Genomic DNA, 55,364 nt, shown 5'->3' on the forward strand with positions numbered 1-55,364 from the left:
CCCCCGGCCCCTGGGCGATCCTCATCGGGCCGGAGGGCGGCTTCTCGGAGACCGAGCGCACAAGGCTCCGGGCCTTGCCCTACATCCGCCCGGTCGCGCTCGGCCCGCGCATCCTGCGCGCCGAGACCGCCGCGCTGGCGGCGATCACGCTCTGGCAGACACATCTGGGGGACTGGCGGTGACCCAGGATCCGGTCGTCCGGCTGCACCTCTACTTTGCCCGCGACAACGACCGCGCGGTGATCCTGCGGCAGGGGCCGTCGAAGCAGTTCCGGCTGATCCTCTGGCACCGCGACACCGACACTTTCGAGGACGGCCAGTGGCTGAAGCACAAGGTCTATCCCGAACGCTGCGACCTCTCGCCGGACGGGCGGCATTTCCTCTACTTCGCGCTGAACGGTGACTGGTCCGGCGTGTCCGAGGGCGCCTATTCCGCGCTGTCGCGGCCGCCCTATTTCACCGCGCTGGCGCTCTTTCCCGAAGGCAGCACCTGGGGCGGCGGCGGGCGGTTTCTCGACAATGTGCACTATGTCGCCGTCGGAGGCGCCGACGTGATCGGCCGCGACGACGGGCTCGTGCGGCTCTACCAGCGCACACCCGACAAGGACTGCCCGACCGGGCTTCGCACGGTGGACGGGCGCCCCGCGAAGATCGGCAAGGCCAAGGCCGAACGCGCCTTCCTGCGCGAACTGCCGCCCGATCCTGCGCTGTCGCTCTACGACACGCTCGGCGGCCGACTCCACCGGCGGCGCGGGAATGACCTGGAACTGATCCGCGATTTCACCGAGATGACATTCGAGCCGATCCGCGCGCCCTATGACTGGCGCGAGCCGCACGCGGAGGGGACGGCAGAGCCGTGGCATCCCCTTGGAAGAGAGGAGGGATGAGACGTGCAGGCCCGACAGACCTTCCAGCGATCCGCGCCTTCCTCGGTGCGCGGGTGGAGAGGGCGATGTTTCCCCTGTCGAATCTCGACCGGTTCGGCCTTGACGGCGAGGCTGACTATGCGCCCTCGATGTGGGTCGCCGAACAGGACGGCGCGGTGGGCGGCGTCCTGACCGTCGGACGCGGGGGAATGGTGATGCCGAACCTGGCGGGAAACGATCCCGCCGCTGCGATCGACATTCTTCGTGGACGCGCGGTTTCCGGCCTGATCGGCCCAATGGAGGAGGTGCGTCCCCTGTTGGCAGCCCTCGGCATTGCAGGATATCCGGCCACGCTCGACCGCGATGAAACGCATTTCGCGCTCGACCTCGACGACCTGACGGTGCCGGAGGGCGAAGGCAGCCTGGCTACGCTTGCGGCCGCCGATCCCGAGGAGATGATCCGCTGGCGCGCCGACTACAATGTAGAGGCGAATGGTTTGCCGCACGTGAAGGCTGAGAAGGAAGCCCGGGCTTCATACCAGAGTTATATCGCTGCGAGGTCTCACCGGGTCCTCATGGCGGGTGGCCGTCCGCTCGCCACCTCCGGTTTCAACGCCTTCCTGCCCGATATCGTCCAGATCGGCGGCGTCTATACTCCTCCTTCCCTTCGCGGGCGCGGTCATGCCCGGCGGGTCGTGGCGCTGCACCTGGCCGAGGCGCGGGCGCGGGGGGTGACACGGGCGACGCTCTTCTCCGGCTCCGATATGGCGTCACGGGCCTATCGGGCCATTGGTTTCCGGCGGATCGGGCAGTGGACGCTTGTGATCTTCGACGTCAAACCGGTGGTGTCATGATCCGGCCCGAGGTCAAGGCGCATCTTCATCGCTGGCGCGAGGTGATCGCGGCCGCCGCCACCGGTCTGTTCGCGCTCTGGCTCTTCTGGCTCGGCGGCTGGTTCCTGCAGGGGCTCGGGGTGATCGGCGCAATACTCGCCCTTGGCTGGGGGGTGATCGCGCTCCGTCGGCTGCGCTTCCTGCGCTCCGTTGCCGCCCCGGGCGTGGTCGAGGTCGACGAGGGGCAGGTCGGCTACTGGGGCCCAAGCTTCGGCGGCTTCGTGGCGCTGGCCGATCTGGTCGAGGTCCGGCTCACCGAGTTCCACGGCACGAGGCAATGGCGGCTCCGCACCGCCTCGGGCGAGGTTCTGACGGTGCCGGTGGACGCGGCCGGGGCGGAGAAGCTCTACGACGCCTTCGCGGCCCTTCCCGGCATCGACATGGCCGCGCTCACCGCCGCGCTCGACCGGGGAGTCGAGACCCTGCCCCTGTGGAAACGCGCCGACCGATCGCTGCCGGGTCGGTAAGCGATCACGAAGTGTCATGTTTTCGCACAGACAATCCGCGCGTGGTGGGCTTGACTCGGCGCGCATGGCACTTCAGGTCTATGCGTCCCTGTCAGCCAGAAGATCGAGGCCCCCATGTCCATACCCCAATCAGGCGGAGGCCCGGTCGAACGGTTCGAACAGCTTGCCGAATACCTCGAAGCCGGTTGCAAGCCCAAGGACGACTGGCGCATCGGCACCGAGCACGAGAAGTTCGGCTATTGCAAGGACACGCTGAAGCCCCTGCCCTATGACGGGCCGCGCTCGATCAAGGCGATGCTGGAAGGCATCCGCGACCGCTTCGGCTGGGACCCGATCGAGGAGCAGGGCAACATCATCGGCCTGACCAAGGACGGCGCGAACATCAGCCTCGAACCCGGCGGCCAGTTCGAACTGTCGGGCGCGCCCCTGGAGACGATCCACCAGACCTGCGACGAAGTGAACGCGCATCTGCGCGACGTCCAGAGCGTCGCCGACGAGATCGGCGCGCGGTTCATCGGCCTCGGCGCCGCGCCCGAATGGACCCATGACCAGATGCCGATGATGCCGAAGGGGCGCTATCGGCTGATGACCGACTACATGGGCCGTGTCGGTACGCATGGCACACAGATGATGTACCGCACCTGCACGGTGCAGGTGAACCTCGACTTCGGCTCCGAGGCCGACATGGTCAAGAAGCTGCGCGTGGCGCTGGCGCTGCAACCCGTCGCCACCGCGCTCTTCGCCAACTCGCCCTTCTTCGAGGGCAAGGTGAACGGCCACAAGTCCTGGCGGAGCCGGATCTGGCGCGACCTTGACCCGGCCCGCACCGGCACGCTGCCCTTCGTCTTCGAAGACGGCATGGGCTTCCAGCGCTATGTCGACTACGCGCTCGATGTGCCGATGTATTTCGTCTACCGCGACGGCAAGTACATCAACGCGCTCGGCCAGTCGTTCCGCGACTTCCTGAACGGCGAGCTGCCCGCGCTGCCGGGCGAGAAGCCGACGCTTTCGGACTGGGCCGACCACCTGACGACGATCTTCCCCGAGGCGCGTCTGAAGAAGTTCATCGAGATGCGCGGCGCCGATGGCGGCCCGTGGCGCCGGCTTTGCGCCCTGCCCGCGCTCTGGGTCGGCATGCTCTATGACGGCGCGGCGCTCGACGCGGCCTGGGATCTCGCCAAGGGCTGGGACACGCAGACACGCGAGGCTCTGCGCGTCGCGGCCTCGGTCGACGGGCTACAGGCGGAAACCAACGGTGTGCGTATGCACGACCTCGCCCGCGAGGTGGTGGCGATCGCCGAGGCCGGGCTCAAGGCCCGCGCCCGGCCCGGCGCCGGCGGCATGGTGCCGGACGAGACCCATTTCCTCAACGCGCTGCAGGAGAGCATCGAGACCGGCAAGGTGCCGGCCGACGAGCTCCTGGAGAAGTATCACGGCGAATGGGGCGGCGATCTCAACCGCATCTACGCCGAATACAGCTACTGACGCCGCACCTGCGGCATCGAGGACGGGCCGTAGCCGCCGCCCAGGGGATCGGCGCCGTGATCGTTCGGCCCCTCGTCGCCCTGGGTCGCGAACCACCAGATCAGGATGATCCAGCCGATGATCGGGATCAGCCAGATCAGGAGCCACCAGCCCGACCGGCCGGTGTCATGCAGTCGGCGCACGCTGACGGCGAGCGACGGCAGGATCACCGCGAGCCCGTATAGCGAAGAGAGTGGCTGAATCGGGCCGGCATCCATCATGCCGTGGCCGAAGCCGAACAGGATGCCGTCGACCACGCTCAGCACGATGTTGGCGAGGAAGTTAAAGAGCGTGAACCACCAGAATTCCGCGCGCCGCGCACGTCCCGAAAAAGTCGCGTATTTCGAAAAGCATGTGCGAACGGCGGTCTGAAAATCCATGATCGGGCACCCTTCCTGACGCGCGCAGCCTCCCCCGAGAGGGGCGGCTTGTAAAGGGGGGGCATGGCCTGTTCCTGCGCGATGGTGCGGACTCCGTTCAGGTGTGGGGTGAGCCTTACCGCTGCGACTGGCGTGGCCGGCGAAGCCGCACCGGATGGCGAAGCCGACAACCGCACGGCCTCGGATACCGGCGGTCGGGTTCGTCACGCGACGACCTGGCGCACGTTTCCCGGGTCGCCGACAAGCTTCTGCAGATCCGGACGAGGTGCTCGAGGAGGGCGGTGAAGTGAAGGTCAAGCTCCTCGACATCGACAAGCACGGCAAGGTCCGGCTCGGCATGAGATGGTCGACCAGGAGATCGGCGACGAGCTCGCGCCCGGGGCGAAGGAAAAGTCCGGCACCGCCGAGGCGTGAGGTCTGGCTCAAGCGAACCGAAGGCCCGGGCATCCGCCCGGGCCGTTTCGTTCTGCGCTATGCCGGTTCCGTGCCCGTCCGCTTCGGGTTCAAGGCCGTGCGGCCGCTGCTCACTCGATGGCGGCCGAGAATGTCGCGGTCAGACGTTCATTCAATGCGGCATGGGGGGGAGCGGATGTGCCGTAATGCAGTACCGCCAGTGCCGCGATATCGTTGAAGATAACGACTGATCCGCCATCGGGCGAAGCATAGACCAATATCTTCTGGCAGAAGGCATCAATGCCGATTGACGGAAAATTCGCCATCGCTACCCCACCGGGCGCGGGACCGCCAAAGAGCAGGAGTACCGCCGGCACGAGTTCGGAACCGAGTTGTTGGGCCTGTGCGGCGTAATCCACTTCCCCGAACCATACCGTATCTGCCTGCGCGGTGATCGCCTCCTTCAGTTTCGCGACCGTCTCCGGGACGCCGTGGGAGGATGCAAGCTCAATGATCCCGTAGTCGGGGGTCAGAGCGGAGGTTTGCACCGGGCGCGGACCGCTTTCGGACATGGCTTGCAGGACGGGCGCGAGGCGGTCATCGAATTTCCCGAGAATATCGGTGTCAGTGATGCCATGCCGCGCCTTCAGAAACTCCGACGAGGTGAAGACGGCGCTGGCTTTGCCGTTTTCGTCGAAGGACAGAACCCTGAAAGGCAAGTCCAGGCCGGAGCGGATGTTCGAAGACAGAAGCTGAGTGTTGATCTCGGGGTCGGATAACAATGCCACTCGGGAAGACGGCATTTCGACGCCTGCGGCGGCGGCAAGTCTCGCATGGTCGATCTCGACTACCGGCTCCAGCTGTTCTTCCGCCGCAGCGGTTTTCGCGGCTTCGATCACTGAATCCACGGCTTGCTGAACGGACTGGCCCAGGCTCGCTGTTGCGAGGAAAATCGATGTGCCTGCAGCGAAGGTAATTTGCAAAAACCGCGCCATGAACAATCCCTTTTTGTCAACCAACACGTCGGCTTCCGATGCGCCGTGCTACAATTGATCCTTTAGCCCCGGCACGAGTCAACATTCGCTTCATCCGCCAGGTGAAGCGGTGCGGTCGTGTAGTTGTGCAGTTCCGTCCAGACAGCCCGGATGCGCGCGTGACAGTGCCCGGCGGTTTCGCTATTGCGCCTCCATGAGCGATCTGCCCGCCTCCGCCCGCGTCACCGTCGTCAGCGTCTGCTTCAACAGCATGGCGGTGCTGCCGGACATGCTCGCCTCGGTCCCGGCGGGGACGCCGGTCGTGCTGGTCGACAATGCCTCGACCGATGCGGCCGCCGTCGCGGAACTCGCCGGTGCGCGGGGCGCGCGCCTCGTGCGCAATGCCGAGAACCGCGGCTTCGGTGTCGCCTGCAACCAGGGTGCGGCGCAGGCGGAAACCGAGTTCGTGCTCTTTCTCAATCCCGACGCCCAGCTGATGCCGGACACGCTCGACGAGCTGGTCGCGGCGGCAGAGCGCCATCCGCACGCCTCGGCGATGAACCCGCGCATCGCGGAGGCGGATGGTTCCGCCTATTTCAAGCGCCACAGCCACCTGATGCCGCGCGCCGAGAAGATGCCGCGCGGCTGGCCCGAGGCGGACCGCGAGGTCACGGTCCTGTCCGGCGCCGCGCTCTTCGTGCGGCGGGCGGATTTCGAGGCGGTGGGCGGCTTCGATCCGGAGATATTCCTCTACCACGAGGATGACGACCTCAGCCGCCGGCTGCGTTCCGAGCGTGGGCCGTTGATGTTCGTCCGCGCCGCCTTGGTGCAGCATCTCGGCGGGCGTTCCTCGGTGCGCAGCCCCGAAGTGGCGGCCTTGAAGGCCTGGCACATGGGCCGCTCGCGGGTCTATGCGGCGCGCAAGCATGGCCAGAAGTTCGCCTTCGGCCGGGCGCTGCTTCAGGCGGCGGCGCAGCTCCTGTCGCCGGCGGTCCTTCTGTCGAAGCGCAAGCGCGCCAAGCAATGGGCGTTCTTCCGCGCGGTGCTCGCGAGCCGGAAGCCCGGCTGAGTTCAGCCCTGTGTCGGGTGGAAGCGGCCGGCGGGCGAGAGGGTGAAGATATCGCAGCCATCGGCGGTCACGCCCACCGAATGCTCGAACTGCGCCGAGAGCGACTTGTCGCGCGTCACCGCGGTCCAGTCGTCGGCGAGCACCTTTGTCTCGGGCCGGCCGAGATTGACCATCGGCTCGATGGTGAAGAACATGCCCTCTTCGAGCCGCGGCCCCGTGCCGGCGCGGCCGTAATGCAGGACATTCGGCGGCGCATGGAACACCCGGCCGAGCCCGTGGCCGCAGAAATCGCGCACGACGCTCATCCGCTGCGCCTCGACGTAAGCCTGGATCGCGTAGCCGATGTCGCCGAAGGTGTTGCCGGGGCGCACGGCCTCGATCCCCTTCATCAAAGCGTCATGGGTCACTTCGATCAGCCGCTCGGCCTTGCGGCTGAGATTGCCCGCGACATACATCCGGCTGGTGTCGCCGTACCAGCCGTCGACGATCACGGTGACGTCGATGTTGAGGATGTCGCCGTCCTTCAGCACCTTCGGCCCCGGAATCCCGTGGCAGACGACATGGTTGACCGAGATGCAGGAGGCGTGCTGGTAGCCGCGGTAGCCGATCGTCGCGGATTTCGCGCCCGCCGCCTCGACCCGCTCCTCTATGAAGGCATCGAGCGCGCCGGTGGTCACACCGGGCTCAACGAGCGCCGCCACATCGTCGAGAATCTCCGCCGCGAGCCGGCCGGCGCGGTGCATGCCCTCATAGTCAGAAGGCTCATAGATTCTGATCCCGTCCTTGGTCAGACGGCCGCGCGGGTCATCCACGAGCTGCTCCTTCCGCTCCATATCACGCCTAGATAATCAAGGATCGCGGCTTTGGCCAGAGCCGGGGCTTTCCCCGCGCCGCGCGCTTGCCTATAGATTCGATGCGAGAGGTACGATCATGCCCAATCCCACCGCCGCCATCCTGATCATCGGGGACGAGATCCTGTCGGGTCGCACCCGCGACGCCAACATGCACCATCTCGCCGGAGAGCTGACCCGTATCGGGATCACCCTGAAAGAGGTGCGGATGGTCGCCGACGAGAAGCCGGCGATCGTTGCCGCCGTGAACGCGCTGCGCGCCAGCCACGACCATCTCTTCACCTCCGGCGGCATTGGTCCGACCCATGACGACATCACCGCCGATGCGGTGGCGGAGGCCTTCGGTTTGACGCTCGGCATTCGCGAGGACGCCCGCGCGCTCCTCGCCGCGCATTACGACCGCGCCGGGCTTGAATTCAACGCCGCGCGCCAGCGCATGGCGCGGATCCCCGAGGGCGCCAGCCTGATCGAGAACCCGATCTCGATCGCGCCGGGCTTCTCGCTCGGCAATGTCCATGTGCTCGCCGGGGTGCCGAACATCTTCCAGGCGATGGTCGCCTCGCTTCTGCCGCGACTGGCCGGGGGCAAGCCGCTCCTCAGCCAGACGCTCCGGATCGACCAGGGTGAGGGCGTGATCGCCGGGCCGCTCGGGATGCTCGCGGCCGAGTTCGCCGATCTTTCCATCGGCTCCTACCCGTTCATCCAGAACGGCGCCTATGGCGCGAACATCGTGATCCGCGGCAGCGATCCAGCGCGGATCGATCTGGCCATGTCCAAGCTCGCGGCGCTCTTTCCCAAAGGCGGCGCATGAGCGACATTTTTGCGGCGTCGGACGCGACCTGGCCGGCCGCGGCGGTCCATCGCGCGGGCGCCTTTCTCGTGCGCGAGGGGCAGGGCGGCGGCCAGCGCGTCAGTTCCGCAACCGCCGAGGCGGTCTGGGACGCGGCCGATCTCGACGCCGCCGAGGCCATGCAGCGGAACCTCGGCCAGCGGCTCCTGTTCATGGTCCGCCCGGGCGATGAGGCGCTTGACGCCGCGCTGGAGGCGCGCGGCTACCGCGTCGTCGATCCCGTGAACATCTATGCCGCGCCGGTGGCCGAGCTTCTGGCCGAGGTGCCGCCGCTTTCGGCCTTCACGATCTGGCCGCCGCTGGCGATCATGCGCGACCTCTGGGCGGAGGGCGGGATCGGCCCCGGCCGGCTCGCCGTGATGGCGCGTGCCGAGGGGCCGAAGACCACGGTTCTCGGCCGCGTGAACGACCGCGCGGCAGGGACCGCCTTCGTCGCGATCCACCGTGAGACGGCGATGATGCACGCCTTGCAGGTCGTGCCCGAGCAGCGTCGGCAAGGATCCGCCGTCAAGATGATGCGGAAAGCCGCAGCATGGGCGCAAGATCATGGTGCAGAACGGTTTTTGGTGCTTGTTACGGCGGCCAACGCGGAGGCCAACGCGCTCTATTCTTCCCTGGGAATGCGGATTGTGGGACATTATCACTATCGGTCGAAAGAACCCTGAACAGGCAAGGGGAGCAGTTGACAGACAGAGGCGAACGCCCCACGGCGCTTGATCTACCCATGATCGAGCCACTTCCGGATGCGACCCGGAAGTATTTTGATGTCTGCACCGAAAAGCTCGGCCTCGTTCCCAATGTCCTCAAGGCATATGCTTTCGACGTCGACAAGCTCAACGCTTTTACCGCCATCTACAACGACCTGATGTTGGCCGAGAGCGGGCTGACGAAGCTCGAACGCGAGATGATCGCGGTCGCGGTCTCGTCGCTCAACCGGTGCTGGTACTGCCAGGTGGCGCATGGTGCCGCCGTCCGCGAGCTGTCGGGCGATCCGGTGCTGGGCGAGGCGCTGGTGATGAACTGGCGCGTCGCGCCGCTGTCGGATCGACAGCGGGCGATGCTGGAGTTTGCCGAAAAGTTGACACATTCATCATCCAGGATCGGCGAGGCAGATCGCCGGATGCTGCGGGATGCGGGCTTTTCCGACCGCGACATCTGGGACATCGCCTCGGTCACGGGGTTTTTCAACATGACCAACCGCATCGCTTCGGCCACTTCGATGGAACCCAACCCTGAGTATCACGGGGCGCATCGATGAAACGGCTCGCGCTCACGCTGCTCCTGCTCGCCCCCGCGGCCCAGGCCGCGCCGACCCTGGCGCTGCCGCCGCAGGCCGCGCGCACGGCCGAGGAGGCGCGCTCCGTCGGCAGCTACGCGCTGCCGGTCGGACCGTGGTCCGCGGGGCGGATCGAAACCCTCGCGACCGAGGGCGAGGTTTCCCGCACCGCCTGGCGCGTTCCCGACCCGGACCTGACCACGATGGGGCTGCTCGCCACCTTGCGCGATCAGCTGCGCGAAGAGGGGTTCGAGGTGCTCTTCGAATGCGACACCGACCGTTGCGGCGGCTTCGACTTCCGCTTCGGCACCCCGGTCCTGGCCGAGCCCGAGATGCATGTCGACCTCGGCGACTTCCGGTTCCTGTCGGCGCGCCGCGGCGCCGAGCCCACGGCCGACTATGTCAGCCTGCTCGTAAGCCGTTCGACCAACGGCGGATATGTCCAGATGACGCGCGTCGGCCCGGCGCTGCCCAAGCCTGCCGAACTGGTGAAGGCGGCCGCGCCCGCCCAACCCGAGGTCGTGCGGCTGCCCGGTGAACTCGACGGCATGGGGCGCATGGTGCTCGACGGTCTGGCCTTCCCGCCCGGAACCGCCAACCTCGCCGACGATCGGTTCGCCTCGATCGAGACCCTCGCTGGCTGGTTGAAGGCGCATCCCGACACCCGCGTCGCGCTGCTTGGTCACACCGATGCGGTCGGCCCGCTCGCGACCAATATCACGCTGTCGCGCGCCCGCGCCGAAGCGGTCATGGAGCGGCTCGTCGCGGTCTATGGCGTTGACAGGGCGCAGCTTTCCGCGGATGGCCTCGGCTATCTCAGCCCCCGCGCCTCGAACCTGACGCCGGAGGGCCGCGCCGAGAACAGACGGGTCGAGGCGATGATCACCTCGACCCGCTGAGAACGTGAAGGCCGTACTCTTTAAGGCACTGCTCGATTTACCAGTTGTCCGGTCCCTTGTCCGAAAAGGACTGGCCCAGGAAATCGATAAAGGCGCGCACCTTCGGCTGCGTGAAGCGCCCAGGCGGATAGACTGCATAGATGCCGAGCGTCTCGACCGGCAGGTCGGGGATCGCATCCTCGACGAGCCCCTTCTTCATCGCGTCGGCGTAGAGGAAGGAGGGAAGGTAGGCGATGCCGAGGCCCGAGATCGCGGCGTTGAGCAGCGACTGGCCGTCGTTGACCGTCAGCCATCCCGCGGTACGGACCTGGCGCTTCTCGCCCGAGGGCGCAGTGATCTTCCAGACGTTGCCGGCGGCCTGGTTGGAATAGTGCAGCAGCTTGTGTTCGTTGAGATCGTCGATCTTATGCGGCCGCCCGTATTTGGCGAAGTAACTCGGCGAGCCGACCATGCGCTTGGCGGTGTCGGTCAGTTTGCGCGCGCGCAGCGTCGAGTCCTCAAGCTCGCCGACCCGGATCGCCATGTCGAAGCCTTCCGAGATCAGCTCCACATAGCGGTTGTTCAGAACCATGTTGACGGTGATCTCGGGATATTCGAGCAGGAAGTCCCCGAGGATCGGAGAGAGCAGATTCACCCCGAAATCGGTGGCCACGGAAATCCTCAGCAGGCCGGACGGATCCGATTGCATCGAGGTCACGAGCGCGTCGGCCTCACCCGCGTCGTTGAGCACGCGGCGGGCACGATCGTAATAGGCAAGACCGATCTCGGTGGGCGAGACCCGGCGCGTCGTCCGGTTCAGAAGCCGCGCCCCGAGCCGCGCCTCGAGCGACGAGACGTGTTTCGAGACCGCCGACTTGGAGATTCCCATCTTCTTCGCAGCGTCCGTAAATCCCCCCTGATCAACAACGGTGGCAAATGCCTCCATTTCCGTCAGTCGGTCCATTGTGCACCCGTATTCTACATTGACCACCGCAGCCGACTATCTGGGTCAATTCGGGCAAGAATGCGGAGGCGTGCGGTCAAGACTTAGATTTTGTCGAGACGCGAATGGGCGGCATTTTGCCGATCATCGGCAAGCTTTTGCTGGCGCGCGTCAAATCACCGTTGCGAGACGGGTGCCCTGATCGATCGCACGCTTGGCGTCGAGTTCCGCCGCGACGTCGGCGCCGCCGATGACATGGACCGTGACGCCGGCGCGCGAGAGCGAATCGGCGAGGCGATTCTCGCTTTCCTGCCCGGCGCAAAGGACGACCGTGTCGGCCTCGATCAGGGTCGGATCATGGCGGTCGGGGCCGAAGGTGACGTGAAGCCCCTCGGCATCGATGCGTTCATAGTTCACGCCGCCGAGCATCTTCACGCTCTTGGCCAGGAGCGTGGCGCGGTGGATCCAGCCCGTGGTCTTGCCGAGCGTGCGCCCCGGCTTGCCCGGCTTGCGCTGCATCAGCGTCACTTTCCGCGCGGGTGGGTGCGGGCGCGCCTTGGTGAGACCTCCGCGGACAAGTTCGGGATCGGTCACGCCCCATTCCGACATCCATTCGCGCAGGTCCACGGCCGGGCTTTGCCCCGCCTCGACGAGGAACTCGGCGACATCGAACCCGATTCCGCCGGCGCCGATGACCGCCACTCGCTCCCCGACCGGCGCGCCGGACAGAACGTCGATATAGGAAAGCGTGTTGGTGCCGCCCTGGCCCGCAATCCCCGGATCGCGCGGCCGCACGCCTGTCGCGACGACCACCTCGTCGAAGCCGTCCAGCATGGCCGGCGTCGCCTCGGCCCCTAGCCTCGTCGCGATCCGGCTCTTGCCGAGCATCGTCTCGAACCAGGCGACGAGCCCGTGAAACTCCTCCTTGCCCGGCACCATCTTGGCGAGGTTGAGCTGCCCGCCGATCCGCTCCGCCCTGTCGAAAAGCGTCACCTCATGCCCGCGCTCGTCGAGCGCCAGCGCCGCCGACAGCCCCGCCGGGCCGGCGCCGACGACTGCGATGCGCTTGGTCCGTGCCGCGGGCGCCAGAACCAGCTCGGTTTCGTGGCAGGCCCTGGGATTGACGAGGCAGGACGAGATCCGGCCGGCGAAGGTGTGGTCGAGGCAGGCCTGGTTGCAGGCGATGCAGGGCGCGATCTCTGCCGCGCGCCCGGTCTCGGCCTTCCGCACGAAGTCCGGATCGGCGAGGAAGGGCCGCGCCATCGACACCATGTCGGCGCATCCTTCGGCCAGAACCGCCTCGGCGACCTCGGGCATGTTGATGCGGTTCGAGGTGACGATGGGAATGGCGACCTCGCCCATCAGCTTCTTCGTCACCCAGGCGAAGGCGCGACGCGGCACGCTGGTGGCGATGGTCGGCACCCGCGCCTCGTGCCAGCCGATGCCGGTATTGAGGATCGACGCCCCGGCGGCCTCGATCGCCTTCGCCAGCGCCACGACCTCATCCCAGCTCTGTCCGTCGGGCACCAGATCCATCAACGAGATCCGGTAGATGAGGATGAAATCCGGTCCCACCGCTGCGCGCACGCGCCGCACCGTCTCGACTGGCAGCCGCATCCGGTTCGCGTGGCTGCCGCCCCAGCAGTCGCTGCGCCGATTGGTGTGCGTGACGAGGAACTGGTTGAGGAAATAGCCCTCCGAGCCCATCACCTCGACGCCATCGTACCCGGCCTCGCGGGCGCGGGCCGCGGCGGTCGCGATATCGGCGATCTGCTTCTCGATCCCGGCCTCGTCGAGCTCGATCGGCGGAAAGGGCGAGATCGGCGACTTGATCGCCGAGGGCGCGACGCAGTTGGGCCCGTAGGCATAGCGGCCGGCATGAAGGATCTGCATCGCGATCCGCCCGCCCTCGGCGTGGACGCGTTCGGTGACCAGCCGGTGATTGGCGATGTCCTCGGGCGTGAAAAGGCCCGCGGCGCCGGGAAACACCCCGCCCTCGCGGTTCGGCGCCATGCCGCCGGTGACCATCAGCGCCACCCCGCCGCGGGCGCGGGCGGCATAGAACTCCGCCACCCGGTTCCAATCCTTCGTCTCCTCCAGATTGGTGTGCATCGACCCCATCAGGACGCGGTTCGGCAGCGTCACATGGCCGAGATCCAGCGGCGCGAGCATATGGGGGTAGAGTGACATGAGGGCTCCTTGCGATGGGGCCACCATGTCCAATGCGCCGGATGCTGTCACGCGGGACGCCGCGTCACGCAGGCGAGGTTTTAATTGACGCGCGCCACCACGTAATCGGCCAGATCGGCAAGCATCGACCGCAGCGCATGATCCGGCAGCACCGCGAGCGCCGCCTTTGCTGTCTGCGCCCAGCCGAGCGCCTCGGCCCGGGTTTCTTCCATCGCGCCGTGGCTGGCGAGAAGCGCCATCGCGCGGTCGAGATCGCCCTCGCGCTGGTCGCCCTTCTCGATCACCCGCTTCCAGAACTCTCGCTCCTCGGGCGTGGCCTTCGCCACCGCCTTGATCACCGGCAGCGTCAGCTTGCGTTCGCGGAAATCGTCACCGACATTCTTGCCGATCGTCGCGGTCGAGCCGCCGTAGTCCAGAAGGTCGTCGACGATCTGGAACGCGATGCCGAGCGCGTCGCCATAGGTGAAGAGCGCCCGGACCTGCTCCTCCGGCGCCCCGGCGATCACCCCGCCGACCTCGGTCGCGGCGGAGAAGAGCGCCGCGGTCTTGCCGCGGATCACCTTCATGTAAATCGCCTCGTCGGTCCTGAGATCCTGCGCCGCCGACAGCTGCAGCACCTCGCCCTCGGCGATCGTCGCCGAGGCGTTCGACAGGATGTCGAGCACCCGGAGCGAGCCGGTCTCCACCATGAGCTGGAACGAGCGCGAGAAGAGATAATCCCCGACCAGAACCGAAGACTTGTTGTCCCACAGAAGGTTGGCGGTCGGCCGGCCGCGCCTTTGCGCGCTTTCGTCGACGACGTCGTCATGAAGCAGCGTCGCGGTATGGATGAACTCCACCGTCGCGGCGAGGCGGATGTGGTGGTCGCCCTCGTAGCCACAGAGCCGCGCGGCGGCGAGCGTCAGCATCGGCCGCAGCCGCTTGCCGCCGGCCTCGACGAGATGCGCGGTGACCTCGGGAATGCGCGGCGCGTGCTCGGAGGCCATGCGGCGCCGGATCAGCGCGTTCACGCGCTCCATATCCGCCGCGAGATGGGCGCTCAGCCGGTCGTGAGGTTTCTGCGCGGTCTCGTCCAAACCCATCGTCATCCCGTGGCCACTCGACAAAGCCGTGGCTCTGTTCTTAAGTCTTGGAATATGAAAGAGCTTCTTCGCACCACCGACCCGACCCGGATCGCCTTCGCGACAGCCCTGCTTGAGGCAGAGGGTATAACGGCGTTTCAGATGGACGTCCACATGAGCGTGCTGGAAGGATCCATCGGCATTTTGCCGCGCCGGCTGATGGTGCGGGACGCCGATCACTTCATGGCGACGGCGATCCTGAAGGACAACGGGATCGAGACCTGAGATGTTCGCCGAGGCAGAGCTGACCGACGACGGGTTCCTGAACGGCCGGCTGCGCATCGCCCAGCCGAAGGGTGGCTACCGCGCGGCGATGGACCCGGTCCTCCTAGCCGCCGCCGTGCCGGCGAAGCCCGGCGAGAGCGTGCTGGAGCTTGGCTGCGGCGCGGGCGTGGCGAGTCTTTGCCTCGGCGCCCGTGTGGCCGGGCTTCGCCTGACCGGGCTTGAGCTGCAGGCCGCCTATGCGGCACTGGCACGGCGGAACGCGGACCGCAACGGGCTTTCCTTCGAAGTGATCGAGGGCGATCTTCAGGCGGTGCCGGCCGCGCTCCGGGCGCAGAGCTTCGATCATGTGATCGCCAATCCGCCCTATTACCCGGCCGGCGGCGGCACCGCCGCCGCCGATCCCGGACGCGAGACCGCGCTACGCGAGGCGACTCCGCTCGCGGTCTGGATGGCTGCGGGTCTCAGGCGACTCAGGCCCGGCGGCTGGCTGACGGTCATCCAGTCGGCGGACCGCCTTCCCGACCTCATCGGCGCGCTCGGTCCCGGTGCCGGCAGCCTCACCCTCCTGCCGATCGCGGCGCGGGCGGGGCGGCCGGCGGGGCGGATCATCCTGCGCGCCCGCAAGGGCGGCCGCGCCCCGTTCCGGCTGCTCGCACCGCTGATTCTGCACGAGGGCGCCGGACACCTCGCCGATGGCGACGATCACACCGCCGCCGCGCGCGCGATCCTTCGCGACGGAGCGGCCATTCAGCTATAGGCCGTTAGCCGCGAGGCAAGGTTTCGCCGTCACAGTCGAAAGGCATGCGATGCGGCATTGTTCCGCGTGACATGGCAAAAGGAATGTGATGGGATTGTGACAAGGTTCACAGGAGAGGAGACAATAATGTCGCTGGGTTCGCACCTGCAGGAACTTCGCAAGAAACACCAAAACCTGTCCGAAGCCGTCGAGGAGGCGCAGCGCCATCCCGGCTATGACGATCTCGCGATCGCCGATATGAAAAAGCAGAAACTGCGGATCAAGGAGGAAATCGCCCGCCTCACCGAGGCCTGATTTCTACGAGTTGCAGCAAGGCGCCGCCCCCGAGCGGCGCCTTTTCTATGTCCAGGCCCATCACGCCGAGGGCACCAGCCGCTTTCCCGCCTCGCAGGCGGACATCGCCGCGGCTTCCTGCAACAGCCAGTCGCGGAAGAGCCTGACATGCGGCCGCTCCTCGGTGCCGGGCAGGCAGAGGAAGCGGTACTGCGCCGCGGTGGTCAGGGCGATCTCGAACGGCGCCACGAGTTGGCCGGACCGGAGCGCGTGATGCGCGAGCGAGAACCGGCCGAGAATCACGCCGGCCCCGCTCAGCGCCGCGTCGATCGCGTGATCGGCCTGCGAAAAGCGCGGACCGCCCGACGGCGGCTCCCCGAGCCCCGCCGCGGCAAACCAGGCCGCCCAGTCGACCGGCGGGCGGATGAAGCTCACATCGTCCTGATGCAGCAGCACGACCTCGCCGAGGTCCTCCGGCCGCGTCATGCGCCGGGCGAGTTCCGGCACCATCATCGGGCTCAGCCATTCGCGGATCAGCGGCACCGAACAGAGCCCGTCATCGGGGCTGGTGCCGAAGCGGATCGCGACATCGACCTCGTCACGGCGCAGATCCATGAGCCGCAGGCTGGCGGCGAAGCGCAGCTCGATCCCGGGATGGGCGCGGGCGAAGTCGAAGAGCCGCGGCGCCAGCCATTTCGCGGTGAAGGCGGGGCCGGCGGTGACGGTCAGGCTCTGGCCCTCGCCGAGCCGCCGCGCGGCCCGCCAGGCGGCGGAGAGCGCCGCGAAGCCCTCGGCGAGCCCCGGCTGCAGGGCGCGGCCGGCCTCGGTCAGCTCCACCGCCCGGTTGAGCCGCCGGAACACCGGCTGGCCGAGATGCTCCTCGAGCGTGCGGATCTGGAACGACAGCGCCGCCGGCGTGACGTTGAGCTCCGCCGCCGCCTTGGCGAAGCTCAGATGCCGGGCCGCCGCCTCGAAGGCGCGGAGCGCGGTCAGCGGGGGCGTGCGGTCGCTCATTCCGGTCAAGTAATACTTGTCTGAAACCCGAAAAACTCTCGTTTGTAGGCAACATTGCAGCGCCTTACATCATGTTCAGTCAAGAAATTTTTGGGAATGGAGGCCGCGATGATCGAAACCGTCCCGACAGCCGAGCACGCCAGGGTCTACGCGGCGGCGCACCGGGCCCGCGCGAGGGCGCTCTCCGACATGGTGCGCGCCCTCTTTTCGGAACCTTCTGCCGCTCGTCCCATCCGGGTCGTTACGACAGAAGAAGGGGCCGGTCGCACGCAACCGGCCCCTTGCAAACCCTGTGGCTGAGATCAGCCGAAGAACTGCGCCCCGTTGGCCGAGATCGTGGAGCCGTTGATGAACTGCGCGTCATCCGAGGCAAGGAAGGCCACGCAGCGCGCGATTTCCTCGGGTTCGCCCAGTCGGCCGGCAGGGATCTGCGCGATGATCGATTCCCGCACCTTCTCCGGCACCGCCATCACCATCTCGGTGGCGATGTAGCCGGGGCAGACGGCGTTGGCGGTGATCCCGGCGCGGGCGCCCTCCTGCGCGAGGCTGCGCACGATGCCGATGTCGCCCGCCTTGGTGGCGGCATAGTTGACCTGCGCGAACTGGCCCTTCTGGCCGTTCACCGACGAAATCACGATGACGCGGCCGAACTTGCGGTCACGCATACCCGGCCAGACCGGGTGCACGGTGTTGAAGACGCCGGTCAGGTTGGTGTCGATGACCTGCTGCCACTGCTCCGGGCTCATCTTGTGGAACGGCGCGTCGCGGGTGATGCCGGCGTTGGCGACCACCACATCGACCGGGCCGAGGTCGGCCTCGACCTTGGCGATGCCCGCCTTAGAAGCTTCGTAGTCGGCGACGTTCCACTTGTAGACCGGAATGCCGGTTTCCTTGTTGAAAGCGGCCGCCGCCTCGTCGTTGCCGGCGTAGTTCGCCGCAACCTTGTAGCCGGCAGCCTTCAGCGCGACGGAGATCGCGGCGCCAATGCCGCGCGAACCGCCAGTGACCAGTGCAACCCTCGACATGATTCCTCCTATTGAGCGAGCCTTCTTGAAATCCTGTTACCGAAACGATTTCGCGGGCGCAACATTATTGCGCCCGCGTTTTTCGCATTTGCAGAAAAAAGTGGGCGTCAGGCGCGTTCGAGGCACATGGCGACACCCATGCCGCCGCCGATGCAGAGCGTGGCGAGGCCCTTCTTGGCACCCGACCGCTTCATCTCGAACAGGAGCGTGTTGAGGATCCGCGCGCCGGAGGCGCCGATCGGGTGGCCGATGGCGATGGCGCCGCCGTTCACGTTGACCTTCGCCGGATCCCAGCCCATGTCCTTGTTGACCGCGCAGGCCTGCGCCGCGAACGCCTCGTTGGCCTCGACGAGGTCGAGGTCGGCCGCCTTCCAGCCGGCCTTCTCGAGCGCCTTGCGGCTCGCGTGGATCGGGCCGACGCCCATGATCGCCGGATCGAGGCCCGCGGTCGCATAGGAAGCGATCCGCGCCAGCGGCGTGAGACCGCGTTTCGCGGCCTCCTCGGCGGACATCAAGAGAACCGCCGCGGCACCGTCATTGATGCCCGAGGCGTTGGCGGCCGTCACCGTGCCGTCCTTGGAGAAGGCGGGGCGCAGCTTCGTCATCGCGTCGATGGTCGCGCCGTGGCGGATGTATTCGTCCTGATCCACCACGATGTCGCCCTTGCGCGTCTTCACGGTGAAGGCCGCGATCTCGTCGGCGAACTTGCCGGCCTTCTGCGCGGCCTCGGCCTTGTTCTGGCTGGCCACCGCGAACTCGTCCTGCATCTCGCGGCTGATCTGCCACTTGGTCGCGACGTTCTCGGCCGTGGTGCCCATGTGGTAGCCGTTGAACGCGTCCCAGAGCCCGTCCTTGATCATCGAATCGATGAACGACATGTCGCCCATCTTCTGGCCCGCGCGCAGATGCGCGACATGGGGGGAAAGCGACATGTTCTCCTGCCCGCCCGCCGCGACGATCGCGGCGTCGCCAAGCTGGATATGCTGGGCCGCGAGCGCCACCGAGCGCAGGCCCGAGCCGCAGACCTGGTTGATCGACCAGGCCGCGCTTTCCTGCGGCAGGCCGGCCTTGATATGGGCCTGCCGGGCCGGGTTCTGGCCCTGGCCCGCGGTCAGGACCTGACCGAGGATCGTCTCGCTGACCTCCGCCTTGTCGATGCCCGCCCGGGCCACGACGGCCTCGAGCACGGCGGCCCCGAGATCATGGGCGGGCGTATTGGCGAAAGAGCCGTTGAAGCTGCCCACGGCGGTGCGGGCGGCGGAGACGATCACGACATTGGTCATAGTCCGGGTCCTCATTCTGGCGCGATTTCCGCGCGAAGACAGGTGAGGCCCTCGCGCCGCTCCGCAGCATGATCAATGGAACGGGCGCGTCAAGCTTAACCGAAAGATTACGTCTCTCAGCCCGCGAAATTCGCAGCATTCGGCCTCTCTCGGATCAGGCGCGCTGCGCAGGTGTCGGGAGCTTCCAGGGAGGCGTCATCGACGGCGCGCCGAAGTAGTAGCCCTGCAGGCAATCCATGCCGATTCCCGTGAGCCAGGCGGCGTCCCGCGCCGTCTCGACGGATTCGGCCACGGCGAACATGTCGAAGTGCCGCGCGAGCGACAGCATGGCCTGAGTGAGAACCTGGTTGTCGGGACTGTCGGCGACTCCCCGGATGAACTGGCCGTCGATCTTCAGGATGTCGAAGTAGAAATCCCGCAGATACCGGAACGAGGTGAACCCCGCCCCGAAATCGTCGAGCGCGAAGGAGATCCCCTCCGACTGCAGGTCGGCCATGAAGACGGCGACCGTGTCCGGCACCAGCATCGCCGACGACTCGGTGATCTCGAGAATCAACCGCTCCGCGACGGTCCGGTCCTCCGACAACCCCTTCCTGAGGATCCGGGTCCAGCGCGGATAGGCGATCGAGCGCGCCGACATGTTGATGGCCAGCCGCAGTGTCGGATCCCGCTTCAGCGCGTTCAAACCCATCTCCAGCGCCAGGCAGTCGAGAATCCGGCCAAGCTCCATGGTCTCGACCCGGTCCATGAACTCCCGCGCCGGAATGATCCGGCCGGTCTCGTCGAGGATCCGGATCAGGCCCTCGTAGAAGGCCGGCGCTCCCGGCAGAGCGGACTGGACGACAGGCTGAAACGCGAGCCGGACATCGCGCCGCTCAACCGCGTCGCGGACCATCGTCAGAACATTCCGGTCGCGCTGGTTGACGGCCGCGCTGAGCGGGCTGTCCTGGGCCGGGTCGGGTGGCGTCTGTCTGAACTTGCCGCGGTCTTGCATCCACAATCTCCTCGCCGTCAGCGCCCAGATTGGGCAAAAGGGGATAACAAGCCGTAAACCGGGACCAAAATTGCCTCGGCACGGCGAAGCCGGAGGGGCCAATGGCAGAACGCTGCGCCTGGTGCGGAACCGAACCGATCTATGTCGACTATCACGATACCGAATGGGGCGCCCCGGAACGCGACCCGCGGGCGCTGTGGGAAAAGCTCGTTCTCGACGGCTTCCAGGCCGGGTTGAGCTGGCTCACGATCCTGAAGAAGCGCGACAATTTCCGCGCCGCGTTCGAAGGCTTCCATCCCGAGACCGTGGCGCTCTGGGGCGAGGCCGATGTCGCCCGGCTCCTCACCGATTCGGGGATCGTGCGCTCGCGCGCCAAGATCGAGGCGACGATCGGCAACGCGCGCGCCTATCTCGCGATCGCCGAGCGCGAGGGCTTCGACCACTTCCTGTGGCGTTATGTCGAGGGCGCGCCGCTCCAGAACCGGTTCCGCGCCATGGCCGAGGTGCCCGCCTCGACCCCGCTGTCCGAACGGATCTCGAAAGACCTGAAGAGGGCCGGCTTCCGCTTCTGCGGCCCGACGATCACCTATGCCTTCATGCAGGCCGTCGGCATGGTCAACGACCACATCGTCACCTGCCCGGCCCATGACCGGGTGGCGCGGCTCGCCTGATCTTCTTCATTGCCGAAATACCCCACGGGGGTCCGGGGGTGTGAAACCCCCGGCGCCCTGTCCGAGGCGCCTCAGCCCCCCGCTAGGAGCGCCGCGACGATGGCTCGCGCGCTCTCGCCGTTCCAGTCCGCGTCGCCCGCCATCCGCGCGATCTCGCGGCCGTCGCGGTCGAGAAGCACGCTGACCGGCAGACCGAAAACGCCCATGTCGCGGGCAAGGTCCTGCTTCGGGTCGAGCAAGACCGGCAGCCCCTCGACCCCGACCTCGCCGAAGAGCCGGGTGATCGCCGGAACCGGGTTGCGGCCGGTGGCGATCGTCACCACCGCGAAGTCCGCGCCGCCGAAATCGCGGTTCAGCGCGTCGAGCGCCGGCAGCTCCGCGCGGCAGGGCGCGCACCAGGTCGCCCAGAAGTTCACCAGCACATACTTGCCGCGCCAGTCGGCCAGCCGGTGCGCGCCGCCCTCGGGATCGGTGAAGGCCACGTTCGGGACCTCGGCCGGCTCGGCATGGAACATCAGCTTCTTCATCGCCCCCTCGCGCAAGGCCTCGAGCTCGGCGGTGCCGGCCAAGGCCGCATTTGCACCGAACGCGAGGGCCGTGTAGAGGACGGCGGACAGAAACCAGCGCATGTGAGCCTCCGGGGGCGAGATATGACCGACAGAACCCAGAACGCGATGTGGGGCGGGCGCTTCGCCGCCGGGCCGGACGCGATCATGGAGGCGATCAACGCCTCGATCGGCTTCGACAAGCGGCTCTTCGCCCAGGACATCGCCGGGTCCCGCGCCCATGCCGCGATGCTCGCGGCGACGGGCATTCTCAGCGATAAAGATGTCGAGGCGATCCGGGAAGGCCTGCTCACGGTCTTGTCAGAGATCGAGACCGGAAAGCTCGCCTTTTCGACCGCGCTCGAGGACATCCACATGAACGTGGAGGCGCGGCTGAAGGAGGTGATCGGCGAACCGGCCGGCCGGCTCCATACCGCGCGGAGCCGCAACGACCAGGTCGCGACCGACTTCCGGCTCTGGGTCCGCGACCAGGCCGACGCCGCGATCGAGGGGCTCACCGCGCTGCAGAAGGCGCTTCTCGCACAGGCCGAGGCGAGGGCCGACTGGGTGATGCCGGGCTTCACCCATCTCCAGACAGCGCAGCCGGTGACCTGGGGCCACCACATGATGGCCTATGTCGAGATGTTCGGCCGTGACGTCACCCGCTTCCGCGACGCGCGCGCCCGGATGAACGAATGCCCCCTTGGTGCCGCCGCGCTCGCCGGCACCTCGTTCCCGATCGACCGCCACATGACCGCCGCGGCGCTCGGCTTCGACCGGCCGATGGCCAATTCGCTCGACGCCGTCTCCGACCGCGATTTCGCGCTGGAGTTTCTCGCCACCGCCTCGATCACCGCGATGCATCTGTCGCGTTTCGCCGAGGAACTGGTGATCTGGTCCTCGGCGCAGTTCCGCTTCGTCGCCCTCTCGGACCGCTTCTCCACCGGCTCCTCGATCATGCCGCAGAAGAAGAACCCCGACGCGGCCGAGCTCATTCGCGCCAAGATCGGCCGGATCATGGGTGCCAATGTCGCGCTGATGATGGTGATGAAGGGGCTGCCCTTGGCCTATTCCAAGGACATGCAGGAGGACAAGGAGCAGGTCTTCGACGCCGCCGACAACCTGATGCTCGCGCTCGCCGCGATGGAGGGGATGGTGCGCGACATGACTGCGAACCGCGCCAACCTCGAGCGCGCCGCCGCCTCGGGTTTCTCGACCGCGACCGACCTCGCCGATTGGCTCGTGCGCGCGCTCGGCCTGCCGTTCCGCGACGCCCATCACGTCACCGGCAGCCTCGTCGCGCTGGCCGAGAAGCAGGGCTGCGACCTGCCGGACCTGAGCCTCGCCGACATGCGGTCGGCCCATGCCGGCATCACCGAGGAAGTCTATACCGTCCTCGGCGTCCACAACTCGGTGGCGAGCCGGCAGAGCTACGGCGGCACCGCGCCGGATCAGGTGCGCGCCCAGATCGCCCGCTGGAAGGAGGCGCTGGCATGAGGGCCCTCATCGCGTCCTTGATCCTGCTCGCGCTGCCCGCCGGCTGCGGCGCCGACGGCCCGCCGAAGCCGCCGGCGGACGAGCCCGCGCCGGGCCTCAGCGTCAGCGGCATGGTCAAGGTCGGGGTTTCGGGCAGCTGACCTCAGGCGTGGCCCGCGGCCGAGGAAAGCGTGAGCGGGTCGACCCCGAGCGTCTTCAGCGCGCGGGTCCACTTGCGCTCGTCCTGGTCGGAGAAGACAAGGTCGGGATTGGCGTCGCAGGTCAGCCAGCCGTTCGAGAGGATCTCGCCTTCGAGCTGCCCCGGCCCCCAGCCCGCATAGCCGAGCGCGAGGATCGATTCCGACGGTCCGCGGCCCTGGGCGATCGCCTCGAGAATGTCGAGCGTCGCGGTCATCCCGAAATGGTCGTCGACCTGAAGCGTCGTGCCCTCGCCGCCGTAATCGGCCGAATGCAGCACGAAGCCGCGGGCATGTTCGACCGGGCCGCCGAAATGCACCCGAATCGCCTTCGAACGGTCTGTGCGGGTGATGCCGAGCTGTTCCTGGAGCTGGTCGAATGACAGGTCGCGCGCGGGTTTGTTGACGATGAGCCCCATCGCGCCATCGCCGGAATGGGCGCAGATGAAGACGACGCTGTGATCGAACCGTGGATCGCCCATTCCGGGCATTGCGATCAGTAACTTGCCACTGAGGTTCATATCGGGACCTCCCGTCTCCAAGATCGCGCCAGTCGGGGCCGGATACAAGGGCGATTGCCGACAAAACTCTTCGTGAGGGACGCGGTTGTGACTTCCAATCGCCGGCAAACGGCATAGCTTCACCTTATGATCAAAGCCCGCTCCCTTGCCCTGGCGCTGCCCGCCGTCCTTGCCCTCCTGCCCGCGACGGTTGCCGCCCAGGACCTGCCCGCGAACCTCGTCGCGGCCGAGATCCGCGGCGGCTGGCGAACCGAGAGCGGCACCCAGATGGCGGCGCTGCACCTGACTCTGGCGCCGGGCTGGAAGACCTACTGGCGCGCGCCCGGCGAAGCCGGATTCCCGCCGCAGTTCGACTGGAGCGGTTCGGCCAACATCGCCGATGCGACGATCCACTGGCCGACACCGGAGCTTTTTGACCTCAACGGCCTGCGCTTCGCCGGCTATCGTGACGAACTGGTCCTGCCCATCGAGTTCCGCCCCGCCGTCGCCGACCGGCCGATGTCGGTCAGCGGGCGGATCGACCTCGGCGTCTGCGAAACGGTCTGCGTTCCGGTCTCGTTCGACGTGGCGGCCGATCTCGACCCCGCGGGGGGGCCCGACCCGATGATCCGCTCGGCGCTCGCCAATCAGCCCGAACCCGCCGCGACGGCCGGCCTGTCCCGGGCGCGCTGCTCGGTCGAGCCGATCCGCGACGGGCTGCGGCTGACCTCGGAACTGACCATGCCGCAGATCGGCCCGGAGGAATTCGCGGTGGTCGAACTTGCCGACCGCAGCATCTGGGTCTCGCAGGCCGAGACGGTGCGCGCGGGCGGCGAGCTCGTGGCCGTGGCCGACCTGGTGCCATCGAACGCCGCGCCCTTCGCGCTCGACCGCTCGTCGGTGCATATCACGGTCTTCGGCGGCTCCGGCCGGGCCGTCGATCTTCAGGGCTGCACCGGCTAGACCCGTCCTCGCCGCCGCATCAGCGACCAGATCCCGAATCCTGTCGCCGCCAGCGTCACCGCCACGGCGGCGAGCGTGAACCGCCCGAGTGCCGGCGCCACCGCCTCCCCGCCGAGAAGCGCGGGCGCCAGAAGCACGCCGAACGCCCCCAAAAGCGCCAGGGCGACGCCGGCCATGAGCGGGCGCAGCGCCCGGTTCCGCGCCGCGCGGCGGGTGGCGCGTAGCATGGCCGCGATGTCCTGCTGCACGGCGAGCAGCGCCGGCACCGCGAGGAGCACGAGGAACATTCCGAAGCCGAGCCCGTAGCAGAGCGTGATCACCGTCGGCTTCAGGAACTGCGCCTGCCGCGAGCCCTCGTAGAGCAGCGGCGCGAGACCGAGCACCGTCGTCGCCGTGGTCAGCATCACCGGCCGGAGCCGGTCGGCCACCGCGTCGACCACCGCCTCGGCGAAGGCGCGGCGGCGGGCATAGTCGTCGACCGTGGTGATCAGCACGATCGCGTCGTTGATGATGATCCCCGACATGCCGATCAGCCCCACGACCGAGAACATCGACAGCGGCAGTTCCCAGGCCGCATGACCGTGGATCGCGCCGATGAGGCCGAAGGGGATTACCGCCATGACGACGAGCGGCCGGGTCCAGCTCGAGAAGATCCAGGCCAGCACCGCGTAGATCCCCGCCAGGGCCGCGATCAGCCCGAAGAACGCGTCCGAAAGGAACGTGTCCTCCTCCGCGCGCAACCCCGACAGGCGGTAGGCGACGCCGTAATCCTCGGCGAGCCGCGGCAGGATCTCGGTCTCGAGCGCGTCGGCGATCTCGGTGGCGCGTTCCGGCGAATCCTCCGAAAGATCGCCGGTCACCGAGACCACCCTTTGCCCCATCTCGCGCCGGATCGTCGAGAAGCCGCTGCGGGCCGTCACCGTGACGATGTCCGAAAGCGGCACATAGGCCCCGGCCGCGCTGCGCAGGAGCGTACGGTCAAGGAAGTCCGCGCTGAGTTCGCGTTCCGGCAGCTCCACTCGGATCTTCGCGGTGCGGGTGCCGGCGGGGAAGGTCGCGGCCTCGATCCCGCTCAGCCGGTTGCGGAGCTCGCGCCCCAAGGCCTCGACCGTGAAGCCGAGCGCGCGGCCCTGCGGCGTCAGCTCGAGCACCAGCTCGTCCTTGTCATAGGGCAGGCTGTCCTCGAGCGCCGAGACCTCGGGGAAGGGGGCAAGCGCCCGCTTCAGCGCCTCGGCGGCGGCCTTCAGCGTGTCGGCGTCCGCCCCGCTCAGCTGGACGTCGAGCGCCGCACCGCCGGGCCCGTGGCGCCAGCTGCGGTACGACAGTTCCTCCAGCATCGGATGGCCGGGCGCGGCCTGCTGAAGATCAGCGGTGAACTCGAAGGCCGACCAGCTCCTGAGGTCGGGATCGACGAGGTCGATCGAGATCGAGCCGAGATGGTCCGGATCCTTGGTCTCGGCGCTGGCGAGCCGCGGCCAGGAATTCGCGCCGACCTCGGCGATGACGTAGTCGAGCGGCTCGACCCCGAACTCGTCCCGGTACTTCGCGGCGACCGTCTCGACGCTTTCCTGGAGCGCGCGCATCACCTCGACGCTGTCCTCGCGGGTGGCGCCCGGCAGCATCGCGAAATTGCCGGTGATCGAGGCGCGTTCCGGCCGGTCGAAGAACCGCCAGTAGACATCGCCGCGAATGAACTGACCGACCTCGAAGGCGAGAAGCGCCAGCGCCGCCGCGAGCACCGGATAGCGCGCGGCGATCACGGCCCGGGTGAGCGGCCGGAACAGGCGTTCGCGGACCCAGGCAAGGCCGCGGTTCATCACCCGGCTCGGCGCGTCGTACCAGTGCCCGCGCGCCGCTTTCGACAGCGAATGGGCCATGTGGTTCGGCAGGATCAGGAAGGCTTCGAGCAGCGACGCGATGAGGACGACACTGATGGTGAAGGGAATGTCGGCGATCAGGTCGCCGAAGCGGCCCGAGATCGCGGTAAGGCCGAGAAACGCGATGACCGTGGTCACGGTCGAGGAGAAAACCGGCGCCGCCATCCGCCGGACCGCGGTCTCGGCCGCCGTGAACGGCGCCTCGCCCAGTTGCCGGACGCGGAAGTCGGTGTGCTCGCCCACCACGATCGCGTCGTCGACGACGATGCCGAGCGTCAGGATCAGCGCAAAGAGCGAGATCATGTTCAGGGTCAGGCCCGAGGCATGCATCAGCGCCACCGCCGCGAGCATCGCCACCGGGATCCCGGCGGCCACCCAGAACGCCGTCCGCGCGTTGAGGAACAGGAAGAGCAGCGAGACCACCAGCGCGAGCCCCATCGCGCCATTGTCGAGCAGGATGTCGAGCCGGGCGCTGATGTCGTCGGACCGCACCCGGATCAGGTCGATCGTCACGCCCGCGGGCAGCGACGGCCGCATCGCCTCGGCCACCGCTTCAACACTGCGCTGGATCGCGATCGCGTCGCCCTCGGCCGAGCGGTCGACCCGCAGCACGACCGCGGGCGCGTCGCCGACGTAATAGGCGTGGACGTCATTGCCGCCCGCAACGGTGATCCGCGCCACATCGCCGAGCGTCAGCGCGGTGCCGTCGGGCTCGGAGCGCAGCACGATGGCCCGGAGCGTGTCGGGGCTCCGCCGCTCGGTCCCGGTCCTGAGCCGTGCCGCGCCGCCGCCAAGCTCGCCCGCCGGATCGGCCTCGGCCTCGGCGCCGACCCGCTCGGCGATCCCGGCGAGCGTCAGGTCGTGGCGCATCAGTTCGAGCGTCGGCACCTCGATCACCACCTCAGGCGCGGCGAGACCCTCGATCGAGGCGCGCGTCACCCCGGCCTCGAAAAGCCGTGCCAGAAGCTCGTCGGCGAGCCGCGTGAGCTGGTCGGGCGCCACCGGCCCGGTGAGCACGAGGTTCGTCACCCGGTCGCGCCAGGCGCTCCGCCGCACCTCGGGCCGTTCGGCGTCGTCGGGCAGGCCGGTCACGGCGGCGACCGCCGCCTCCACCTCGTCCACCGCGCGGCCGAGATCCCAGTCGGGTTCGAACTCCAGCGTCACCGTGGCCGAACCCTCGCGCGCGACCGAGGACACCTCGGCCACGCCCTCGACCGCGATCAGCGCCGGTTCCAGAAGCTGGACGATGCCGCGGTCGACATCCTCGGCCCCGGCCCCCTCCCATTCGGTCGTGACGGTGACCTCCTGGATCACCACGTCGGGGAAATACTGGGCCCGCATCCGCGGCAGCGCGGCGAGCCCGGCGGCGATGAAGAGCACGAGGACGAGGTTCGCCGCCGTCGCGTGGCGGGTGAAATAGGACAGGATCCCGCCCGCGGCCCGCAGCCTGTCGCGCGGCGCGGCCACGGCCTCAGCCCCCCATCCGCGATTCGAGGCGCTCGACGATCTCGGCCGGCACCCGGTCCTCGCGGAGCTTGGCGAGCACCCGCGCCTTGGCCTCCTCGGCCATCGCGGCCGAGTTCTCGACGAAGGCGATGAGAGCCGCGCGGCGTTCGGGCGTGAGGTCGATCAGCGCCTCGCCCGCCACCCCGGTCGCCGCCCCGCCGCGCACCGGCCGGACCCGGATGCCCGCGCCGAGGAGCGCGGTGCGCTCGACCACGATCTCGCGGCCCTGAAGCGCGTCGACGGCGAGGATCACGTCATCGCCCTGGCGCCGGAGCAACTCGACCGGCACCGCTTCGAGCCGGTCGTCGGGACCGAGCGCCAGCACCGTGCCGTCGGAGCCGACCGCGACGGCGGGCACCAGCGCCACGCCGTCGAGCGGCGGCTCGGCGATCCTTATCGTCACGAAATCGCCCGGCCGGAAGCCCGGCGCGTCGCCGAGCGTGGCGAAGACCAGCCGCCCGCTGGCACCCTCCCCGACCGCCGCATCGACCCGCGCCAGCCGCCCCCCGGCGGCGAGATCGGCGCCGAAGACGTCGAGCGCGGCCCGGACCGGCAACGGCCGCAGCCGCCCCGCCTCGTCGATCAACCGCGCATATTGCGCGGTGGAGACCCGGAAGGCGACCTCGAGCGTCGTCGGGTCGATCAGCTCGCCGAGCTTCTCGGTCTTGGCGACAAGCCCGCCCGCGACCACCGTCACCCCGGACAGAACCCCCGAGAAACCGGCCCTGAGCTCGGTTTCCGCGAGCCGCCGCTCGGCCTCGGCCAGCGCGAGATGCTGGCGGTCGAGCGAGGTCGCCGCCCGGTCGACGCGGCCCTCGGCCTCTGCGAGCGCCTGGCTGCGCGAGACGATGGCCTGGCGCGCATTGGACATCGCAAGCTCCGCCGTTTCGAGATCGGCCGCCGTGCCGATACCACGCCCGGCCAGCCCGGTCTGCCGCTCAAGCGCCTTGGCCCGGAGCGCCGCCTGCGCCTTGGCGGCGTCGAGATCGGCCTGCGCAAGCTCCAGCGCACGAGCCGCGTCGCGCACCTCGGCCTCGGCCTCGCGCAGGCCGGTCCGCGCGAGATCACGCGCCGACTGAGCATCGGCGGGGTCGATCCGCACCAGGAGCTGGCCCGCCGTGACCACCGCGCCATCGGCAAAATCGGGGGCGAGCTCGACGATCTGCCCGGCGGCGGCGGCCCTGAGTTCGAGCTTGCGGCGGCTCCTGACCTCTCCGAACACGGTCATCTCCGGGGCGATGCGGCCGGGCTCCAGCACCATCACCCGCGCGGTGAAGACCCGCTCCTCGGCCGGGCGGTCGCTGCCCCTGTCGGCATTGCGCGCCTCGAACGCCGATCTGAGCGTGACCCCGGCCACCGCCAGAAGCGCGATTGTCAGCGCAAGAAGGAACAGCCCGGCAAGGCTGCGCAGGAGAAATCGCATCGGTTCCCGTTTCGTTGCCCCGCGGCGCAGGAATCCTAGACCCGGAGCGCAAATCCTCCAAGTCCAAAGGGTTGAACGCGCGAAGCCGTTACTTCCGTCGCAGATGCTCGTCGAGGCGCGGCATGATCTCGACGAAGTTGCAGGGCCGGTGGCGGTAGTCGAACTGCCACTTCAGGATCTCGTCCCAGGCGTCCTTGCAGGCGCCGGGGCTGCCCGGAAGCGCGAAAAGGTAGGTGCCGCCCGCAACCCCGCCGCAGGCACGGCTCTGCACCGCGGATGTGCCGATCTTCTGCATCGAGACGATGGTGAAGACGGTGCCGAAGGCCTCGATCTCCTTCTCGTAGACGTCGCGGTGCGCCTCGACCGTGACGTCGCGCCCGGTGAGCCCGGTGCCCCCGGTCGTGAGGATCACGTCGACCGCCGGATCGGCGATCCAGTCGCGAAGCCGCGCGGCGATCCGGTCACGCTCGTCCTGCACGATGTCGCGATGGGCAAGGCGGTGCCCGGCCTCGGTCAGCCGCGCCACCAGAGTGTCGCCGGAGCGGTCCTCGGCCATCGACCTTGTGTCCGAGACGGTGAGAACGGCGATGCGGACCGGGATGAAGTCCTTGGTGTCGTCGATGCGGCTCATGTGCGACCCTTGACTGGTTTCACAGACACGGGGTGTCTGCCGGAAGACGAGGAACGGCCAGAATGCCGTCGAGCCAGGCATCCGTGCCCGAAGCGATAAAACTCCTGGCGAACCCGATCGCGTCTGCGTTTTCTTCCATCCCGGATTCGCAGGATGAAGTGCGCGAAATCGGATCGGACGCGACGGAAGCGCGAAATGCCATATCGACAGCATCATAGGGCTGCGGCGGGTAGATGTTTTCCGCGTAATGCCTGAGTGCTCTTGCTCTCATGACACCAAGCCGCCCCTTCTCGTCCTCCGTGAACAACAGGGGGCATGCCGTGTCCATAGCAGAGATGGACCTCAGGATCGTGACGAAACAACCGACGGCGTTGCCATCGGTTGCCATGGTGGTGATTTGCCCGTTCGCCCGCCGCGAGACGACGGTTCCGCCTTCGAGCTTCAAGACCTCGACCGCCGATCCGTCGCCCGCCGTCTGCGTCTCGACCAACCTGGCATTGACGGCAAACAGCGCGTCGTAGTCCGTGCCGATCCACGGCTCGGCCGACGCACCGTGTCCGGTGAAGGCAATGAGAAAACAGGCATGGACCCAAAGCGCCCTCATGAAAGTTCTCCCAACCGTGCCTTGATGTCGAGAAGATCGGCCCAGGCCTCGCGCTTGGCCGCCGGGGTGCGCAAGAGATAGGCCGGATGGGTCATCGGCATCGCCGGGCGTCCGAAGGCCTCGGTCCAGCTGCCGCGCAGCCTGAGAATACCGCGCTTGCCGAGCGCGGCAGCGCAGGGCGTGTTGCCCATCAGGACGAGGATATCGGGGTTCACGAGCTCCACATGGCGCTTCACGAAGGGCAGCATCATCGCGATCTCGGCCGGGTCCGGGTCGCGGTTCTGCGGCGGCCGCCAGGGCATGACATTGGTGATGTAGAGCGCCTCGTCGGCGTGATGCGCGGTCCGGGCAAGCCCGATCGCCGCGAACATCCGGTCGAGGAGCTGGCCGGCGCGGCCGACGAAGGGCCGCCCCTCCATGTCCTCGTCGCGCCCCGGCGCCTCGCCGAGGATCATCACCCGCGCCTCGGGGTTGCCGTCGGCGAAGACGAAGTTGCGCGCCCCCTTCTTCAGCTCGCAAAGCTCGAACGCCGCCTGGGCCGCGGCGAGCTCCTCAAGGCTCCCGGCGCGCGCCGCGGCCTCGGTGGCGGCGGCGACCGGATCGGCCTCCGGCTCCGTTGCCACGGGGGCCTCGGGTGCCGCCGGGGCGGAAGGCTTCGGCGCTTCAGCTATCTCGTAGCGGTTGACCGGGGCCTCGCCGATCGGCTCGTCCGCGCCAAGCTCGATCTGCCAGTCGAGCAGCGCCTTGGCGGCGTGATAATCCATTTGGGCGAGGGCGGTCTGCATGGCCGCCAAGCTAGGGCCGCGGCACGACGGGGGCAAGCGCCCGCTTTGACCGTTGCCCCGCCCGCGTCCATTTGCCATAAGCTGGCGCGAAACGGGACCGGAGCACCACATGACTTTCCGCGCGCGTCACCTCCTTGGCATCGAACACCTGGCCCCGGAGGAGATTCGCACCGTCCTCGATCTCGCCGAGAAATATGTCGCGCTGAACCAGCGCACGGTGAAACAGGCCGACTCGCTGAAGGGCATGACCCAGATCAACATGTTCTTCGAGGCCTCGACGCGGACGCAGGCCTCGTTCGAGCTGGCCGGCAAGCGGCTCGGCGCCGACGTGATGAACATGGCGATGCAGCACTCCTCGGTGAAGAAGGGCGAGACGCTGATCGACACCGCGTTGACCCTGAACGCGATGCATCCCGATCTGCTCGTCGTCCGCCACCCCGCCTCGGGTGCTGTCGATCTCCTCGCCCAGAAGGTCAACTGCGCGGTCCTGAACGCGGGCGACGGACGCCACGAGCACCCGACGCAGGCGCTTCTGGACGCGCTGACGATCCGCCGCGCCAAGGGCCGGATCCAGCGCCTCACGGTCGCGATCTGCGGCGACATTGCCCACAGCCGGGTGGCCCGCTCGAACCTGATCCTTCTTGGCAAGATGGAGAACCGCATCCGCCTGATCGGCCCGCCGACGCTGATGCCCTCCGGCGTCCGCGACCTAGGCTGCGAGGTCTACGAGGACATGCGCGAGGGGCTGAAGGATTGCGACGTGGTGATGATGCTGCGCCTCCAGAAAGAACGCATGGACGGCGGCTTCATCCCCTCCGAGCGCGAATACTACCACCGCTACGGGCTCGATGCGGAAAAGCTGGCTTATGCCAAGGAGGACGCCATCGTCATGCATCCGGGGCCGATGAACCGGGGGGTGGAGATCGACGGCGAGCTCGCCGACGACATCAACCGCTCGGTGATCCAGGACCAGGTCGAGATGGGTGTCGCCGTCCGCATGGCCTGCATGGACCTCCTGGCACGCAATCTCCGCGCCGAGCGCGGCCGGCAGGCGGCGGGGGTGATGGTGTGAGTGATGTGCCACCTAGTTTCGTCACGCATGAGTTGCATGATGGCGACGAGATGATCTCGTTCGTTCCAGAGCCCGATCAGGGCACACGTCTCCGCATCCTTCGAGCTTTCGTTCCCCTCGCCCTCGTCTTGATCTTCGGTCTCGCGCTGAGCTTCGATGACAGAAGGAGCCCTGCGGATGCTCTCGGGATGCTCGGGGTGGTCGGCAGCGTCGTCTACATTTTCGTACACGTGATTCGTCTCTGCCGGACCAGCTACGCCATCACGTCAAAGCGCCTGATGCGCTTCGTCGCCGGACGAAAGATTGAGGATCTGGAGCTTGCTGCATGCGCCAAGCCCTTCGTGCTTGATCTTAGTAAGAGCGACTCCCTCATCGCGCGCGGATCAGCGCGCTTCATGTCCCTTCAACCGATAGTGCGATTTGACCGCACGCAGGTCGCATCATTGACGCTTGGGGCATTCCTAACCAGTCGTGATCGAACGGGTATGCAGATCGGGTATCCCGCGCACGACATTCCCACCCCGCAGATACTTGGGGATGCAACACGCGCTTGGGAGGCCGCTCAGTGACCACTCTCCTCACCAACGCCCGCCTGATCGACCCCGAGGCCGGAACCGACGCGCTCGGCGCGGTGCTGATCGAGGACGGCGTCATCGCCCGTGTCTTCGACACGCCCGACGGGATGCCCGACAAGAGCCCGACACTTCGCCGACTGGATGCCGACGGCAAATGCCTCGCCCCCGGCATCGTCGATCTCGGCGTCAAGATCGGCGAGCCGGGGGAGCGTCACAAGGAGTCGTTCCGCTCCGCCGGCCTCGCGGCGGCGGCGGGGGGCGTCACCACGATCATCGCCCGGCCCGACACCCATCCCGCCATCGACAACCCCGAGACGCTCGAATTCGTCACCCGCCGCGCCGCCGAGGCCTCGCCGGTCCGCATCCGCCACATGGCGGCGCTGACCAAGGGTCGCGAGGGGCGGGAGATGACCGAGATCGGCTTCCTCCTCGACGCCGGCGCCATTGCTTTTACCGATTGCGATCATGTGGTTACCGACACCAAGGTGCTGTCCCGCGCGCTGACCTACGCGAAGTCCTTGGGCGCGCTCGTCATGGGCCACCCGCAGGAGCCGATCCTGTCAGCGGGGGCCGCCACGACCAGCGGCAAGTTCGCCTCCCTGCGCGGCCTGCCCGGCGTCTCGCCGATGGCCGAGCGGATCGGCTTTGACCGCGACATGGGCATGGTCGAGATGACCGGGGTGAAGTACCACTTCGACCAGATCACCACCGCCCGCGCCCTGCCGCCCCTCGAACGCGCCAAGAAGAACGGTTTCGACGTGACGGCGGGGACCTCGATCCACCACCTCACATTGAACGAGTTCGACGTCGGCGACTACCGCACCTTCTTCAAGGTCAAGCCGCCCTTGCGCAGCGAGGACGACCGGCTCGCGGTGGTGGAGGCCGTCGCCTCGGGCCTCATCGACATCATTTCGTCGATGCACACGCCGCAGGACGAGGAGAGTAAGCGCCTGCCCTACGAGGACGCGGCCTCCGGCGCGGTGGCGCTGGAGACCTTCCTGCCGGCGGCGATGCGGCTCCACCATGCCGGGCAGCTGACCCTGCCGCAGCTCTTCCGGGCGATGGCACTCAATCCGGCGAAACGGCTCGGCCTGCCGCAGGGGCGGCTGGCGGAGGGCGCGCCGGCCGACCTGGTGCTCTTCGATCCCGACACGCCCTTCGTCCTCGACCGCGCCAAGCTGCGCTCGAAGTCGAAGAACACGCCGTTCGACGGGCAGCGGATGGAAGGAAGGGTGCTCGCGACCTTCGTCGCCGGACGGCAGGTCTTCGGGGCGGAGGCGCGCGATGCCTGAGATTACCAGCGGCGCGGCGGCGCTGATCCTCGCCGGGGTTCTCGGCTACCTCCTCGGTTCGATCCCCTTCGGGGTGGTGCTGACCCGGATCATGGGGCTCGGCGATCTGAGGAAGATCGGTTCGGGCAATATCGGCGCCACCAACGTGCTCCGGACCGGCAACAAGGGGGCGGCCTTCGCGACGCTCGTCCTCGACGGCGGCAAGGGCGCGGCGGCGGTCCTCGCGGCGCGGACTTGGGCCGGCGAGGATGCAGCACAGCTCGCCGGTCTCGCGGCCTTTCTCGGCCATCTCTTCCCGGTCTGGCTCGGCTTCAAGGGCGGCAAGGGCGTCGCGACCTTCCTCGGCACGCTTCTGGCACTCGCCTTCCCGGTCGGCCTTGCCGCCTGCGCGACCTGGCTCGTCACCGCGATCGTCAGCCGCATCTCCTCGCTCTCCGCGCTCGTCGCGGCGGCGCTCGCGGCGGTTTGGGCGGCGCTTCTCGGTCACGGCGAGATGGTGGTGCTGATCCTTCTCCTCGCCGCCCTCGTCTTTGTCCGCCACGCGCCCAACATCGCACGGCTGAGGGCCGGGACCGAGCCGAGGATCGGCGGCAAGAAGTGACCGGAGACCGGTTCCGGGCGGCGCTCGACGCGATCCCCGAGGGCTGCCGCAAGGGCCGGTCCAAGGCCGACGCCACCAGATCGAGAGGCTCGTTCCTGCGGGGAGCCGCAGCGCGAAGCTGGTGGCGCGGGGTCCGGGCGGGCGGCCCGATCGCGGAGGATATCTCGACCGGCGAGCGGCTCCAAGCCGAGAACCACGCTACCCGTCATGGCGCCGATGTGGAGGGACAGGCCGACTGGCGCGCGTGAGGGAACTGGCCCATGAGGCGATCCGGGAAAGCCCCGACATCGTGATGGAGGCTCCCGCGGCCCTTCAAGAGCGGCAGGTCAAAGCCGAGACCGCCGCGAAAACCGATGTTCAGGCGAACGCGCACTGATCGCGGCCCGCGCCGGCGACCCCCGGCCCGACTGCCCGTTCCTGTCCGGCCTCGCCACCGGCGGATACGGACGCCAGCCAACAGAAACGTCTAGCCGCGAACGGAGCCCTGTCCAGACCGTGTTCAACACCCGGGAAATGCCGGCCGCGTCACGGGCGGACAAACGCGTCGTTGACCCGCGGCCCGTCGGGCACTCAGGCGTGACGGCGGCCGGATCGGCGCCTGACCGGCCGACCAGCATGTGCCTCAAGATATCGGAAACGCGACTGCCGCGTTCCCGAGCCACCTCCGGCCTGGCCCCGCGCCAAGGTCGGGTGTAGCCCGACCCCGGACCTTCAAACGCCCGAAAGCGTCGGTTGCCCGGGATCGAGCCCTCTCACCGGTGCGCCGGAAAGATCAGGCCGCCATTCGCTCCGGCGCGTCCTTGCGAAGCGGGCCGTGCCCCATGCTCCATCCCTTGATGCTCCCGTAGACGGCTGGAATGACGATCAGCGTCAGGAGCGTCGAAGAGACCATGCCGCCGATCATCGGCACCGCGATGCGCTGCATGACCTCGGAGCCCGTGCCATCGGCCCAGAGGATCGGCATCAGGCCGGCGGTGATCGCCACCACCGTCATCATCTTCGGCCGCACCCGTTCCACCGCCCCGACCATGATCGCCGAATGGAGGTCCGCACGGGTCAGGGACCGCCCGCTTTCCCGCGCCGCGGTGCGTGCCTCCTCCAGGGCATGATCGAGGTAGATCAGCATGATCACTCCCGTCTCGGCGGCGACCCCGGCGAGCGCGATGAACCCGACCGCGACCGCCACCGACAAGTTGAAGCCCATGAACCACATCAGCCAGATGCCCCCCACCATGGCGAACGGGAGCGAGAGCATCACGATCAGCGTCTCGGTCAGCCGGCGGAAGTTGAGATAGAGCAGCAGAAAGATCAGCGCGAGCGTCAGCGGCACGACCAGAGCGAGCCGCTGCTTGGCGCGCTCCAGATACTCGAACTGGCCGCTCCAGCCGAGCCAGTAGCCCTTGGGCAGGGTCACCGACGCCGCGACCGCGGCCTGCGCCTCGGCGACATAGCCGCCGAGGTCGCGCCCGGCGATGTCGACGAAGACATAGACCGTGAGCCGGCCGTTTTCGGTGCGGATCGCGGTCGCACCCCGGTTGCGCTCGATCGTCGCGACCTCGCCGAGGGGCACGGTGCCGCCGCCGGGCAGGTCCACCTGCACCTCGCGCTCGATGACCTCAGGGTCGGAGCGGAAGGCGGCCGGATAGCGCAGCGCGACATTGTAGCGCTCGCGCCCCTCCACGGTCTGGGTGATCGCCTCGGCGCCGAGCGCCATCGCGATGACCTCCTGAACATCCGCGACCGACAGGCCATAGCGGCCGAGCGCGATGCGGTCCGGCACGATGTCGAGGTAGTAGCCGCCGATCACCCGTTCGGCATAGGCGCTGGTGGTGCCGGGCACGGTGCGCAGCACCGCCTCGACCTCGCGCGCGATGCGCTCCAGTTCGGCTAGGTCATCGCCGTAGACCTTGACGCCGACCGGCGTGCGGATCCCGGTCGAGAGCATTTCGATCCGCGCCCGGATCGGCATTGTCCAGGCATTGGAAACGCCGGGGAACTGCAGCGCCGCATCCATTTCGTGCCGCAGGCTCTCGACGGTGACGCCGGGGCGCCACGCCTCGCGCGGCTTGAGCTGGATGATCGTCTCGAACATCTCGGTCGGCGCGGGATCGGTCGCGGTCAGCGCCCGGCCCGCCTTGCCGAAGACGCTTTCAACCTCGGGGAAGGAGCGGATGATGCGGTCCTGCGTCTGCATCAGCTCCGCGGCCTTGGCGACCGAGAGGCCAGGCAGCGTCGTGGGCATGTACATCAGCGTGCCCTCGTCGAGCGTCGGCATGAATTCGGAGCCGAGTTGCCGCGCCGGCCAGACCGTTGCCAGAAGCGCCGCGAGGGCGGCGAGGATGGTCAGGGTCCTGGCCTTCAGGACCGTCGCGATCACCGGCCGATAGAGCGCGATCAGGAACCGGTTGATCGGGTTACGGTGCTCGGGGATGATCCGGCCGCGCACGAAGACGACCATGAGCGCCGGCACCAGCGTCACCGACAGAAGCGCCGCCGCCGCCATGGCGAAGGTCTTGGTATAGGCGAGCGGGCCGAACATCCGCCCCTCCTGACCTTCCAGCGTGAAGATCGGCAGGAACGACACGGTGATGATCAGCAGGCTGAAGAACAGCGCCGGGCCGACCTCGGACGCCGCCTCGATCAGCACCTCGATCCGGGGCTTGTCCGGTGCGGCGCGTTCGAGGTGCTTGTGGGCGTTCTCGATCATCACGATCGCCGCGTCGATCATCGCGCCGATGGCGATGGCGATGCCGCCGAGGCTCATGATGTTGGCGCCGATGCCGAGCGCCCGCATCGCCGCGAAGGCCATCAGGAGGCCCACCGGCAGCATCAGGATCGCCACCAGCGACGAACGGACATGCAGGAGGAACAGTATCGTGACCGCCGCCACGATCAGGCTTTCCTCGATCAGCGTCGTCTTCAGCGTCGCGATGGCCGAGCGGATCAGGCCGGAGCGGTCGTAGACCGGAACGATCTCGACCCCCTCGGGCAGGGCGGCCGAGACCGTCGCGAGCTCCGCCTTGGCATTGTCGATCACGTCGAGCGCATTGGCGCCCACCCGTTGCAGCACGATGCCGCTCGCGACCTCGCCCTCGCCATCGAGCTCGGCGATCCCGCGCCGCTCGTCGGGGACGACCTCGACCCGCGCGACATCGCGCAGGAGGATCGGCACCCCTCCGACGCTGCGCAGCGCGATCGTCTCGATATCCTCGATCCCGCGCAGGTAGCCCCGGCCGCGCACCATGAACTCGAACTCCGACAGCTCGACGGTCCGCCCGCCGGTGTCCTGGTTGCTGGCGCGGATCGCGGCCTTCAGGTCGGCAAGCGTGATGCCTTGGGCCCGCATCCGCACCGGATCGGCCGTGACCGAATACTGCTTGACGAAACCGCCGACGCTCGCGACCTCCGAGACGCCCTCGGCGCGGCTCGCGGCGTAGCGGACGACCCAGTCCTGCAGGGACCGCAACTCGACCAGGGACAGGTTCTCGCCCTTCAGCGCATATTGATAGACCCAGCCGACGCCGGTCGCGTCGGGCCCGAGCGCCGGCGTCACCCCCTCGGGCAGCCGGGCAGCGGCGGCGTTGAGGTATTCAAGAACGCGGCTGCGCGCCCAGTAAGGGTCCACGCTGTCCTCGAAGAGGATGTAGACGAAGGAGATGCCGAAGAACGAGAAGCCGCGCACGACGCGCGAACGCGGCACCGTCAGCATGGCCGACGTCAAGGGATAGGTGATCTGGTCCTCGACCACCTGCGGCGCCTGGCCCGGGTGCTCGGTCAGGACGATCACCTGCACGTCCGACAGGTCCGGAATGGCGTCGATCGGCAGGCTACGCAGCGACCAGATGCCGGCGGCGACGCTCAGCGCGGCGGCGAAGAACACGAGGACCAGGTTGCGCGCGGACCAGGCGATGATGTTGGCGATCATTGCCCTGCCTCCGCGCCCGACAGCGCCGCGAGGGCCGCGTTCAGGTTGCTGTCGGCGTCGAGAAGAAAGGTCGCGGTCGTCACGACGCGCGTCCCCTCGGCAAGACCGTCGCGGATCTCCACCATGCCGTTGCCGCGGCGCCCCGGCACGACCTCCTGCGCGGCGAAGCGCCCCTCGCCCATATCGCGGATCACGACCTGCCGGTCGCCGGTGTCGATAACCGCGCTGTCGGGCACCTGCACGACGGCCGCGCCGTCGCCTGCGGCGATCTCGACCTCCGCATACATGTTGATCAGGAAGCGCCCGTCCGGGTTCGGCAGGTCGATGCGCACCCTCGCAGTCCGGGTCTGGAGGTCGACCTCGGGATAGATCTCGCTCACCCGTGCGGTGAGCGCCTCGCCTGGCAGCCCGCGCAGGCTGACCAGCGCCTCGGCGCCGCGCGCGACGCCACTCAGCGCCGCTTCGGGCACGTCGGCCATGACCCAGACCTGCGACGTGTCGGCGATGCGGAACAGAGGTTCGCCCGCCTTCGCCATCATTCCCTCGACCGCGAGACGCTCCAGAACCACGCCGGACCGCGGCGCCGTCAGGGCGATGCTCACCTGGGCGCGCCGATCCGCCGCGATGGCGTCGATCTGCCCGACCGGCACACCGAGATTCTCCAGCCGCCGCCGGCTGCCTTCGGCCCGCCCTCCGCCGTCGCGAAGGTCCGACACGAAGAGCGCCGCCGCCGCCGTTACCTCGGGCGAATAGAGCATCGCGAGCGGCGTGCCCCGCCGGACCGTTGCCCCGGTGGTCACGTCCGCAACGGTCTCGAGGAAGGCATCGGCGCGCAGCGCGACGACGGTGAGGCGGCGCTCGTCGAGCCGGACAATGCCCGGCGCACGCACCGTCATCGCCAAGGGCCCGCGTATCGCCTGCGTCGTCCGCACGCCGGTCCGTTGCAGCTTGCCCGGCGAGACCCGGATGGTGCCGGCATCGTCGACCTCGCCTTCGTAGACGGGGATGTAGTCCATCCCCATCGGGTCCTTCTTCGGAACCGGCGAGGTGTCGGGCAACCCCATCGGATTGCGGTAGTAGAGAATGCGCCGGGTGTCGCTGGCCGCCGTCCCGGCGGCAACAGGCATCGCCATCGCGTCCTGCCCGTCAAGCCCGCCGGCCGCTTCCGCGCCGGAATGGGCGTGAGGAGTCGAGGCGGCCGGAGCCGCCTGCTGGCCGGCGGTGATCCCGGCCCAGCCGGCCGCGCCGGCAAGGACCGACGCCAGAAGGACATTCCGTGCCGCCTTCATGGCCGCACCCCGCGCCGGGCCAGTCCCGGGCAATGATCCTCAGCGACCGCGTTGCAATTGGCGGCCGCCGTCGGGCCGAGGCCCGTGACGCGCGCGATGTCGCGCCGAAGGCACGATCTGTGCATGTCGATACTCCCACATGTTCCGTATTGGCCGCGTCGCCCCGGTGGCCGGCGCGACGCATCATGCGGCCGCATGGCGGCGCCATGCGGCCGGACGGCGCTCTCGCGCCGCGACCGTCAGGACTTGGGGGGGCGCCTTGGGCCGTCGCCCGGCGTGGAAGCCGCAAGGTGGTGATCGGTGGCGAAGATCGCCGGCGCCGCTTGCCCGAGCGGGGCCGCGAGCAGCGCATGAGACTCCAGATCGACCGCGCTGGTCGGGGCACACATCAGCGGTTGAGCGCATTCGGCCATCGACGGGGCGCCTTCATGCGGCGTGCAGGGCTCGTTTTCGGGCATATGCATCGCGGCGTCGCACCCGGCCGCAGCCAACGCCCCCTGCGGCGCGGCAAGAGCCGCCCCAGCGAGCACGAGAATCAGTGCGAAAATGGTGCCAAGCAATCGCATGCCGGCAATCTGCGTCGGACGCGGAGGGCGCGCAAGACGGGTCGATGCGCCGCGGCCTGAGGCGGAATGACGCGCCGGTGCGCGCCGGAGAGGTTGCGCTCCCCCATGCGCCATGACAGGAGGAGGTCGCCTCCGTCGGGACGCGACGCCACGGGCGAGCCGCCCGGTTTCACTGCAGGAAAGGCCACAGTGGACGAGCTTTCCGCCTACGCGCTGATCGCCCTCTCGGCCTTTCTGTCGGCAACGCTCCTGCCGGGATCGTCCGAAGCGGTCCTGATCGGCCTGCTGGCGGCTGGAAACGGCGAGCCAGCGGCGCTTGTGCTGGTCGCCTCGATCGGCAACGTGACGGGGGCGGCGGTGAATTGGACCATCGGCCGGTTCCTGGCACAGTACGAGGGCCGTCGCTGGTTCCCGGTCGATCCCGACCGCGCACGCAAGGCCCGCCAATGGTTCGACCGCTACGGCGTCTGGTCGCTTCTCGTATCCTGGCTCCCGGTCGTCGGCGATCCCCTGACCGTGATCGCCGGACTGGCGCGGGTGGGGTTCTGGCGCTTCCTTCTGCTCGTATCGGCCGGAAAGGCGGGACGCTACGTCATGATCGCCTCGGCCTGGCTGCATTGGCCCTTTCCCTGAGCGGCGCCGGGCTGGAAAGCGAGGCCACGGCCCACGCCTCAGCCGAGCGTGAGAATGCGTTCGTCGGCCAGCTCTGACTTGGGGCATATAGGTTCTCCGGTGCCGGACGCGATCGTCGCCAGGGTCAAACCCGAGACGGCGCGCGCCAACCGCGGGACCACACTGGCTCACGCCCGCAGGGTGCTACGCTGCCCGTCGGCACTGCGTTTGCCGATATCGTCAGGCAGGCCGCTGTCGCGGGACGATACCCCAATGCCGGCCCTGATCCCGACGAGTGGATCAAACGCCAGCTTGCGCGGCATCGCGCGGCGGGGCCGCCCTACATCCAGGAGATGACGGAGAGCGTCTGGCAGCAGATCAGCAACCACCTGACGGATCAGGGCGGCACCGTCGCCGTCCGTTCGGACATCACTGACATCAAGCGCATATCGGACGAGCTGAAGCGCGCGAAGGATGCCGCCGAAGCGGCCAACGAGGCCAAGAGCGCCTTTCTCGCAACGATGAGCCACGAGATCCGCACCCCGCTGAACGGCATCATCGGCATGAGCACGCTTCTCAATGGCACGCAGTTGACGGACGAACAGCGCGGTTTCAGCGACACCATCGCGACGGCGGCCGATGCGCTCCTGACGATCATCAACGACATCCTGGATTTCTCCAAGGTCGAGGCCGGCGCGCTGGAACTGGAACGCGTGCTGATGGACCTGACCGAGACGATCGAAAGCTCGGCCGAGCTTGTAGCTGCGAAGGCCGCCGAGAAGGGCATCGAGCTTGCCTGCCAGATCAATCGCGACGTGCCTGCGGCAATCTTCGGTGATCCGGTACGGCCGAAGCATATCCTGATGAATCTCCTCAACAACGCAGTCAAGTTCACCGGGATCGGCGAGGTCGTGCTGACCGTCTCGACGAACTTCCCGGATGCGGGCCGGTCGCCTGGGGAGATCACGCTTCTGACTTTTCCGTCCGCGATACCGGAATCGGCATCCCGGAGGACCGGATGGATCGCCTGTTCAAGTCGTTCAGCCAGGTCGATGCATCCACGACACGACGATACGGCGGTACCGGGCTGGGGCTGGTGATCACGAAGCGGCTGGTCGATCTCATGGGCGGCACCATCGGCCTCGATAGCAAATCGGGGGCGGGGACCGCCTTCACGTTTACCTTGCTGGGCGAGGTGGTCGATCTTCCCGGTCGCCGGAACCAGGCTGAAAAGCTGTCAGCGATCAAGGGCGGGCGCCGTCTTCTACAACCAGAGTGCCTATGCGATGATGATCGCAGGTGTCTTCTGGGGCCTGCTGCTTTTCAACGCGGAACTGTCGGTCTTCGCCTGGGTCGCTTTCGGCGTGATCATCGTCGGTATGTACCTCGTCGAATCCAAGTCCTGGAACGAGGAGCCGGTGATACAGCGATCGTTCCTGTGACCCGGGGGGCGGCCCGAGTGGACCCGACACGCTTGCGGTCACTTCGCCTTGCCATGCGGAAGCGTCGCCCGTGCATTCCGGTCGCGGCCTATGCCTGGGCCGGCCGCGCGATCAGCTTCGCGGCGTCGGCCCGTTTCGCAACGAAGTACAGGCCCAGGAGTATGAGAACGAGGGCGGTGAAACTCGTCAGCGATACCACTTCGTTCAAGAGCAGAACGCTCCACAGAACCCCGCCGATCGAGACGGTGTAGGCCTTCTGGCCGCTGAATACCGGTCCGGCATAGTCGATCAGCTTGGCCAGAGCGATCATGGCGACGGAATCGGCGAGCGAGAACGCGATGAGCGACAGTTCGAACTTGCCCGGAACGGCGTGAAGCGGGACGAAGCCGGAGTTCAGCGCGGAGGCGACGAAGAGAACCGAGGTCGACAGGCCGAAGGTGACCGCGACCACCGCGAGCAGGTCGGCGTCGATGGCTTTCGACATCGACATCATGATCGTCTCGCTCGCAAAACAGGCAGGGATCAGCATCGTGATGAAGAGCCAGTGGATCTGCACGGTGCTATTGGCGATGTCGAAGAACGGAAGCAGCAGGACACCGACACCCGCGACCCCGAGGAGCAGGCCCATGAACCGCCGGACGCTGAGTCTTTCAAGCCCGATCCCCGCCGCGATGAAGAAGACCAGAAACGATTCCAGCGAAACCAGGATCGCGATCATGACGCCGGGAACGGACTCGGCCACCCAGAACAGGAGAACCTGTGGCAGGAACGTCAGAAAAGCGAGGAGGGCGAAGAACCTGGCCGAACGCCAGGAGACCCGAGGCGCGCGGGCCTTGGACCAGACTGCATAGAGCGTCGTGAAAACCGTCGAAAGCCCCATCGTGTAGAACGCAACGGAAATGGGGTTCTGCACCTCGGCAAGGCTGAGCTTGGCGATGGCGGGCTTCAGCCCGAAACAGGCACCAATGAAAAGCAGCAGCAGAATGCCGTTCAGTGTCCGGATCTGGTATGCATGACTCAGCCGACGGTTGTACACCATGATCGACTTGTTCAGAAGGACGCGGGAAAGCACCGCGATCGCACCTTCCCCCTCCGCGAGATCGTCGATGGCGAGATCCCTGGGATTCCTCTCGTCGGCATCGAGAGCTTCGGCGGCGGCCGTGAGCCGCCTTATCTGTTGCAGAGTGCGCCTGTCGTCCTCCTGGCGCCGGGCCTCCCGCAGGCTGGCATTGATCCTGGCCCTGAGAATGACCGCGTTGAACGCCTTGGGCAGGAAATCCACGGCTCCCAGTTCGATGGCGCGGGCGATTTCCTCCGGATCATCCAGGCTGGAGATGACGATGACCGGCGGCCGCCGATCCTCGGGGAACGAGCCCAGCGCGGAGAGAACATCGTATCCGCTTTTGCCGGGCATCTCGATGTCAAGGAGGACGATGTCGACACCGGGGTTCCGCAGTCTGTCCAACGCCGCATCGCCACTGTCGACATCTTCGACCGTGTGTCCAAGGGAGTTGACGGCAAGAACCAGCTTGCGCCGCGCCAAGCTGTCGTCGTCCACCACCAGAACACGGGCGCTCGCCATCATGGCGCTCCGGCGCCCATGTATCGCGGCAGTAACCGCTTGCGCACCACAGAAACTGCCCCGCGAAACCATTGCCCAGCTCCAATATCCTACGAAGCAGAAGGCGATCTGCCAACGGGAATGATTGTGTGGCTCGGGTCGCTCCGGCGCCACCGATCACGCGACGCCATGTGGCCCGGAGAATTGCCATCCGCCGCCCAGGCATTCGGGTCGGAGGCGGGATGCCTCCCCGATCACACGCCTCGAGAATCGTGAAGAAGGGTCGAGGATACGTCGCCGCGACGCGACGCGTGGTTGCGGGCAATGCTGCCCTCCCGCGAGCCGCCGGTCCAATGTGCCGCGCGCACGCTGGATCGGCGCGCCATGAACGACCCCGAGCGCAGAGCGCGAATTGGAGCCGGTCGAACACATGCTTTGCGTTGCATCGCGGCATCTTCAAGGCAGCGGTTCGGTCAGGGTGCAGCGCGGCTTCGCGTAGAGGCATTCCTGTTCGCGCCGTGCGTGCATCGCTGTTTCCCTCGGCACACTGAATCGCCTGTCATCCCCGGAAGATCCGCAGCAGCGACAGTGCGGCATCCGAGAGGTCGAAGACCCGCGCGAGAAGATGTTCGCTGGCGGCAAAGGGTTTGCCGGGCGATGCAGCAGTTTCGGCCTCCACCGTGTCGAGCAGGCGCAGCAACCTGCGCCGATGCATGCCGAGCCATGCCTGAACGACGTCGGCAAACGCTCCGGCGAATGCTGTGATGACCGACCCCAGGAGCATGAGGCCGGCAGCGACGGCTGCGACCAGCCGCGGCGAGAGGCCGGCGGGGAAGATCCCGTACCAGACCCCTCCCAAAGTCTGACCGAGCGGAAAATCCGCGACGGCCCTCTTTAGGGAAACCGACTCCGCGACGCCCGCGGCCATCGAGATCATCCCGGGCGTCACGGCCTGAAGCACGATGGCGCCCGCAACCAGAGTCATGAGGGCCGTTGTGAACTCGGCCATCGCGGAGCGGGCGCCGGAGTATTCGGTGATCGCAGCTGCGATCCGGTCCGCCATGGCTTGCGCCGCCGCGATGCTGCCGCGACTCCGGGCCGCCTCACGAAAGCGTGGGGCGGACAGGATGGCCCGCGCCAATGCGGTGCGGTCTCCGAGGGCCTCGCCCTCGGCAGGCGGCGCCGCCAATAGCTCGGTCAGGATCGCGGCTTCCACCCTCGCCGAGACGGCCGTGCGCAACAGGATCTGCCGGCGGAGCAGAAAATCCGCCGTCCGGCGCAGGCGCAGTCCTCGACAGATCCACCCCGTGAGCCGCACGGTAACGTGGGCCGGTGACAGCAGCACGTTCACCGGAGCCCGCAGGATATCGGCGCCGAGCGCCGCGCGGTGCAGGCGCAGGGTTCCCCGCCATGTGAAATGACGCTGGACGAAGGCATCGACCTGCCTTCGCCGCGCGAGGTCCGTCTCGCCGTCAGTCGTTGGCCCTCGGGTCATGTCAGGCTCAGGATGGTCATGAGGATCACGGTGGCCACCCGCGCAAGGTCCGCATGTAGGCCCGGCCCGTCATACCGCGCCGCCGACCTCCAGACGCCGACCAGAGCGACAAGGTTGTAGGGGAGCGAAAACCCGTATCCGACCAGGAGCGCCGGCAAGGGCTGATCGAGCGTCATGAGCGCCAGGAACAGGATGCTGGTCGTGACATTGACCAACAGGCCGCCAAGCACGGCCCAGGTCCAGAACGCCGCGTCAAGGCCCAACTCGCCACGCCACAAGGCCCTCAGGTTTTTCATAGGGTATTATCTGGTCTGAAGTTCGCCATTCTACCAGTCCCCTCGTTGCGAGCGCCGGTGCGGCGGACGCGCGCCGGCCGAGACGGGCTCATGGCCATATCATCAGGACGTAGGCAACATAGGCGGCCAGCAGCACGCCGCCTTCCCAACGCGCGATGCGCAGCCCCGTGGCCGCGAAAACGACGAGCAGGAGCGTGGCCCCCACCATGAGGAGATTGTCGAACAAGACGATCTCGGCCGGTACGGCCGAGGGGGAGATGAGGGCGGTCGCACCGCCGATGCCAAGGATGTTGTAGATGTTCGAGCCGACGATATTGCCGAAGGCGACGTCGCTTTGCCGCTTCACGGCGGCCACCACTGACGTGACGAGTTCCGGCATCGAGGTTCCGACGGCCACGATCGTCAGCCCGATCACGGTCTCCGGAATGCCGAACGACTGCGCGAGAGTTACCGCACCATCGACCAGGAATTTGCCACCCCCGACGACCAGGACGAGGCCAGCCAGGGCGATCAACAGCGGCCCGACGATCCCGTTTGCGGCCGGCACGCCGGGTTTGAGGCCCGGATCAACGCCCTCGAGAGCAGCTTCCTTGGCAAATACGGCGCCATGCCCTGCCGCGGCCTTCTCCTGCCTGAAGGCAAGGTAGATGTAGGCGACGAGCCCGACGACGAAAACCACACCGATGGCACGCCCCATCGGGACGACGAAGCCGAGGCCCGCGAAGGCGACGGCAACACCCAGCATCACGACGGCATCGCGCCGCAGTGCAGACGCTGCCACCGCGATCGGAAACAGGATGGACGACAGGCCGACGATGAGCAGGATATTGGCAATGTTCGAGCCGACGATGTTGCCGAAGGCAATGCCGGGCGATCCGATGAGCGCGGCCTGAACCGACGTCACCAGCTCCGGCGTGGATGTCCCGAAGCCGACCAGCGTCAGACCGATAACCAGCGGCGAAACGCCAAGGCGCTCCGCCACCCGGACCGCTCCCCTCACCAGAAGCTCGCCGCCGAAGATCAGCATAACCAAGCCTGCCGTCAGGGGCAGCCATATTTCCGTCAATTGCGCCACTCCGCGATCATTGCTGTCGGGGGAATTGGCGTACCGCCCCATCCGTTTCAAGGCGGCCACTCATGGGCGAGCGCGAAAAAAATCGGGTTCGTCCGACCGATCGGCAGACGCTGACGAACGCCGAAACGGAAGCATCACAGCGGCCAAAAGAGTGGTATCGCGGCGACGGTCAGGCTCCCCACGATGATATTCATCGGCAGACCGATCTTCAGGAAATCGGTGAAGCGGTAGCCGCCGGCGTTGTAGACGAGGGTATTGGTCTGGTAGCCGATGGGAGTGGCGAAGCTGGCAGACGCGCCGAACATGACCGCGACAAGGAACGGGCGCGGATCGACGCCGAGGCTGGTGGCAATGCCCGCCGCAATCGGCACCATCAGCACTGCCACGGCACTGTTCGTCACAAGCTCGGTCAGGATGGATGTGAAGGCATAGACGATCGCCAGGGCAACGAACGGACCGGCAGCGCCAAGCATCGGCGAAACCGCGCCGACGACCAGTTCGACCGCGCCCGACCGGTCCAGCGCGGTGCCGAGCACCAGCATCGATACGATCAACAGGAGAAGCCGCCCGTCCATCGCCGCCAACCCTTCATCCGCCTCGATGCAGTTCGTCGCCAGAACCACGCCGACACCAAGCAGCGCGAGCGTCAGGATCGGAGCGACGTCGAGCGCCGCAAGCGTGACGACGGCCAACAGTACCGCCACCGCGATGGGCGCCTTGCCGTGACGGAAGGCGCGCACCTTGTTCGGCCCAAGCTCCGTCAGGCGCTGGTCCTCGGCCAGCCGCGCCATGTCCTCGGGCGCACCCTCGACCAAGAGCGTGTCGCCGACGGCAAGGGGCGTATCCTCGAACCTGGCCCCGAGCGTCTCGCCCTTGCGGTGAAGTGCCAGCGGGTAGACCCCGAAACGCCGCCGCCAGCGGAGCCGCGCGAGGCTGCGGCCTTCTGCCTTGGACCCCGGACCGACCAGAAGCTCGACAGCCTGAGCACTGCGGATCTGGGCGGTCTCAAGCCCGGGAATGACGGCCCCGCGAGTCACGCCTTCGCGAAAACCCATCAGCTCCACGTCTCGCGTCTTGACGACCAGGATATCGCCCGCGGCGAGCCGGACATCCTGCACCATGCGACGCAGCGAAACGTCTCCGCGGATCACATCAACGACCCGACCGCCGCCGCGGGCCAGGGACGCGATCTCGGTCGGGACTGCGCCGATCAGGGGGGAGCCGTCCGGGATGAACAGATCCGCCAGCCATGTTTTTCGGTCCTGTCGCGACAGCGTGTCAATGACGGCGCCCCGGTCGGGCAACAGCCGGGGCGCCGCGACAGCAAGAAACAGGCCGCCGCCGATCGCTGCGAGGATACCGAGAGGCGCGATCTCGAACAGGCTGAACCTGACAAGCCCGAGATCCTGCGCCATGCCGTCGACGAGCAGGTTGGTCGATGTACCGATCAGCGTCACGGTGCCGCCGAGTATCACCATGTAAGACAACGGCATGAGCAGCCTGGACGGAGCCGTTCCGATCTGCCGGGCGAGACCAATCGCAACCGGGATCAGCACGATGACGACAGGGGTGTTGTTGATAAGGGCGGATGCGCCCGCGGCACCGGCGAAGAACACGACCAGCGCAAGGCGCGGACGCGTGCCGGAAATCCGGCCGAGCACGTCCATCAACGCTTCCAGCGCACCGGTACGGACCAGCGCGGCGCTCAGCACGAACATCGCGCCGATCGTTGCGGGCGCGGGATTGCTGATCGCCGCCATGACATCATCCGTCGTGACGAGGCCGAGCGCCAACGCAACCGTCGCTCCGAGGAAGGCGATCACGTCAGCGGGGCGGCGCTCCGCGATGAAGGCAGCGAAAACCGCCGTCAGTAGAGCAAGGGCGAGCAACGGGGTGAGTTGGTCGAAATTGAGAGGCATAGCCAGGGAATCCTGATCAGAGGTGTCGGACATGACACCCGCAAAAGGGGATGTGTTCGGCAGGCGCGATCAATTGGCCAGTATGTGACCCAGACCGAAGATCGCGCTCATGATGCCCAACAGGAGGAGCCAATCGACAAACACACGCCGCCCCGCGGCCGGTCGGTGATTCTGACGTCGCTCACAGATCGCGCAGACCGTCGCTTGCGAGTGGATCTCGGTGCCGCAATCCACGCATCGGATTGGCGGACGCCCGGGCTTCGTTTGCGACCCGGACAAGTCGAGGGGCCGTGGGTGGCAATGGGGAATGTGCGGTCGCGCTCCGGCAGCCGTGTTCTCGGAGTTCATCGGTGAGGAAATCTGCATGGTGGATCCTGTGGGTGCCGGCTTGGGGCCGGATTGAATTGGGCGTTCTTGCGCAACGGCGCGGGCTGAGGTTGCTCTGCGCGGTACCGACTGGCCCTCGATCGGTTTCAGGTCCGCTGTCGGAAATCCGGCCCGAAGCCGGGATCTCAGGAAGATCGCGAGGACAGGCGCCAGACGTGTTATCGCACCGGACGAAGGATTCAGTTCTGCAAGCGTGTCGAGCGGCCTGAAGAATGTGGCAGCCAGCGCGCCCGTTCCGAGCGAAAGCAAGATGATCCAGCGGAGGACAGCGGTCATCGACGCGCCCCGCAGCCGGGTCCACTTCGCCGGGACGGAACGACGATGGGCCGAATGGGTCCAGGCCCAGAAGATCCATGTAGTGGAAAGCGCGCAGGAAGCGAGAGTGAGATACATGATTGGGTTTCCTGAAGAACGCCGCTTCGGCCTTCGGGATAAGACTGAGGTGTCGAACGCCCGTCGCGGCCCTTTCCGCATCGCAAGAGGATCGGCGTCTCCGCGACGATGAAAGGCAGCCAGATAATGCCGCCCTAGCCGGGCATGATGGCATTCCCGATGAGATGCTGTCGCCGCATGGTGCGACACCCCGGGGCAATCGCGGCAGGCTGTCAGTGTTGCTTCAAGGGCCGCAGGCCGAGATTACCTCGAACTTAAGCCGCGGCGCTGTCGCGCGGAAACACTGCCAGGCTGGATGTCGGCGGCCCTTGGGAATACGGACGCGAGGCGATGGTACGGACGGCACGCACAGCGTGCCACGACCGGATCCTGGCCCCGCCGGGTGTCACGGGCCACCGGAGACCCCACGCCAGCCCAACTGCGCTACCCACAACGTCCGTAACGATTTCGGGTTTGACGGCCACATTGCGCCCGACGGTCAGCCGGGCCGGAGTGGTATTGATCGCCAATCCAGCAGTCACGTCGGCCGGTCCGGCGGCCATGCGTGGATGCCCGCCCAAGGTGGCAAGTGCGAGGATTACCGCGAGGAGAATGGAAACGAGAGCCCCGCCGAATCGCGTCGCGGGCTTCTCCGAATGCGCGGTTCCCTCACTCTTCATGACGAGAAGATCCTGCAGATCCGGTTATTGTGCAAGATAGCTCAAGTTGCCGGAGCTTGGCCGGATAAGATGCGGTGGTCCCGCACGGCGCTCGACTGCCTCTGGGCAACTCCTGCATGAATGACGTCATTGCGCCTCGTCCCGCAGAAGGAGATCTATGAGGCACGGTGGATCTCCGGCTGGCGAACACCAGGCCGTTGTCGGGTCTCAGCAGGAATTCCCGTGGCACCGTGCCGAGCGCGCAACCTATGGATGAGAGCGTGCTCCTGTGCGCCGGCAGCGGTCGTGGCCCTGCCGCCACGGCCCGTCCAGACCCGGCACTGGCCCGTCGACCGGCGTTCGTTCGGCGCGGTTGACGCTGCAACACCGCCCCGATGCCGGGCCGCATGCCAATCGGGCGCTTGCGCGTCTGCCAGCTCTTGATCTGGCGTACCCTCAGGACCGTGTTCTTGTTGAAACCCGAAAGCCGGGACAGGGCTCTCACCTCAGCCTCACGACGCCACCTGTCAGATCACGTCTTAACTCTTGCAAGGCAGCCCACCAGCGGCAACGGCGTGCGGCGCCGGAACGCCACCACCATTGCTTCCTCGGTTTCGCGAAGAACGGACGAGCGCTTCTCCTTCGGCCGATCTTTCGACCCTCGACCGTCTCGCGCTTCCCCGCGCAGAGACCGTCTTCGGGTTCGTCAGGGAAACGATCCACCGGATCGTTTCCTGATTGTCCTCATCGCCGACGTCACGGCCCCGCGCCGCGGCCGAAGCTTGCGATCGCTGTCTTGCAGCTCTGACGGCGTGCCCTCGCCAGCGGGCTCGAACCGATGGCGCCGCGCTGGCTCGATCGTGGCGCTGGCGCGACGTACCTGTCCCATAGTGCTTCCTTCGATTCCAACGAATGGATCGCATCCTCAATCGCCGGGATCAAACACCTCAGGCCCGCGCGGGTTGACGCGCGGCGGTGCGGTGCGGACCCCGAGACTGGGTCGGCAGTATCGCGACGCGGCGCGCGGCTTTATTGCCTTGACAGAAGATAGCGGGATGTACCGCTTTCAAAGCCGGTGATCCGGTAACCTTGGGCGAACGCCGAAGTCAGCGCCTCGCGCACGCGCAGCCGCTCGGAAAGCGCCGTGTCCAGGTCGGTCGACAAGAGCTTGTCCAGGTCCTTCGGAATCTCCACCGTCACCAGATCGTCATCTGATGCAGGCGGGGCGGGTTCTGCGCCATGTGCCAGCGCGTCGACGTGAGGAGCGGAAAGATCCCAGTCGGCAACCAGCCGATCCGAGGGGATGCCGGCGTTGATCCCCTCCATCGGGCCGTAGTAGCTCTCGTGATAGGTGCCGGCCGTAGCGCCGAGCCTGGCGATGTTCAAGGCCGCATTGATGCGGCGCAGGGGGTCATAGGTCCACCGCACCAGCGTGATACCGCGCGCAAGGCACCAGTCGCGCTGAAACCACTTGAGCCGCGCGCCTAGCCCAAGGCCGCGGCTGTCTTGGTGAACGGCGAGGCGGTGCGAATGCTGCACATGGGGCCGGGCCGTTGGAAAACCGAAGAGGAACCCGAGCATCCGCCCATCCCTGAAGGCGCCTGCCACAAGCCCGCCCTCGTGCTGGATCGCCAGCATGATATCGGAATTGTCGGGCGGGTCGTCCTTGCCCCAGACCTCTTTCTGGAATGTTTCGGCCTGCTTGAGCTCGGCCACGCCGTTCAGTTCTCGCAGCACGAGCCCGGGGACCTGCATGTTCATCAGCGGATCTCCTCGGCATGCATGGTGACGGTGTCGAGGTAGTCCCGGTCGAGCGTTACGCCGATGCCGGGGCCGTTTGCGGGAACCGGCATCCTGCCGTTCTTGGCTTCGAGCCGTTCGTTGATGATGTCGTGCTTGAAATAGCGGCTGGCGCTCGACGTGTCGCCGGGCTTCGTGAAGTTGGCCATCGTGGCGAGGTGGATGTTGTGGGCGCGGCCGATGCCGCTTTCGAGCATGCCGCCGCACCAGACCGGGGCGCCGAAGGCCGCGCTCACGTCATGGATTGCGCGGGCCGCCATGAAGCCGCCAACGCGGCCGACCTTGATGTTGATGACCCGCGCGGCGCCGAGTTCGAGCGCCTTGCGCGCATCCGACGCGCTGCGGATGCTTTCGTCGAGGCAGATCGCCGTCTTCAGGGCCGCCTGCACCTTGGCGTGATCGTGGATGTCGTCATAGGCCAGCGGCTGTTCGATGTAATCCAGCGCGAAGTCGTCGAGAGCCTGCAGAACCGGCAGGTCGGCCAGACCGTAATCGGTATTGGCATCGACGGTCAGCTTGATGCCGGGATGAAGCGCGCGCACGGCCTCGACGATCTTCACATCGTGGCCCCGCGCGATCTTGAGCTTGGTCCGCTTGTAGCCATTGGCGACGGCCTCTTCGACCCGCTCCAGCGTCGTCTCGACCGGGGCGATGCCGAGGCTGACGCCGACATCGACGTTGTCGCCCACACCGCCGAGCGCCGCCTTGAGCGGCAGGCCGAGGCTCTTGGCCCAGAGGTCCCAGAACGCCATCTCGACCACCGCCTTGGCCATCCGGTTGCCGCGCCAGGGGTCGAGGATCGAGGCAAGCTCGTAAGGCGAGGTGAACCGTTTCCCGATGATCGCGGGCAACAGTTGTTCCCTAAGGAACGCCATGGCGCCCGGAACGGTCTCCTCAAGATAATCCGGCTGGGGGTCCATCACGCCCTCGGCGATACCCTCCAGCCCCTCGCCCTTGAGGACGAGAAGCGGGAAGGTCTTGCCGGTCATCGTGCCGGTCGAGATCACGAAGGGCGTGACGAGCGGAAGGTTGACGATGCGGAGCTCGGCGGCTTCGATCCGGACCCCGTCGCGGATCGCAGGCACGGTCTGTGTCATTTCAAGCATTCAGGGCACTTCACTTGGCTTTGGGATGTGGCATCGGCGGCAGGTCGGATCACTTCACCTTCGAGATGAAGCGTTCGAAAACCTCGGTCTTCGGGTTGGCGAACATCTCGTCCGGCGGTCCCTGTTCGGCGATGCGGCCTTCGTGCAGGAACACGACCTCCGAGGAGACCTCGCGCGCGAAGCCCATCTCGTGGGTCACGACGATCATCGTCCGCCCCTCGGCGGCGAGCGACTGCATGACTTTCAGCACCTCGCCGACCAGTTCAGGATCGAGCGCCGAAGTGGGCTCGTCGAACAGGATCGCGTCGGGCTCCATCGCCAATGCCCGCGCGATCGCTACCCGCTGCTGCTGACCGCCCGACAGCTGCGAGGGATACATGTGCATCCGATCCTCCAGCCCCACCCGCTTCAAGAGCGCCTCCGCCTTGTCACGGGCTTCGGCATTGGGTTCGCGCTTGACCTGGACCGGACCCTCCATGACGTTTTCCAGCGCCGTCCGGTGCGTCCAAAGGTTGAACTGCTGAAAGACCATGCCGAGCCGGCTGCGGATGTCCTCGATATGGCGGACATTCTGCGGCTTGCCGTTCTTCACGAGGATTTCCTCGCCATGCACCGTCACCTTGCCGGAGGTCGGTATCTCGAGAAAATTCAGGCAGCGCAGGAACGTCGACTTGCCCGAGCCAGACGAGCCGAGGATCGAGATGACGTCATGGTTGCGCGCCTCGAGCGAGATGCCTTTCAGGACCTCGAGCCTGCCGAAGGACTTGTGGATGTCCTCGGCCTTCAGGATGGTTTCCGGCTTGGTCATGCTTGGGATTCCTTGAAGGGCTGCGCGGACGCGCGGGGTGTTCCGGGGGCGTGAATGTGGCGGCTGAGGCGCCGCTCCGCCTGCCGCCAGAGCAGGACGAAAGCCGCCGTGATGCAGAGATAGATCAGGGCCGCCCAGAGATAGACCGAGAAATCGAAGGTGCGCGAGAAGATCTGGCGCGTGCGGCCCATCACGTCGAAGACGGTGACGACACTCGCAAGCGCGCTGGCCTTCATCAAGAGGATCACCTCGTTGCCAAGTGCGGGCCAGGCGATGCGGTAGGCGTGCGGGAACACTACCCGGCGCAGGATCTTCGACCTGCTCATGCCGATCGCCTTCGCGGCCTCGATCTCCCGCTGCGGCACACCCATGATGCCGCCGCGCAGGATCTCGGTCTGGTAGGCGGTGGAGTTCATCGCGAAGGCGAGGAGCGCGCAGTTGAACGGGTCGCGGAAGAAGGTCCAGAGGCCCCATTCCTCCAGTGCCGGGCGGAACTGGCCGGAGCCGTAGAAGATCAGGAAGAGCTGCGCGAGGATCGGGGTGCCACGTATGAACGAGACATAGAGGCGCAGGGGCGCCTGCGCCATCGGCGCGGCCTGGACCCGGATCAGGGCGAGGCCCGGCGAAACCAGCCCCGCGATGAGCGCGCCCAGGAAGGTCAGCTTGAGCGTCATCAGCGCGCCGTCGAGAAGCCGGGGCCAATACTCGAAAAGGATCTCGATCGGGTTCATCAGACGGCCCTCCGGATTCCGCGATTGGCGCGGCGCTCCATCTGCGCCAGGACGACTTCGGACAGCACGCACATGGCCCAGTAGATCAGGCAGGCCAGAAGGTAGAAGGTGAAGGGCTGCTTGGTCACACCCACGGCCACCTTGGTCATGCGCATCAGGTCGTCGAGCGCGATCACCGAGACGAGCGCGGTATCCTTCAGCATGTTGATCCAGAGATTGCCCAGGCCGGGCAGCGCGAAGCGCCAGAGCTGAGGCAGCTGGATGCGGCGGAAGATCTGTCGGTCGGTCATGCCGATCGCACGGCCGGCCTCCACCTGTCCCTTGTCGAGCGACTGGAAGGCACCGCGCAGCACCTCGC

General features: G+C 67.3%; 55 protein-coding genes and 2 pseudogenes (2 of these 57 running past the window's edge). 26 read left to right on the plus strand and 31 right to left on the minus strand.

Annotation, left to right across the window (positions count from 1 at the left end):
- From OEZ60_RS11110 to OEZ60_RS11130, 5 genes are all read left to right on the plus strand, one after another.
- Positions 1 to 182, plus strand: partial view of a 16S rRNA (uracil(1498)-N(3))-methyltransferase gene (locus tag OEZ60_RS11110; protein WP_263336016.1) — the end only. The gene continues 544 nt to the left of window position 1, outside the view; the window shows 182 of its 726 coding nt (coding positions 545–726); its start codon lies off the left edge, out of view; the stop codon is at positions 180 to 182.
- Positions 179 to 886: a hypothetical protein gene (locus OEZ60_RS11115; RefSeq protein WP_263336018.1), complete on the plus strand. Its 708-nt coding sequence runs from the start codon at positions 179 to 181 to the stop codon at positions 884 to 886. Before OEZ60_RS11110 ends, OEZ60_RS11115 begins: the two co-directional genes overlap by 4 nt.
- The gene (locus OEZ60_RS11120; RefSeq protein WP_263336021.1) at positions 883 to 1,719 is read left to right on the plus strand and encodes a GNAT family N-acetyltransferase; all 837 of its coding nucleotides are present in this window, start codon (positions 883 to 885) and stop codon (positions 1,717 to 1,719) included. Before OEZ60_RS11115 ends, OEZ60_RS11120 begins: the two co-directional genes overlap by 4 nt.
- A complete protein-coding gene (locus tag OEZ60_RS11125; protein ID WP_263336024.1) occupies positions 1,716 to 2,225 on the plus strand; it encodes a hypothetical protein in 510 nt (169 codons plus the stop codon). Before OEZ60_RS11120 ends, OEZ60_RS11125 begins: the two co-directional genes overlap by 4 nt.
- Positions 2,226 to 2,339: 114 nt before the next feature.
- On the plus strand, positions 2,340 to 3,710 hold the full coding sequence (locus OEZ60_RS11130; RefSeq protein ID WP_263336027.1) for a glutamate--cysteine ligase: 1,371 nt from the start codon (positions 2,340 to 2,342) through the stop codon (positions 3,708 to 3,710).
- On the opposite strand, the gene OEZ60_RS11135 is transcribed toward OEZ60_RS11130, so the two are convergent.
- Both OEZ60_RS11135 and OEZ60_RS11145 read right to left on the minus strand, forming a co-directional pair.
- Positions 3,704 to 4,129 (minus strand): DUF805 domain-containing protein, encoded by a 426-nt coding sequence (locus OEZ60_RS11135; RefSeq protein ID WP_263336030.1) that lies wholly within the window; start codon positions 4,127 to 4,129, stop codon positions 3,704 to 3,706. The two genes, OEZ60_RS11130 and OEZ60_RS11135, sit on opposite strands and share 7 nt — an antisense overlap.
- 524 nt (positions 4,130 to 4,653) lie before the next feature.
- Positions 4,654 to 5,544, minus strand: a complete 891-nt coding sequence (locus OEZ60_RS11145) for a DUF302 domain-containing protein (RefSeq protein WP_263336032.1) — start codon at positions 5,542 to 5,544, stop codon at positions 4,654 to 4,656.
- A 166-nt stretch (positions 5,545 to 5,710) separates the two neighbouring features.
- Here OEZ60_RS11145 and OEZ60_RS11150 point away from each other — a divergent pair, with 166 nt between their 5' ends.
- A complete protein-coding gene (locus OEZ60_RS11150) occupies positions 5,711 to 6,565 on the plus strand; it encodes a glycosyltransferase family 2 protein (RefSeq protein WP_263336034.1) in 855 nt (284 codons plus the stop codon).
- Between the two features lie 2 nt (positions 6,566 to 6,567).
- Here OEZ60_RS11150 and map read toward each other — a convergent pair whose 3' ends face one another.
- Complete coding sequence (gene map / locus OEZ60_RS11155; RefSeq protein ID WP_411709800.1) at positions 6,568 to 7,377, minus strand: type I methionyl aminopeptidase; 810 nt, start codon at positions 7,375 to 7,377, stop codon at positions 6,568 to 6,570.
- 118 nt (positions 7,378 to 7,495) lie between these two features.
- Between map and OEZ60_RS11160 the strand changes: the two genes are divergently transcribed.
- Genes OEZ60_RS11160 through OEZ60_RS11175 form a run of 4 tightly spaced genes read left to right on the plus strand, consistent with a single transcriptional unit; the run spans position 7,496 to position 10,441 of the window.
- Positions 7,496 to 8,227 (plus strand): competence/damage-inducible protein A, encoded by a 732-nt coding sequence (locus tag OEZ60_RS11160; RefSeq protein ID WP_263336040.1) that lies wholly within the window; start codon positions 7,496 to 7,498, stop codon positions 8,225 to 8,227.
- Complete coding sequence (locus tag OEZ60_RS11165) at positions 8,224 to 8,931, plus strand: GNAT family N-acetyltransferase (protein WP_263336042.1); 708 nt, start codon at positions 8,224 to 8,226, stop codon at positions 8,929 to 8,931. The genes OEZ60_RS11160 and OEZ60_RS11165 overlap by 4 nt, the downstream gene beginning before the upstream one ends.
- Before the next feature lie 17 nt (positions 8,932 to 8,948).
- On the plus strand, positions 8,949 to 9,524 hold the full coding sequence (locus tag OEZ60_RS11170; RefSeq protein ID WP_263336044.1) for a peroxidase-related enzyme: 576 nt from the start codon (positions 8,949 to 8,951) through the stop codon (positions 9,522 to 9,524).
- Complete coding sequence (locus OEZ60_RS11175) at positions 9,521 to 10,441, plus strand: OmpA family protein (protein ID WP_263336046.1); 921 nt, start codon at positions 9,521 to 9,523, stop codon at positions 10,439 to 10,441. Before OEZ60_RS11170 ends, OEZ60_RS11175 begins: the two co-directional genes overlap by 4 nt.
- 37 nt (positions 10,442 to 10,478) lie before the next feature.
- Here the strand turns inward: OEZ60_RS11175 and OEZ60_RS11180 are convergent, their stop codons facing one another.
- The 3 genes from OEZ60_RS11180 to OEZ60_RS11190 all read right to left on the minus strand — a co-directional run bounded on the left by OEZ60_RS11180 (position 10,479) and on the right by OEZ60_RS11190 (position 14,635).
- Positions 10,479 to 11,384 carry a LysR family transcriptional regulator gene (locus OEZ60_RS11180; protein WP_263336049.1) on the minus strand — a complete coding sequence of 302 codons (906 nt, stop codon included), beginning with the start codon at positions 11,382 to 11,384 and terminating at the stop codon, positions 10,479 to 10,481.
- A 150-nt stretch (positions 11,385 to 11,534) separates the two neighbouring features.
- Entirely contained in the window at positions 11,535 to 13,553 is a 2,019-nt protein-coding gene (locus OEZ60_RS11185; RefSeq protein WP_263336050.1) for an FAD-dependent oxidoreductase, read from the minus strand.
- Positions 13,554 to 13,633: 80 nt separating this feature from the next.
- Positions 13,634 to 14,635: a polyprenyl synthetase family protein gene (locus tag OEZ60_RS11190; protein ID WP_263336153.1), complete on the minus strand. Its 1,002-nt coding sequence runs from the start codon at positions 14,633 to 14,635 to the stop codon at positions 13,634 to 13,636.
- 54 nt (positions 14,636 to 14,689) lie between these two features.
- On the opposite strand from OEZ60_RS11190, the gene OEZ60_RS11195 reads away from it, so the two are divergent.
- The 3 genes from OEZ60_RS11195 (at position 14,690) to OEZ60_RS11205 (ending at position 15,950) form a co-directional block, all read left to right on the plus strand.
- A complete protein-coding gene (locus OEZ60_RS11195; RefSeq protein WP_263336051.1) occupies positions 14,690 to 14,899 on the plus strand; it encodes a putative signal transducing protein in 210 nt (69 codons plus the stop codon).
- Between the two features lies 1 nt (position 14,900).
- Positions 14,901 to 15,656: a tRNA1(Val) (adenine(37)-N6)-methyltransferase gene (locus OEZ60_RS11200; protein WP_263336054.1), complete on the plus strand. Its 756-nt coding sequence runs from the start codon at positions 14,901 to 14,903 to the stop codon at positions 15,654 to 15,656.
- Positions 15,657 to 15,782: 126 nt separating this feature from the next.
- Positions 15,783 to 15,950, plus strand: a complete 168-nt coding sequence (locus OEZ60_RS11205) for a YdcH family protein (protein WP_263336055.1) — start codon at positions 15,783 to 15,785, stop codon at positions 15,948 to 15,950.
- Positions 15,951 to 16,010: 60 nt separating this feature from the next.
- Here OEZ60_RS11205 and gcvA read toward each other — a convergent pair whose 3' ends face one another.
- The 4 genes from gcvA to OEZ60_RS11225 all read right to left on the minus strand — a co-directional run bounded on the left by gcvA (position 16,011) and on the right by OEZ60_RS11225 (position 20,245).
- Positions 16,011 to 16,943 (minus strand): transcriptional regulator GcvA, encoded by a 933-nt coding sequence (gene gcvA, locus OEZ60_RS11210; protein ID WP_263336056.1) that lies wholly within the window; start codon positions 16,941 to 16,943, stop codon positions 16,011 to 16,013.
- 302 nt (positions 16,944 to 17,245) lie between these two features.
- Positions 17,246 to 17,968 (minus strand): acetoacetyl-CoA reductase, encoded by a 723-nt coding sequence (gene phbB, locus OEZ60_RS11215; RefSeq protein WP_263336058.1) that lies wholly within the window; start codon positions 17,966 to 17,968, stop codon positions 17,246 to 17,248.
- 107 nt (positions 17,969 to 18,075) lie between these two features.
- Positions 18,076 to 19,251, minus strand: coding sequence for an acetyl-CoA C-acetyltransferase (locus OEZ60_RS11220; RefSeq protein ID WP_263336156.1), 1,176 nt, complete (start codon positions 19,249 to 19,251; stop codon positions 18,076 to 18,078).
- 154 nt (positions 19,252 to 19,405) lie between these two features.
- Positions 19,406 to 20,245, minus strand: a complete 840-nt coding sequence (locus OEZ60_RS11225; RefSeq protein WP_263336059.1) for an EAL domain-containing protein — start codon at positions 20,243 to 20,245, stop codon at positions 19,406 to 19,408.
- 101 nt (positions 20,246 to 20,346) lie between these two features.
- Between OEZ60_RS11225 and OEZ60_RS11230 the strand changes: the two genes are divergently transcribed.
- Entirely contained in the window at positions 20,347 to 20,916 is a 570-nt protein-coding gene (locus OEZ60_RS11230; protein ID WP_263336061.1) for a DNA-3-methyladenine glycosylase I, read from the plus strand.
- A gap of 71 nt (positions 20,917 to 20,987) precedes the next feature.
- Here OEZ60_RS11230 and OEZ60_RS11235 read toward each other — a convergent pair whose 3' ends face one another.
- Complete coding sequence (locus tag OEZ60_RS11235; protein ID WP_263336063.1) at positions 20,988 to 21,545, minus strand: TlpA family protein disulfide reductase; 558 nt, start codon at positions 21,543 to 21,545, stop codon at positions 20,988 to 20,990.
- A 21-nt stretch (positions 21,546 to 21,566) separates the two neighbouring features.
- Between OEZ60_RS11235 and argH the strand changes: the two genes are divergently transcribed.
- Positions 21,567 to 22,958 (plus strand): argininosuccinate lyase, encoded by a 1,392-nt coding sequence (argH, locus tag OEZ60_RS11240; RefSeq protein ID WP_263336066.1) that lies wholly within the window; start codon positions 21,567 to 21,569, stop codon positions 22,956 to 22,958.
- The gene (locus OEZ60_RS11245) at positions 22,955 to 23,098 is read left to right on the plus strand and encodes an argininosuccinate lyase (RefSeq protein WP_263336068.1); all 144 of its coding nucleotides are present in this window, start codon (positions 22,955 to 22,957) and stop codon (positions 23,096 to 23,098) included. Before argH ends, OEZ60_RS11245 begins: the two co-directional genes overlap by 4 nt.
- A 2-nt stretch (positions 23,099 to 23,100) precedes the next feature.
- Here the strand turns inward: OEZ60_RS11245 and OEZ60_RS11250 are convergent, their stop codons facing one another.
- The gene (locus OEZ60_RS11250; RefSeq protein ID WP_263336071.1) at positions 23,101 to 23,655 is read right to left on the minus strand and encodes a YqgE/AlgH family protein; all 555 of its coding nucleotides are present in this window, start codon (positions 23,653 to 23,655) and stop codon (positions 23,101 to 23,103) included.
- Positions 23,656 to 23,781: 126 nt separating this feature from the next.
- Here OEZ60_RS11250 and OEZ60_RS11255 point away from each other — a divergent pair, with 126 nt between their 5' ends.
- A complete protein-coding gene (locus OEZ60_RS11255) occupies positions 23,782 to 24,597 on the plus strand; it encodes a protein-disulfide reductase DsbD domain-containing protein (RefSeq protein ID WP_263336073.1) in 816 nt (271 codons plus the stop codon).
- Here OEZ60_RS11255 and OEZ60_RS11260 read toward each other — a convergent pair.
- The 5 genes from OEZ60_RS11260 to OEZ60_RS11280 all read right to left on the minus strand — a co-directional run bounded on the left by OEZ60_RS11260 (position 24,594) and on the right by OEZ60_RS11280 (position 31,423).
- Positions 24,594 to 27,941 carry an efflux RND transporter permease subunit gene (locus OEZ60_RS11260; RefSeq protein WP_263336075.1) on the minus strand — a complete coding sequence of 1,116 codons (3,348 nt, stop codon included), beginning with the start codon at positions 27,939 to 27,941 and terminating at the stop codon, positions 24,594 to 24,596. The genes OEZ60_RS11255 and OEZ60_RS11260 overlap by 4 nt on opposite strands.
- 4 nt (positions 27,942 to 27,945) lie before the next feature.
- Positions 27,946 to 29,403 (minus strand): efflux RND transporter periplasmic adaptor subunit, encoded by a 1,458-nt coding sequence (locus OEZ60_RS11265; protein WP_263336078.1) that lies wholly within the window; start codon positions 29,401 to 29,403, stop codon positions 27,946 to 27,948.
- Positions 29,404 to 29,491: 88 nt separating this feature from the next.
- Positions 29,492 to 30,034, minus strand: a complete 543-nt coding sequence (gene moaB / locus OEZ60_RS11270) for a molybdenum cofactor biosynthesis protein B (RefSeq protein WP_263336080.1) — start codon at positions 30,032 to 30,034, stop codon at positions 29,492 to 29,494.
- Between the two features lie 19 nt (positions 30,035 to 30,053).
- Positions 30,054 to 30,638, minus strand: coding sequence for a hypothetical protein (locus OEZ60_RS11275; protein ID WP_263336083.1), 585 nt, complete (start codon positions 30,636 to 30,638; stop codon positions 30,054 to 30,056).
- Positions 30,635 to 31,423, minus strand: coding sequence for a uracil-DNA glycosylase (locus OEZ60_RS11280; RefSeq protein WP_263336084.1), 789 nt, complete (start codon positions 31,421 to 31,423; stop codon positions 30,635 to 30,637). Before OEZ60_RS11280 ends, OEZ60_RS11275 begins: the two co-directional genes overlap by 4 nt.
- A 109-nt stretch (positions 31,424 to 31,532) precedes the next feature.
- On the opposite strand from OEZ60_RS11280, the gene OEZ60_RS11285 reads away from it, so the two are divergent.
- The 5 genes from OEZ60_RS11285 to OEZ60_RS11305 are packed head-to-tail and all read left to right on the plus strand — an operon-like array spanning position 31,533 to position 35,211.
- The gene (locus tag OEZ60_RS11285; protein WP_263336088.1) at positions 31,533 to 32,495 is read left to right on the plus strand and encodes an aspartate carbamoyltransferase catalytic subunit; all 963 of its coding nucleotides are present in this window, start codon (positions 31,533 to 31,535) and stop codon (positions 32,493 to 32,495) included.
- Complete coding sequence (locus tag OEZ60_RS11290) at positions 32,492 to 33,064, plus strand: hypothetical protein (protein ID WP_263336092.1); 573 nt, start codon at positions 32,492 to 32,494, stop codon at positions 33,062 to 33,064. The genes OEZ60_RS11285 and OEZ60_RS11290 overlap by 4 nt, the downstream gene beginning before the upstream one ends.
- A complete protein-coding gene (pyrC, locus tag OEZ60_RS11295) occupies positions 33,061 to 34,362 on the plus strand; it encodes a dihydroorotase (protein WP_263336095.1) in 1,302 nt (433 codons plus the stop codon). Before OEZ60_RS11290 ends, pyrC begins: the two co-directional genes overlap by 4 nt.
- A complete protein-coding gene (plsY, locus tag OEZ60_RS11300; protein WP_263336098.1) occupies positions 34,355 to 34,963 on the plus strand; it encodes a glycerol-3-phosphate 1-O-acyltransferase PlsY in 609 nt (202 codons plus the stop codon). Before pyrC ends, plsY begins: the two co-directional genes overlap by 8 nt.
- Positions 34,960 to 35,211 (plus strand): hypothetical protein, encoded by a 252-nt coding sequence (locus tag OEZ60_RS11305; protein ID WP_263336101.1) that lies wholly within the window; start codon positions 34,960 to 34,962, stop codon positions 35,209 to 35,211. Before plsY ends, OEZ60_RS11305 begins: the two co-directional genes overlap by 4 nt.
- A gap of 524 nt (positions 35,212 to 35,735) precedes the next feature.
- Here the strand turns inward: OEZ60_RS11305 and OEZ60_RS11310 are convergent.
- From OEZ60_RS11310 to OEZ60_RS11320, 3 genes are all read right to left on the minus strand, one after another.
- Positions 35,736 to 38,888 (minus strand): efflux RND transporter permease subunit, encoded by a 3,153-nt coding sequence (locus OEZ60_RS11310; protein WP_263336103.1) that lies wholly within the window; start codon positions 38,886 to 38,888, stop codon positions 35,736 to 35,738.
- Positions 38,885 to 40,177: an efflux RND transporter periplasmic adaptor subunit gene (locus OEZ60_RS11315; protein ID WP_263336105.1), complete on the minus strand. Its 1,293-nt coding sequence runs from the start codon at positions 40,175 to 40,177 to the stop codon at positions 38,885 to 38,887. Before OEZ60_RS11315 ends, OEZ60_RS11310 begins: the two co-directional genes overlap by 4 nt.
- A 239-nt stretch (positions 40,178 to 40,416) precedes the next feature.
- Entirely contained in the window at positions 40,417 to 40,743 is a 327-nt protein-coding gene (locus OEZ60_RS11320) for a hypothetical protein (RefSeq protein ID WP_263336107.1), read from the minus strand.
- Positions 40,744 to 40,932: 189 nt separating this feature from the next.
- Between OEZ60_RS11320 and OEZ60_RS11325 the strand changes: the two genes are divergently transcribed.
- From OEZ60_RS11325 to OEZ60_RS11335, 4 genes and pseudogenes are all read left to right on the plus strand, one after another.
- Positions 40,933 to 41,376 (plus strand): YqaA family protein, encoded by a 444-nt coding sequence (locus OEZ60_RS11325; RefSeq protein WP_263336109.1) that lies wholly within the window; start codon positions 40,933 to 40,935, stop codon positions 41,374 to 41,376.
- A 188-nt stretch (positions 41,377 to 41,564) separates the two neighbouring features.
- Positions 41,565 to 42,038: pseudogene (locus tag OEZ60_RS22275) on the plus strand (sensor histidine kinase); the annotation flags it as partial.
- A gap of 335 nt (positions 42,039 to 42,373) precedes the next feature.
- Positions 42,374 to 42,481, plus strand: a pseudogene (locus OEZ60_RS22280) (hypothetical protein); the annotation flags it as partial.
- Between the two features lie 160 nt (positions 42,482 to 42,641).
- Complete coding sequence (locus OEZ60_RS11335; protein ID WP_263336111.1) at positions 42,642 to 42,797, plus strand: hypothetical protein; 156 nt, start codon at positions 42,642 to 42,644, stop codon at positions 42,795 to 42,797.
- Positions 42,798 to 42,885: 88 nt separating this feature from the next.
- Here OEZ60_RS11335 and OEZ60_RS11340 read toward each other — a convergent pair whose 3' ends face one another.
- From OEZ60_RS11340 to OEZ60_RS11395, 11 genes are all read right to left on the minus strand, one after another.
- Entirely contained in the window at positions 42,886 to 44,532 is a 1,647-nt protein-coding gene (locus OEZ60_RS11340; RefSeq protein WP_263336113.1) for a response regulator, read from the minus strand.
- Positions 44,533 to 44,917: 385 nt separating this feature from the next.
- Positions 44,918 to 45,853, minus strand: coding sequence for a DUF6635 family protein (locus OEZ60_RS11345; RefSeq protein ID WP_263336115.1), 936 nt, complete (start codon positions 45,851 to 45,853; stop codon positions 44,918 to 44,920).
- Positions 45,850 to 46,149: a hypothetical protein gene (locus tag OEZ60_RS11350; protein WP_263336118.1), complete on the minus strand. Its 300-nt coding sequence runs from the start codon at positions 46,147 to 46,149 to the stop codon at positions 45,850 to 45,852. The genes OEZ60_RS11345 and OEZ60_RS11350 overlap by 4 nt, the downstream gene beginning before the upstream one ends.
- 88 nt (positions 46,150 to 46,237) lie before the next feature.
- A complete protein-coding gene (locus tag OEZ60_RS11355) occupies positions 46,238 to 47,215 on the minus strand; it encodes a calcium/sodium antiporter (RefSeq protein ID WP_263336162.1) in 978 nt (325 codons plus the stop codon).
- Positions 47,216 to 47,358: 143 nt separating this feature from the next.
- Positions 47,359 to 49,143 (minus strand): SLC13 family permease, encoded by a 1,785-nt coding sequence (locus tag OEZ60_RS11360; protein WP_263336120.1) that lies wholly within the window; start codon positions 49,141 to 49,143, stop codon positions 47,359 to 47,361.
- 69 nt (positions 49,144 to 49,212) lie between these two features.
- Positions 49,213 to 49,923 carry a hypothetical protein gene (locus tag OEZ60_RS11365; protein WP_263336123.1) on the minus strand — a complete coding sequence of 237 codons (711 nt, stop codon included), beginning with the start codon at positions 49,921 to 49,923 and terminating at the stop codon, positions 49,213 to 49,215.
- A gap of 1,667 nt (positions 49,924 to 51,590) precedes the next feature.
- Positions 51,591 to 52,322: a GNAT family N-acetyltransferase gene (locus OEZ60_RS11375; RefSeq protein WP_263336125.1), complete on the minus strand. Its 732-nt coding sequence runs from the start codon at positions 52,320 to 52,322 to the stop codon at positions 51,591 to 51,593.
- Positions 52,322 to 53,458, minus strand: coding sequence for an o-succinylbenzoate synthase (menC, locus tag OEZ60_RS11380; RefSeq protein WP_263336126.1), 1,137 nt, complete (start codon positions 53,456 to 53,458; stop codon positions 52,322 to 52,324). Before menC ends, OEZ60_RS11375 begins: the two co-directional genes overlap by 1 nt.
- A gap of 58 nt (positions 53,459 to 53,516) precedes the next feature.
- The gene (locus OEZ60_RS11385) at positions 53,517 to 54,275 is read right to left on the minus strand and encodes an ABC transporter ATP-binding protein (protein WP_263336128.1); all 759 of its coding nucleotides are present in this window, start codon (positions 54,273 to 54,275) and stop codon (positions 53,517 to 53,519) included.
- On the minus strand, positions 54,272 to 55,006 hold the full coding sequence (locus tag OEZ60_RS11390) for an ABC transporter permease (RefSeq protein WP_263336129.1): 735 nt from the start codon (positions 55,004 to 55,006) through the stop codon (positions 54,272 to 54,274). The genes OEZ60_RS11385 and OEZ60_RS11390 overlap by 4 nt, the downstream gene beginning before the upstream one ends.
- Positions 55,006 to 55,364, minus strand: partial view of an ABC transporter permease gene (locus OEZ60_RS11395; RefSeq protein WP_263336133.1) — the 3' portion only. The gene runs 352 nt beyond the window's last position; 359 of the gene's 711 nt are visible here — the last part of the coding sequence; its start codon lies beyond the right edge, outside the window; the stop codon is at positions 55,006 to 55,008. The genes OEZ60_RS11390 and OEZ60_RS11395 overlap by 1 nt, the downstream gene beginning before the upstream one ends.

The sequence above is a fragment of the Albidovulum salinarum genome (genome assembly GCF_025673475.1).
In the GTDB taxonomy this organism is placed as follows: Bacteria; Pseudomonadota; Alphaproteobacteria; order Rhodobacterales; family Rhodobacteraceae; genus Albidovulum; species Albidovulum salinarum.

Excerpts from the sequence above, each read along its gene's own strand:
- OEZ60_RS11160 (WP_263336040.1), top strand. The coding sequence starts at position 7,496 with ATGCCCAATCCCACCGCCGCCATCCTGATCATCGGGGACGAGATCCTG.
- OEZ60_RS11360 (WP_263336120.1), bottom strand. The coding sequence starts at position 49,143 with ATGCCTCTCAATTTCGACCAACTCACCCCGTTGCTCGCCCTTGCTCTA.
- OEZ60_RS11250 (WP_263336071.1), bottom strand. The coding sequence starts at position 23,655 with ATGAACCTCAGTGGCAAGTTACTGATCGCAATGCCCGGAATGGGCGAT.
- OEZ60_RS11165 (WP_263336042.1), top strand. The coding sequence starts at position 8,224 with ATGAGCGACATTTTTGCGGCGTCGGACGCGACCTGGCCGGCCGCGGCG.
- OEZ60_RS11350 (WP_263336118.1), bottom strand. The coding sequence starts at position 46,149 with ATGAAAAACCTGAGGGCCTTGTGGCGTGGCGAGTTGGGCCTTGACGCG.
- OEZ60_RS11205 (WP_263336055.1), top strand. The coding sequence starts at position 15,783 with ATGTCGCTGGGTTCGCACCTGCAGGAACTTCGCAAGAAACACCAAAAC.
- OEZ60_RS11125 (WP_263336024.1), top strand. The coding sequence starts at position 1,716 with ATGATCCGGCCCGAGGTCAAGGCGCATCTTCATCGCTGGCGCGAGGTG.
- gcvA (WP_263336056.1), bottom strand. The coding sequence starts at position 16,943 with ATGAGCGACCGCACGCCCCCGCTGACCGCGCTCCGCGCCTTCGAGGCG.
- OEZ60_RS11180 (WP_263336049.1), bottom strand. The coding sequence starts at position 11,384 with ATGGACCGACTGACGGAAATGGAGGCATTTGCCACCGTTGTTGATCAG.
- phbB (WP_263336058.1), bottom strand. The coding sequence starts at position 17,968 with ATGTCGAGGGTTGCACTGGTCACTGGCGGTTCGCGCGGCATTGGCGCC.
- menC (WP_263336126.1), bottom strand. The coding sequence starts at position 53,458 with ATGACACAGACCGTGCCTGCGATCCGCGACGGGGTCCGGATCGAAGCC.
- moaB (WP_263336080.1), bottom strand. The coding sequence starts at position 30,034 with ATGAGCCGCATCGACGACACCAAGGACTTCATCCCGGTCCGCATCGCC.
- OEZ60_RS11315 (WP_263336105.1), bottom strand. The coding sequence starts at position 40,177 with ATGAAGGCGGCACGGAATGTCCTTCTGGCGTCGGTCCTTGCCGGCGCG.
- OEZ60_RS11320 (WP_263336107.1), bottom strand. The coding sequence starts at position 40,743 with ATGCGATTGCTTGGCACCATTTTCGCACTGATTCTCGTGCTCGCTGGG.
- OEZ60_RS11150 (WP_263336034.1), top strand. The coding sequence starts at position 5,711 with ATGAGCGATCTGCCCGCCTCCGCCCGCGTCACCGTCGTCAGCGTCTGC.
- OEZ60_RS11385 (WP_263336128.1), bottom strand. The coding sequence starts at position 54,275 with ATGACCAAGCCGGAAACCATCCTGAAGGCCGAGGACATCCACAAGTCC.
- OEZ60_RS11345 (WP_263336115.1), bottom strand. The coding sequence starts at position 45,853 with ATGACCCGAGGGCCAACGACTGACGGCGAGACGGACCTCGCGCGGCGA.
- OEZ60_RS11275 (WP_263336083.1), bottom strand. The coding sequence starts at position 30,638 with ATGAGGGCGCTTTGGGTCCATGCCTGTTTTCTCATTGCCTTCACCGGA.
- OEZ60_RS11280 (WP_263336084.1), bottom strand. The coding sequence starts at position 31,423 with ATGCAGACCGCCCTCGCCCAAATGGATTATCACGCCGCCAAGGCGCTG.
- OEZ60_RS11230 (WP_263336061.1), top strand. The coding sequence starts at position 20,347 with ATGGCAGAACGCTGCGCCTGGTGCGGAACCGAACCGATCTATGTCGAC.
- OEZ60_RS11195 (WP_263336051.1), top strand. The coding sequence starts at position 14,690 with ATGAAAGAGCTTCTTCGCACCACCGACCCGACCCGGATCGCCTTCGCG.
- OEZ60_RS11135 (WP_263336030.1), bottom strand. The coding sequence starts at position 4,129 with ATGGATTTTCAGACCGCCGTTCGCACATGCTTTTCGAAATACGCGACT.
- OEZ60_RS11175 (WP_263336046.1), top strand. The coding sequence starts at position 9,521 with ATGAAACGGCTCGCGCTCACGCTGCTCCTGCTCGCCCCCGCGGCCCAG.
- OEZ60_RS11255 (WP_263336073.1), top strand. The coding sequence starts at position 23,782 with ATGATCAAAGCCCGCTCCCTTGCCCTGGCGCTGCCCGCCGTCCTTGCC.
- OEZ60_RS11365 (WP_263336123.1), bottom strand. The coding sequence starts at position 49,923 with ATGTATCTCACTCTCGCTTCCTGCGCGCTTTCCACTACATGGATCTTC.
- argH (WP_263336066.1), top strand. The coding sequence starts at position 21,567 with ATGACCGACAGAACCCAGAACGCGATGTGGGGCGGGCGCTTCGCCGCC.
- OEZ60_RS11265 (WP_263336078.1), bottom strand. The coding sequence starts at position 29,403 with ATGCGATTTCTCCTGCGCAGCCTTGCCGGGCTGTTCCTTCTTGCGCTG.
- OEZ60_RS11235 (WP_263336063.1), bottom strand. The coding sequence starts at position 21,545 with ATGCGCTGGTTTCTGTCCGCCGTCCTCTACACGGCCCTCGCGTTCGGT.
- OEZ60_RS11335 (WP_263336111.1), top strand. The coding sequence starts at position 42,642 with ATGATGATCGCAGGTGTCTTCTGGGGCCTGCTGCTTTTCAACGCGGAA.
- plsY (WP_263336098.1), top strand. The coding sequence starts at position 34,355 with ATGCCTGAGATTACCAGCGGCGCGGCGGCGCTGATCCTCGCCGGGGTT.
- OEZ60_RS11225 (WP_263336059.1), bottom strand. The coding sequence starts at position 20,245 with ATGCAAGACCGCGGCAAGTTCAGACAGACGCCACCCGACCCGGCCCAG.
- OEZ60_RS11310 (WP_263336103.1), bottom strand. The coding sequence starts at position 38,888 with ATGATCGCCAACATCATCGCCTGGTCCGCGCGCAACCTGGTCCTCGTG.
- OEZ60_RS11245 (WP_263336068.1), top strand. The coding sequence starts at position 22,955 with ATGAGGGCCCTCATCGCGTCCTTGATCCTGCTCGCGCTGCCCGCCGGC.
- OEZ60_RS11185 (WP_263336050.1), bottom strand. The coding sequence starts at position 13,553 with ATGTCACTCTACCCCCATATGCTCGCGCCGCTGGATCTCGGCCATGTG.
- OEZ60_RS11130 (WP_263336027.1), top strand. The coding sequence starts at position 2,340 with ATGTCCATACCCCAATCAGGCGGAGGCCCGGTCGAACGGTTCGAACAG.
- OEZ60_RS11375 (WP_263336125.1), bottom strand. The coding sequence starts at position 52,322 with ATGAACATGCAGGTCCCCGGGCTCGTGCTGCGAGAACTGAACGGCGTG.
- OEZ60_RS11390 (WP_263336129.1), bottom strand. The coding sequence starts at position 55,006 with ATGAACCCGATCGAGATCCTTTTCGAGTATTGGCCCCGGCTTCTCGAC.
- OEZ60_RS11190 (WP_263336153.1), bottom strand. The coding sequence starts at position 14,635 with ATGGGTTTGGACGAGACCGCGCAGAAACCTCACGACCGGCTGAGCGCC.
- OEZ60_RS11120 (WP_263336021.1), top strand. The coding sequence starts at position 883 with ATGAGACGTGCAGGCCCGACAGACCTTCCAGCGATCCGCGCCTTCCTC.
- OEZ60_RS11285 (WP_263336088.1), top strand. The coding sequence starts at position 31,533 with ATGACTTTCCGCGCGCGTCACCTCCTTGGCATCGAACACCTGGCCCCG.
- OEZ60_RS11220 (WP_263336156.1), bottom strand. The coding sequence starts at position 19,251 with ATGACCAATGTCGTGATCGTCTCCGCCGCCCGCACCGCCGTGGGCAGC.
- OEZ60_RS11200 (WP_263336054.1), top strand. The coding sequence starts at position 14,901 with ATGTTCGCCGAGGCAGAGCTGACCGACGACGGGTTCCTGAACGGCCGG.